The following is a 56,992-nucleotide window of genomic DNA, read 5'->3' as shown; positions in this document are numbered from 1 at the left end:
TTAACACCCTCAACGCCACTATCATTAATTCAGTGACGCCCTGTCGAAGCCTGCTGGCAGCACTTTTGCTTGCCGGTCCCTTGCTCGGGAACGCAGCAGAAAACACCGCGCCGGGCTATGAACCGCCGCGAACGCCTTCAGGTAAACCTGACTTTCAGGGGGTCTGGACCAATGCCTCGATTACCACCCTGCAGCGTGCAGGCCGTTACGATGAGCTGGTTATCCCTGAGGATCAGCTGGCTGCGGTCACGGCAGCGCATCCGCAGAATGTGCGCCAGGCAACAGACGACAATCTGCAGGCAGGCGAGCTGCTGGACGGGTCTGACCTTGCCATGGGGCGCGGCTACAACGCGTTCTGGATTGATCCGGGTAGCAGTTTTGGCCGGGTGCGCGGAGAATACCGAAGCTCCTGGATCATCGATCCGCCGGATGGTCGAATTCCCTATTCCGAGCAGGGCCAGCAGCTGAGGAGCGAATTCCGGGAAAAATTCAGCAGCAATGATGGTCCCGAGGGCCGTGCGCTGGGCGAACGTTGTCTGATTGGTTTTGGAGGCACCGGCGGCCCACCGATGCTGAACGTTCTTTACAATAACCATTACCGTTTTGTGCAGACCGATGACTATCTGATGATCATGGTCGAGATGAACCAGGATGCCAGAATTATCCCCATCGGTGGCGAGCATCGCCCGCCCGAGCTGCAGCAATGGCTGGGAGACTCGATTGGCTGGTGGGAAGGCGATACGCTGGTCGTTGAGACAGTGAGCCTGCACCCCCAACAGGCCGGCAGCGGCCAGGTCAATCTGTCAGACGAGGGTAAAGTCATTGAGCGATTCACCCGTTACTCCGAAGATCAGATTCTGTACGAATTTGAGGTTGATGACCCGGTCTATTACACGCAGGTCTGGCGCGGCGAGATGAGTTTTAATGCCAGTGATGACCGCATTTATGAATATGCCTGTCATGAGGGCAACTACGGCCTGCCTGGTATCCTGATGGGTGCGCGGCGCGAGGAGGCGGACGCGGCAGCCCAGTAAAAGCTGTCAGCGCAAGAATAATTGCATCGGGATAGCACAAAAGCGCATTCGGTGATTGCAAATGTAAATGAGAGAAATTATCATTTGCTAAAGATATTACCAATTACCGGAGGTTATGATGCGTTCACTGAAGAAGGTGCTGTTATCGTCAACTGTCGCTATGACTGCGCTGGCAGGCTTGCTGACAGCATCGGCGCAGGCGGCCGAGGTTAATGTCTATTCGGCGCGTGAAGAAAACCTGATCAAACCGATTCTGGATCGATTCTCCGAACAGACCGGCATCCAGGTGAACCTCATCACGGCAGGTGCTGATGAACTGACAACACGTATGGAGCTTGAGGGCGTCAACTCGCCAGCAGACCTGCTGTTGACTGTTGATGTGGGTCGTCTGCACCGCGCCAAGGAAATGGGCCTGTTGCAGCCAGTTGAGTCTGACGTGCTGGAACAACGTGTACCTTCGCAGTATCGTGATTCTGAAGGTTACTGGTACGCAGCATCACTGCGCTCACGTGTCATTGTGTACGATAAAGATCGCGTCGATCCTGCTGAACTGTCGACCTACGAAGCGCTGGCTGACCCCAAGTGGCGCAACAGCATCTGCATTCGTTCCTCATCCAATATTTACAACCAGTCCCTGGCTGCATCCATGGTCGCGCATGATGGCGTAGCGGCGACCGAAGAATGGGCGCGCGGTATTGTTGCCAACATGGCACGTCCGCCCCAGGGTGGCGACCGTGACCAGATTGCTGCTGTAGCCATTGGTCAGTGCCAGCTGGCGGTAGTCAACTCTTACTACCTGGCCGGCATGATCAATGCGACCAGCGAAGATCAGCGTGAACAGGCTGCCCAGGTATCCGTGTTCTGGCCAAATCAGGATGGCCGCGGCGCTCACATCAACATCAGTGGCGTTGCTCTCAGTCAGCATGCGCCGAACCGTGAAGAAGCGGTTCAGTTAATGGAGTTCCTGGTCAGTGACGAAGCACAGACCTGGTATGCCGAAGCCAACAATGAATACCCTGTTCGTGAAGATGTCCCCGTCAGCGATACGCTGGCAGCCTGGGGTGAATTCAAGGCAGACGATCTTGCCCTGGACCAGCTGGGTGTTCATAATGCCGAAGCCGTGCGACTGATGGACAGAGCCGGCTGGAGGTAACTGACCGCTAAGGCCCCATTTTGACTGGCAAGACATTGCATACTCAACAAGGTCGTGGACGAAGCGCACTGATTAGTATCATTGCGCTTTGTTTGCTTTTAAGCCTGCCGATTTTCACTGTTCTCTGGTCCATAGGCGCAGACAGCGATGGCGTCTGGCAACATCTGGCTGACACGCTGTTATGGTCCTATATTGGTCAGTCTCTCACCCTGATGACCGGGGTCGGGCTGCTGGTGCTGGTGCTGGGCGTGGTGCCGGCCTGGCTGGTCACCATGACGCGTTTTCCTGGCAGTAGGGTGCTGGAGTGGGCGCTGATCCTGCCGCTGGCCATGCCAGCCTATATTATCGCCTACACCTATACAGGCATGCTGGATGTCACCGGTCCGGTTCAGGGGTTTATCCGCGAAACCTTTGATCTGCGCTTCGGTGATTACTGGTTCCCGCAGGTTCGCTCACTGGGCGGTGCCATTGTGATGCTGGCGCTGGTTCTGTATCCCTACGTCTACCTGTTGTCACGCATGGCGTTTCTGGAGCAGTCTGTCTGCGTACTGGAGGTCTCGCGCACGCTGGGCGCAAGCCCCTGGCGGTCCTTCTCCAGGGTGGCTGTGCCGCTGGCGCGACCGGCCATTGTTGCGGGACTGGCGCTGGTGCTGATGGAGACACTGGCCGACTATGGCACGGTTCAGTATTTTGGTCTGTCGACGTTTACCACCGGTATATTCCGGACCTGGTTTGGCATGGGAAGTTCGACGGCGGCCGCGCAGCTGTCAGCCGTTCTGATGCTGTTCATTCTGGTGTTGATCGTCACTGAACAATGGTCGCGCAACAAGGCACGCTTCCATCACACAAGTAGCAAGTACTCACAATTGCACCCTAAGCGTCTGGCTGGATGGCAGAGCATGGCAGCCATGGTCTTCTGCGCATTGCCGGTACTGTGCGGCTTTCTGATCCCTTTCCTGCAGTTGTCCTGGTGGGCCTGGGATACCCGCGAGCTGGTCAATTTCGGGGATTTCAGCAATCTGCTTTATAACAGTCTGCGCCTTGCTCTGGTGGCGGCACTGATCACACTGGTGCTGGGACTGGGCATCAGCTATGCGAAGCGCCTGCAGCCTGGCATGCCAATGCGGACCGCTGTTCGTGTGCTGAGTCTGGGGTATGCCATCCCCGGCACGGTGATTGCGGTTGGTGTGCTGATCCCCTTCACCTTTTTTGATAATACTCTGGACGGCTGGATGCGCGGGCAGTTCGACTTTTCCACAGGGCTGCTGTTAAGTGGCACGTTGGGGGCCGTGATGTTTGCCTACACGGTGCGATTCCTGCCGGTATCAATGAATACGCTGGATGCCGGCCTCGGCAAAATAAAACCAACCATGGATGATGTGGGCCGTTCCATGGGGCTTGGCAATTGGCAGATGCTGCGACGAGTGCATATTCCCATGCTGCGCGGCAGCCTTTTGACTGCGGCGCTGCTGGTGTTTGTGGATGTCCTCAAAGAGCTGCCCGCGACCTTGATTCTGCGGCCGTTCAACTTTAATACACTGGCCATTCGCACCTACGAGCTGGCTAACCAGGAACGACTGACCGAGGCCGCTGCGTCGGCCCTGATGATCGTTCTGGCTGGCATCATTCCTGTTATCATCATCAGTCTATCCATTTCAGCATCAAGACCGGGCCATGACTCACGCATTGCAGATTGACACTATTTCGGTGGCGTTGCAGAACACGCCAATTGTCCATGACATCAGCCTGCAACTGGCGCAGGGTGATATCGGCTGTCTGCTTGGGCCCAGTGGCTGTGGCAAGACGACCTTGCTGCGCGCCATCGCTGGCTTTGAGCCGGTCACGCAGGGCAGCATTCAGATTGCCGGACAGCTGGTGAGTAAACCCGGCAGCCAGATGCCGGTGGAAAAGCGTCAGGTTGGTATGGTGTTTCAGGACTACGCGCTGTTTCCTCATCTGAGTGTAGAGGACAACATCGCCTTCGGTCTGACGGGCTGGAAAGCCGCTGACAAACTGGCCAGGGTGCAGGAGCTGGCCCGCATGCTGCACATTGAGGAGCTGCTGGGTGCCTATCCGCATCGCCTGTCAGGTGGCCAGCAGCAGCGCGTCGCCATCGCTCGCGCCATGGCGCCGCGGCCGCGCATTCTGTTGCTGGATGAGCCATTTGCGAGTCTGGATGTCGAATTGCGTGAAGACATAGCGCGAGAGATTCGTGAGGTGCTTAAACAGGATGGCATCACCAGCATTCTGGTGAGTCATAATCAGCTTGAAGCCTTTGCCATGGCTGATGAAATTGGCGTCATGAGAGCCGGGCGGCTGTTGCAGTGGAGTACCGCATTCGAACTTTATCATGAGCCGCGAAATGCCTACGTGGCTGATTTCGTCGGTGAGGGCGTATTCCTGCCAGGGACGGTCATTGATACGCTCAGTGTGAGTACTGAGCTTGGGGTGCTGACCACACATGAGCCGATTGCACACAAAGCGGGTGACCTGGTGTCAGTGCTGATCCGCCCTGACGACGTAATACATGACGACAACAGTAAAGAAACAGCCCGGGTGCTGAAAAAGGTATTCCGTGGCGCCGACTTTATGTACTCGCTGGCACTGCCCAGTGGCGCTCAGGTGCTAAGTCTGGTGCCCAGTCATCATGCGCATCCGGTGGGGAGCGATATCGGCATCAAGGTGGAGATGGATCACCTGGTGGTGTTTTCAATCGATTAATTGTTGTCCACCAGAAAGGTTTCCAGTTTCTGATCGGTAAGCCTGTGGATCTGTGAAAACACAAACCAGATCGCGATCATCAGGACGATCATGCTGGGAATCGCGATGACCGGGTAGCTGAGTGCTGTCATGCGACCCAGCTCTGCGCTGAACTCGCTGGTGCCAGGTGGGCTCACCAGAATAACTCGCGCCAGAATGTAGTTCAGCGCCGAAGACAGGAAAAAAGACCCCGCCACAATCATTGAGGCCTGCGCCAGACGGCGTTCGAACACTTCCGTATTGCCCTTTGCTGCCAGCGCATCATACAGCGCTTGAACACGGATCAACTGTGCGTTCAGTATCAAGGTCTTGACCAGCGGGAAGCGTGTCCGCTGGCTGATCAGTACTGCGAGCCCGATGATTCCGGGAATGGCTGCTTCCTTTATCGCAATGTACTGTGGATCCAATTGCAGCAGACTGATGCCGCCGGTCAGAAAAACACTGACGACACCAAGTACCGAAAATGGATTGATCTTGCCGGACTCCCGCAGATCCCACAGGCCATAAAGGATGGGGAAGGCCAGTGCCACAACAATGCTCAGACTCGGCCCAAGGCTGTCTTCACCATTAAAACGGCTGAGAATGACGACCGGGATGATGATGTTGAATGCAAGATTGCCGAGAAATCCGCCACGTGGTTTCTTTGGCTGCTGCTCGGGACTTGGCTGATCTGTGGTCGTGCCCTGGGTCATAGTCGGAGTCCGTTTTTTGGGCCGCAGGGGGAGAAAAAGAGTGGTAGCTACGGGTGGACTTGAACCACCGACCCCAGCATTATGAATGCTGTGCTCTAACCAGCTGAGCTACGTAGCCACATCGAGGACGCGCATTTTGTCTATTTCAAGGGCCTTTGTCAAGAACCTGATATACGCGACTTAAACATTGAAGCGGAAGTGAATCACATCACCATCGTGGACAATGTATTCCTTGCCTTCCAGTCGCCATTTGCCGGCATCCTTGGCGCCCTGTTCACCTTTAAAGGCGACATAGTCGTCGTAGGCGATGACCTCGGCGCGGATAAACCCACGTTCGAAATCGGTATGAATGGCGGCAGCTGCGCGGGGAGCCGTGGCACCCTGTTTGATGGTCCAGGCACGCACTTCCTTGGGTCCGGCGGTGAAATAGGTCTGCAGGCCCAGCAGGCTGTAACCGGCACGGATAACGCGATCAAGTCCTGGTTCTTCCATGCCCAGATCCTGCAGGAACTCGAGCTTTTCGTCGTCTTCCAGCTCCGCAATTTCTGCTTCCAGTTTGTTGCAGATCGGCACGAGTACGGCACCTTCGGCTTCTGCCACAGCGCGGACTTTATCCAGATGGGGATTGTTCTCGAATCCATCTTCGTCAACGTTGGCGATGTACATGGTTGGTTTGACAGTCAGCAGATGCAGCGAATACAGATCTGCCAGTTCTTCCTTGCTCAGGCCCATGCTGCGAACCGGTTGGGCGCCATCCAGGTGTTGTTTAACCTTTTCGAACAGGGCAATCTGTCGCACTGCGTCCTTGTCACCGCCCTTGGCGATGCGGCCCAGTCGCAGAATACCTTTTTCCACTGACTCCAGGTCGGCCAGTGCCAGCTCGGTATTGATGGTCTCAATGTCCGCTACCGGGTTGATGGTGTCAGCGACATGGACGATATTGCTGTCTTCAAAGCAGCGCACGACATGTGCAATCGCGTCAGTCTCACGAATGTTGGCAAGAAACTGGTTACCCAGGCCTTCGCCTTTGGAGGCGCCGGCAACCAGTCCGGCGATGTCCACAAACTCCATGCTGGTGGGAATGGTCTTTTGCGGTTGAACGATGTCTGCCAGCTCGTCAAGTCGCGGATCTGGCATGGGTACAATGCCTGAATTGGGTTCAATGGTGCAGAACGGAAAATTCTCTGCAGCAATACCCGCTTTGGTAAGCGCGTTGAACAGTGTTGATTTTCCGACGTTTGGCAGGCCAACGATGCCGCATTTAAAACCCATGGGTGTATATCCTGTAAAGTGTGATGTCTATTGGCTGTCTGCAACAGGGCTCTGACTGTGCAGGGTCTGCATTGCCTGATTCCACTGTCCGTTAACCAGTTGGGGCAGAACCTTGAGAGCCTGATCAATATCGTGTTCTATCTGTATGGTGTCGTCTTTGCCGGGATCGCTAAGCACATAATTGGCAACTTTGTTTTTGTCGCCAGGGTGGCCCACGCCGATACGTAGACGTTTGAAATCATTTGCTCCACCAAGCGCGCTGATGATATCGCGCATGCCATTGTGCCCGCCATGACCACCGCCCGATTTCAGACGGGTTGTGCCGACAGGGAAATCGATCTCATCGTAAGCGACCAGCATCTGTTGTGGCTCGATATCGAAGTAATGACAGAGACTGGCCACGGACAGGCCGCTGCGATTCATGAAGGTGGTAGGGAATAACAGTCGGACATCGTGTCCTTCAATAGTGACACGTGCCACATTCCCATGAAAACGTGCTTCGGGACGGAGTTCGCCGTGGTAGCGTCGACAGATCTCATCCAGAAACCAGACGCCCACATTGTGGCGGTTAAAGCGATATTGCGGGCCCGGATTTCCCAGGCCCACAATCAATTTGAGCGTGTCAGTGCTCATGGCAGGAGAGATTACTCCTCGCCGGACTCTTCGTCGTCAGACTCTTCGTCCTGCGCACCGCCACGAGGCGGCTGAACAGTAACAACGGCGTGGTCAGCATCGGCGCCATGCGTCAGGTCTACGCTGCTGACGCCTTTCGGGAAGTCAATCTGGGAGATGTGGATGGCTTCGCCCACACCCAGGTTGGCCACGTCGATTTCCAGGTACTCTGGCAGGTCTTTGGGCAGACACACGATTTCAAGTTCAGTGATGGTACGCAGCAGGCTGCCACCACCCAGTTTCACGCCTTTACACTTCTCTTCGTTCAGAACGTGTACAGGTACTTTCACGTGAATGGTCTGCTTGGCGCTGACGCGCTGGAAGTCTGCGTGCATCAGGCGCGGCTTGGCCGGGTGACGCTGCAGGTCCTTGATAACGACCTGTTCTTTTTTGCCATCCACGTGAAGTGTGATGATGTGCGCAAAGAACGCTTCGTTGGTGGTGGCCTTCAGCAGATCCTTGTGAGGAATCGAAATCGACTGCGGCTTTTTGTTGCCGCCGTAGATGATGGCCGGTACTTCGTCAGCCAGGCGACGCAGGCGGCGGCTCGCACCTTTCCCCAGGTCGTCTCTGGCAGTTGCATTCAGATCAAACTCATTGGACATGATGTCCCTCCAGTTTCAAATAACGCCTGCTTTGCTTGCGACCAGCGCCGCAGACGTGTCAGTAAAAGAGTGTCGGGAAAACTGCTCCTGACACTCCGGTTAAAATCAGATTTCAGCGCTGTCAAACATGGCACTGATGGATTCTTCATTGCTGACGCGTCGGATAGACTCGGCCAGCAGGCGCGCCATGCTCAATTGGCGAACTTTCTTGCACTTCTTGATCTCGTCGCTCAGCGGGATGGTGTCAGTAACCACCAGCGTATCCAGCGTCGAGTTGGCAATATTTTCGGCCGCTTTGCCGGACAGGACCGGGTGTGTACAGTACGCCACAACCTTGGTTGCGCCGTGCTCTTTCAGAGCGGCAGCAGCTTTGCACAGGGTGCCAGCCGTATCAACCATGTCGTCCACGATCAGGCAGGTACGGTTTTTCACTTCACCGATAATGTGCATGACCTGGGCTTCGTTGGCCTGTGGGCGACGTTTGTCGATAATGGCCAGATCCACATTCAATTGCTTGGCCACAGCGCGCGCACGCACAACACCACCGATATCTGGTGACACCACGGTCAGATTTTCATAATTCTGACGAACGATATCTTCAGTCAGCACGGGCGAACCATAGACGTTGTCCACCGGAATGCTGAAAAAGCCCTGAATCTGTTCGGCGTGCAGGTCGACGGTCAGTACACGGTTGATGCCGACGGCGGAAATCATGTCTGCAACCACTTTGGCGCTGATTGCCACACGTGCGGAACGAACGCGACGATCCTGCCGGGCGTAACCGAAATAGGGAATCACAGCTGTGATGCGGTTGGCAGAAGCCCGGTGCATGGCATCAGCGGTCAGCAGCAGTTCCATCAGGCTGTCATTGGTCGGCGCACAGGTGGACTGGATGATAAAGACGTCCTTGCCGCGCACATTTTCCTTGATCTCGACCGCCACTTCGCCGTCGCTGAACTTGCCAATATCGGCATCACCCAGCGGAATACCGATGTAGCGGGCAATTTTTTCTGCCAGCACCGGATTCGCATTGCCGGTGAAAACCATCAAGTTGTTTGCCATGAGTTGAATACCTTCAGACTTGCTGCGGGCGGGGCTCCGGTTCTTGAGCTGCTTGGTCTTGAACAGTGACTGTTTGATAACGCTGCCCGTCCGGATAGTTTCTGTTCGTCATTGCTGGCGGCCGATGACTGCCTGGACGCTCTGCTCGTTCAATCAGAAAATCCGCACCTCATCGACCCAGGGGGTGATGCGTGTGCGGATTTCCGGGGATTTGGCTGGGGTGGCTGGACTCGAACCAACGCATGCAAGGATCAAAACCTTGTGCCTTACCAACTTGGCGACACCCCAGTGATAGTTGGCTATTTTAAGCCAATTTCCTATTACACGTCCAGTTGCGAGGCCAGAGCCTGGTCGACCGGAGACTGGTTCAGTCCTTGAGTCACAAAGCTGCTGGCGCGATTTAATGCCGGCAAATCAATGTGTTCCAGATCGTGCAATACTTCTCTGGCGTCGTCTTCTGTCCTGAATGATGCAAAAACACTGGCGCCTGTTCCTGTCATCCTGGCGGGGGCGAATTGAGCGAGCCAATTTAGTGCCTCATCCACCTCTGGATACAGGTTTCTGACCAGTGTTTCGCAGTCATTTCGGGACTGCCCTGCCAGAAAGGCGGCCATTTTGATGGGTGAAGTGTCTCGTGTCAATTGTTCATGTGAAAAAATTCTGCCGGTAGCGACATGGCAGTCCGGAGTGATGACCAGGTAGTACCTTGACGGCAACTCTACAGGTGTCAGATGTTCACCCACCCCTTCAGCCCAGGCGCTGTTGCCGTGGACGAATACGGGCACGTCAGCTCCCAGCGCCAGACCGATACCGGCCAGCTGCTGTTTGTCCAAGCGCAGCTTCCACAGGGCATTGAGTGCCAGCAGTGTACTGGCGGCGTCGCTGCTGCCACCACCCAGGCCCCCGCCAGCAGGCAGGCGCTTGTCCAGATAGATATCGGCGCCCAACGTGCAGCCACTTTCAGCCTGCAGGGCGCGGGCGGCCCGGAGCACAAGGTTATCATCGCCGATCAGCCCGGATCTGTTGCAGTCCAGTGTCAGCTTGCCGTCGCTGCGCGGGTGCAGGTGCAGTGTGTCGCCATGGTCGAGTATCTGGAATACGGTCTGAAGATTGTGATAACCGTCAGGGCGGCGACCTGTGATATGGAGAAAAAGATTAAGTTTGGCCGGCGCAGGGACCACCAGTGTCGCAGTGGCTGGGCTCATGAGTCTTGTTGCGTCACGATCAGTGGTTCATCACCCGGTAGCGACCAGTCCAGACGGTACAGGTCTAGGCGCAGCGGCGACTTCTGTATACGAATGCGGGTTGGCAGCGTTTCGGTGCCAAAGTTTGTATAACCCATGTAGTTGATCTGCCAGCCGCTTTGCTGAAACTGCAGCAACTGGCTGGTCTCACCAAAGCTGAGATCGTGAGCCTCGCCGGGAGCCGGGATGCCCCGGATCCAGTAGTTGAGCTCGGTGACGGGCAGCTCATAACCGATCTGCTGATACAGCAACTCTTCAGGCGAATCGGTAATGACCGGGTCTTCGCCCTGCTGTTCAATACGCACGTAGCCGGGCTGTCCATTGATCTCGGTGGCACCGATATTAAAGGTGCCCCACAGGTTGATACGGTATCGCTCTTCGTCCTGCTGCCAGCGAATCCGGGAAGAGTGCGCTTCCTCAGCGTCGCGCACATTAATGCTGCCGGTAAATTCCCAGCGCTCGATTTGCTGCAGAACCTGCTGGCGCTGCGCCCATTCCGGGTTGACTGGTGCATCGATACGCGGTGTGCTCTGGCAGGATGCAAGCACAAGCAGGCATATAAGCGACAGGCAGGCCCGTTGCATCATCAGGATGTTTCTCCGGGCGAATCCCCAGTGAGGCGCTCCATGGCGTCCAGCACATGCTCGCTGTCAGGGTCGGCATCCAGCGCCTGTTCCCAGATCAACAGGGCTTCTGCTTCTTTACCGGTTACCCACAAAACCTCGCCCAGATGGGCGGCCACTTCAGGGTCAGGAAACGCAGCATAGGCGCGCTGCAGGTTGTACAGTGCGTCGTCCAGATACCCGAGCTTGAACTGCACCCAGCCCAGGCTGTCGATGATGGCCGGGTCATCGGGTGAAATATCAATGGCGCGCTCGATCAGCTCCAGCGCCTCCTGATAGCGATCGGTCCTGACCGTCAGTGAGTACCCGAGGTGGTTCAGGGCTCGTGCATCGTTGGGGTTGATGGCAATGATGCGCTGCAGATCACGTTCGGCAGCTTCCTGGCGTCCGGCGCGCTCGTGCAGCAGGGTGCGTGCGAACAGCAGATCGACATTCTGTGGATGATCCAGCAGTGCCTGATCAAGCACCGTCAGTGCCCGCTCGTGATGTCCGGCATTAATAAGGGCTTCGGCGAGCAGAGCCGGATACGCGGGCGCCAGTGCGGCGTCCCGCGCGCTCATTTGTGCCACCCAGGCCTCAGCTTCGTCGAACTGCTCGAGATCTACCTGCAATCGCAGGGCTTCACGCTGGGCGTTCAGAAAGGCGTTGGAACGCCGCTGGACCTGCTGGTAGTGGAACAGCGCCTGTTCAAGCTCGTCTCGAGCCTCAAGAACATAGCCAAGATAGTAGTGTGCTTCATTCTGCCGGTACCCGGAGCGCAACAGGTCCCGCAGCTGGGCTTCGGCCAGCGTCAACTGATCAATTTCCAGGTTGATCAGGATCAGCGAATACAGTGTTTCCATATCGCCGGGTTCGCGCCGCAGCAGTTCGGTAAACTGAATCGAAGCTGGTTCAAGTTTTTCGTTCTGCACCAGCAGCTGTGCGTAGCTGTAACGCAGCAGCCGGTGCTCCGGATAGCGCTCGACGTACTCCGCCAGCAGCGCTTCGGCCGCCTCAACCTGGCCGCTGTTCTGAAGCAGCTGTGCTTCTATAAGCACGGTTCTTGGGTTGTCGCCGTAGCGCTGGCGGGCCACATCAAGGATGGCGCGGGCGCTGTCGGTATCGCCGCTCTGGTCGTGCAGCTGTGCCAGGGCGTAATAAACGGAGGGTTCGTCCGGGTGCCGTGTATTGATGGCCTGCAGTCGTTCAATGATGACCTGGCGTTGACGGTCTTCCAGATTGGCAGTGCGCGCTGACAGCGCCGTGAAATCGACCTGGCCACCTAGCGCCATAACCTGTTCGAAATGTGGCAGGGCTCTTACGAACAGACCCTGCTCCATGAACTGGTAGCCAATGATCAAATGCGGGTCCATGGCGTCAGGTTCAATCGCCAGCCACTGGTCAGCCAGATTGGACAGTGCCTGCGCATTGCCCAGTGCTGATGCATACTCTACGGCACGCCGGATGATGCCCGGGTCCTGTGTTTCCAGTGCCAGTCGATAATATCCCTCGGCCGCGCCAGCCATGTCACCGCGCAGACCACGGAATTCGCTGAGCAGTGCCAGCTCCAGCTGCTCCTGGGTAAAATTACCGTACTCGATGGGTGGCTCAGGTGCAGCCTGCACAGGGGCCTTAACCGCCTGTTCGGAGGGCTCTGGTGCTTGTGGCTCAGCATCTGGTGGCGCAGGATTGCTGGCGCATGCGGCCAAAAGCGGCAGGCTGAGATAGAACAGTCTTAGTAAAATTTTTATCATAATATCCGGTCATGGGTGTGCCAGGGCACGCCCGGATTGTAGCAACAGTTATAATTCAACACTACACTGAAGACCGGGCGGGCCCCATAATACGTGCGTTGCCTGCTCTTTGTGGCCAAATTCCCACTCCAGAACGGGCAAACGCCCCCGTTTTTTAGTAAGATAGCGCACTTTTTCGACTCAAGGCTCAGTATGGCGCTGGTTCTGCTCGGCATCAATCACAACACGGCCAACGTGGCACTCCGTGAGAAGGTGGCATTCCCACCTGAAAAAATGGCGGACGCCATGCAGGGCGTGCGGTCCTTGCAGCATGTGTCTGAAGCTGTGATTGTGTCCACCTGTAACCGGACCGAGCTGTATATAGATGTTGATATAGAGGGCGACCAGGAGCAGGAGTTCAGCCCCGAACGCATGCAACAGGAACAGCAGAAGCTGTTGCAGTGGCTGAGCGACTACCACGGAATTGATGCCACGGAGCTGGGCACCTGCAGTTATTTTCACTGGCGTGAGGACGTGATCCGCCATTTGATGCGGGTCGCCTGCGGACTCGATTCCATGGTGCTCGGCGAGCCCCAGATTCTGGGTCAGATCAAATCCGCGTTTGCAGTTGCCAAAGATCTTGGCGCGGCCGGCTCCGATCTCGGCAAGGCCTTTCAGGAAGCGTTCTCCATTGCCAAGGAAGTGCGAACCGATACCGCCATTGGCGAGAACCCGGTTTCAGTTGCCTACGCGGCTGTCACTCTGGCAGAGCAGATATTCTCTGAATTGCGCAGCCTGAATGCACTGCTGATTGGTGCGGGCCATACCATTGAGCTGGTGGCGCGCCATCTGATTGAGCGTGGCGTCAAACGAATCGTGATTGCCAACCGGACTCTGGAAAATGCGGTCAAACTGGGAGACAAGTTTGGTGCGCGCGGCGTCCTGCTGTCGGATATTCCGGCGGAGTTGGAGCATGCGGATATCATCGTTTCCTCGACCAACAGCCAGTTGCCATTGCTCGGTAAAGGCGCTGTCGAACGGGCGCTGAAGAGCCGCCGACACAAGCCCATGCTGCTGGTCGACCTGGCCGTTCCGCGCGATATCGAACCTGAAGTGGGGCAGATCAGTGATGCCTATCTATACAGCGTTGACGATATCCGCGACGTGATTGAGGACGGGGTGAAGAGTCGCGCACAGGCGGCCGAGCAGGCCAGCGCCATCATTGAGCGTGGTGTAGAAGAGTATCTGCGGAAATTAAGAGCCCTGAACGCTGTAGCCACCTTGCGGGCATTTCGCGACCAGGCTGATGCAATTCGTCAGGCAGAGCTTGAGAAGGCCAGGCGTTCGCTGGAGAAGGGTGTTGATGCCGAGCAGGTGCTGGAGTCTCTGGCGCGGGGTTTGACCAACAAACTTATCCATACACCCAGTGTGCAAATGAAAAAAGCCAGCGCCGAAGGACGCGACGAGGTCGTGCGTCTGGTGCAGGAGCTGTATCAATTGGGAGATGAGTCATGAAAGAGTCCATCTTTCAGAAACTGGAACATTTAGCGGAGCGCTACCAGGAGCTGCAGGCGCTGCTCAGTGATGCCGAGACGATCGCCGATCAGGATCGTTTTCGCAAACTGTCGCGCGAGTTCGCAGACCTTGAACCGATCGCCCAGGAGTTTGAACGCTACCGCACGGCGCAGCAGGATATGTCGCAGGCGCAGGAGATGATGCGCGACAGTGACCCGGACATGCGTGCCATGGCTGAAGAAGAGTATTTCAAGCTGAAAGAGTCTCTGCAAGAGCTTGAGCTTTCACTTCAGAAGCTGCTTTTGCCCAAGGATGAGCGTGACACGATGGATGTGTTTCTGGAGGTGCGCGCTGGCACAGGTGGCGACGAAGCAGCCATCTTTGCTGGTGATCTGTTCAGAATGTATTCCCTGTATGCGGAATCCAAAGGCTGGCGCATCGAGATTCTGAGCGAGCGCCCTGGTGAACATGGCGGTTACAAGGAAATCATTACCCGAGTGGCCGGCAAGAATGTCTATGGACACCTGAAATTCGAATCCGGTGCGCACCGCGTGCAGCGAGTACCCGAGACCGAGACACAGGGACGTATTCATACCTCTGCCTGCACGGTTGCGATTCTGCCCGCTGGCGATGAGATGGAAGAGATCGAGCTGAACAAGGCGGATCTGCGCATTGATACCTTCCGTGCCAGTGGTGCCGGTGGTCAGCACGTCAACAAGACCGACTCAGCCATTCGCATTACCCATATCCCGACCGGTATCGTGGTCGAGTGTCAGGATGAACGCTCGCAGCACAAGAATCGTGCGCGCGCCATGTCCCTGCTCAGCGCCCGGCTCAATGACATGCAGCAGGCAGCTGCCGACAAGGAGCAGTCCGATACCCGTCGCCTGCTGGTGGGGTCTGGCGATCGTTCCGAGCGGATCCGTACCTATAACTATCCCCAGGGGCGAGTCACCGATCACCGTATCAACCTGACCTTGTACAAGCTGTCAGAAGTGCTGTCTGGTGATCTCGATGCGGTGATTCAGCCGCTGATCAATGAATACCAGGCCGATCAACTGGCGGAGCTGGCGGCCTGACCGTGGCCACACTCTCCGTCGGCCAGTTGCTCAGGCAGACGGCCGCCCGGCTGACGCAATCAGGCTCGCCGCAACTGGATGCCGAGCTGTTGCTGGCGCAGGTCATGGGTGTCAGTCGCTCCGGCGTACTGGCGCGCCTGCGCGATCCAGTTCAGCCCGGGATTCAGGATGCCTATGAGGAACTGATTGCCCGCCGCGAGCGGGGCGAACCGGTGGCCTATCTGCTTGGTCGCCAGGGGTTCTGGAGTCTGGAGCTGGATGTCACGCCGGATGTGCTGATACCCAGACCCGAGACCGAGCTATTGGTGGAAAGCTGTCTGGAGATTGCAGGGCCTGACGTCGCAGACTTTGCTATCGCCGATCTGGGTACCGGGTCGGGTGCGATTGCCCTGGCTCTGGCGGCAGAGCGTCCCGCCTGGCGGGTCTATGCCACTGATCGCAGTGAGGCGGCGCTGGCAGTCGCAACCGCCAATGCCCGTCGATTGTCATTGTCCGATCGAATCGAGTTTCGTCAGGGGGACTGGTGCGCGGCGCTGCCCGATGGGCTTGAACTCGACATTCTTGTCAGTAATCCGCCTTATATTGACCCGGAGGATCCGCATCTGAGCCAGGGCGCGCTGCCTTTTGAGCCCCTGTCAGCACTGCGTTCAGATGAGCAGGGCTTGCGAGATATTCGTTTTATAGTGCAGCAGTCGCTGGCCGTGCTGAAGCCGGCCGGCTGGCTTCTGCTTGAACATGGGTATAATCAGGGCGCCGCCGTGCGACAGTTGCTGGAGCACCATAAATTTAATCAAGTGCGGACCGTTCAGGACCTTGCGGGTCTGGATCGGGTGACGCTGGGGTGTCGATCATGAATGACGAACAGCTGCTACGCTATAGTCGGCAGATCATGCTGCCAAATATGGATATCGCCGGTCAGCAGCGGCTGCTGGATGCAAGCGTGCTTATTGTGGGAATGGGCGGGCTGGGCAGTCCGGTTGCCATGTATCTGGCCGCTGCTGGCGTCGGCAAACTCGTGCTGGTCGATGATGACGAGGTAGAGCTCAGTAATCTGCAGCGCCAGATCGCACACACCACTGATCGCATTGGGCAAACAAAAGTGGCCTCCGCGCAGCAGACGCTGCAGGCGCTTAACCCGGAAGTCCAGATTGAGACACTGACGACACGGCTGGATGCGCATACCCTGCAGGCGCAGATCGACCGAGGCATCGACCTGATTGTGGATGCCTGTGATAATTTCGCCACACGTTTCATGATCAACCGGGCCTGTGTGCAAAATAAACTGCCTCTGGTGTCTGGCGCCGCCATTCGGCTGGAAGGGCAGGTTGCCGTGTTTGATACACGGCGCGAGCACAGTCCCTGCTATCAATGCCTGTACCGTGAGGGCGGTGATGACGAGCAGATGAGCTGCGCCCGTAATGGTGTTCTGTCGCCAGTCGTGGGCATTATCGGCACGATGCAGGCACTGGAGGCAATAAAAGTGATTGCCGGCATAGGTCAGGACTTGTGCGGTAAGTTGCTGATTTTTGATGCCATTGACAGTCAATGGCGGACGTTGAAGTTACCACGCGATCCCGCCTGCGCGGTGTGCGCAGTGCGTGCTTGATGCTGCAAATGCTCAGGCGCTATGATGCGGGCCATATTTCGAATTTAGAAGACAGGCTGCTAATACATGCAAACAAAAGATTCAGACCAGAGTAATCCCGATGCTCCGAATCAGGAAGCACAAGATCAGGTAAACCAGGAGCAGCAAGACCAGACGCAAAACAAGCAGGAACAACAGGACCCAGTGCAGGCAGGCCAGGAGCCGCATAGCAGCGAGCAGCAAGACCCTTCGCAGGAAAGCCAGCAAGCAGCGCCGCAGCAGCAGAATGCCTCCGAAACGGAACAGCCGGCGGACGAGCAGCCTGTTGAGGACAGCCAGAGTGCAGAAGCTGCCAGAGTCGAGTCTGACAACAGCCCGGTGGCTGAACAGCAGCCAGCACCAGAGCCTGAGACTGCACAGGAGCCAGCCACAGACTTGGATCAGCAGCAGAAATCTGTAGCGGAGTCTGAAGGTATGCTGGCGACAACTGAGCAGTCAGCAACAGAAGAAGAATCAGGCGAGGGGCAGCCCGGCTCTGAATCAACAGCATCTGATGCGCCAACAACGCCGGAGACGCCCGCAAAACAGCCTGCCCCCAAAGTACAATTCAGCAGTTTTGATCTGGCAGAACCACTTGCCAAAGCCATTAGCGATCTTGGTTTTGAGTATTGCACGCCTATCCAGGCCCAGAGTCTGCGCTATACACTGGTTGGTTATGACGTGACGGGCAAGGCCCAGACAGGCACCGGCAAAACAGCGGCATTCCTGATCACGCTGATCAATGACATGCTTAAGAATCCGATTACCGAACAGCGCTATGCCGGCGAACCAAGGGCACTGGTGCTGGCGCCGACGCGGGAGCTGGTCATTCAGATCGCCAATGATGCGACTGATCTATGCAAACACAGTGACCTGCGCGTCGTCACCCTTGTAGGTGGTGAGGATTATCAGAAACAGTTGCGGGCGGTCGACAAACGCCCCGTCGATATTGTGGTAGCGACGCCGGGCCGTCTGATCGATTTTCTGCAGAATGAACATCTGTATCTCGGGCTGGTTGAGCTGCTGGTTATTGATGAGGCCGATCGCATGCTGGATATGGGCTTTATCCCGCAGGTTCGCAACATCGTGGCGCGCACTCCGCACAAAGACTGCCGTCAGACCCTGCTGTTCAGTGCGACCTTTACGCCAGAAATTCTGGAACTGACGTCGCGCTGGGCCATGGATCCGGTGATGATCGAAATCGAGCCCGAGCGTGTTGCCACTGACACGGTCGAGCAGATCGTCTATCTGGTCACCAGCGACGACAAATACAAACTGCTGTACAACCTGATCGGCCTGCAGGGATCCGAGAAGGTGATTGTGTTTAGTAATCGTCGCGACCAGGTGCGCAAGCTGGCAGACAATCTGCACCGCAACGGTGTCAGTTGTGGGTTATTGTCCGGTGAAATTGCGCAGAAAAAACGTGTAAAAACCCTGGAAGATTTTCGTGAAGGCAAGTTAAAGGTGTTGGTAGCGACGGACGTGGCAGGCCGTGGTCTGCACATTGATGATGTGACGCATGTCATCAATTACACACTGCCGGAGGAAGCGGAGGACTACGTTCACCGCATCGGCAGAACCGGTCGGGCTGGTGCTACCGGTACGTCTATCAGTTTTGCCTGCGAGGAAGATTCCTTCCTGCTGCCAAATATCGAATCGAAGCTGGGTCAGAAGCTGCCTTGCGTTCACCCCGACAGTCGCTTGCTCACCGATCCACCGGCTTTCACGCGGGAGTCCAAGTTCAAGGATGAGTCCAAACCAGCTGGACGCGGCGGGCGCGGTGGCAAGCCGTCCGGTGGCGGACGCCCGCGGCCCCGCCGCTAGATCTGAGGGTTATGCGCCGCGACGGGCGCCATGTGACTCGAGAATTTCCATGTAGGGCGCAGCACGACGATGCTGCGCCAGATGGTCCAGAAACGTGGCGCCACTTTCCAGCGTGACATTGATGTCGTGGCCTGCTTCGACAAAGAAAGGAACGAAGCGGGTGAATTGCTCGGGCAGCATACCGCGGTAGGCTTTGAGCAGGATGTGGTAATCAGCCGGCACGCCCTCGGGTGGCTCCAGGCTCAAGAAAGCCTTGATGCGCTCATCTGACCATTCTTCATTGCGAGTGGCAGGCTGAGTGCGTTCTTTCCCGGTTTTTTTCTCTTCAATCATGGTGTCATCCGTTTGGCTCCCCCCAGGCAGTCCGGCTAGGTGCCGTGACTGTCAGGAGAGATGGGCTTATTCGCTGAGCTTCTTGCGCAGCAGTTCGTTCAATTGAGCAGGATTGGCCTTGCCTTTGGAAATCTTCATGGCCTGGCCAACAAAGTATCCAAACACTGCTTCCTTACCGCCTTTGTATTGTGCGACCTGATCCGGGTTGGCGGCGATCACATCATCCACCAGCTTTTCGATGGCACCTGTGTCCGTGACCTGCTTCAACCCGCGAGACTCAATAATCTGGTCGACATCAGTTTCGCCTTCGGTCAGCGCTTCAAACACGGTCTTGGCGATCTTGCCGGAGATGGTGTTGTCCTTGATTCGGCTGATCAACGTGCCCAGCTCGGTCGGCGTGACCGGACTCTGCTGGATATCAAGATCCTGCTTGTTCAACAGCCCCAGCAGGTCGACGGTCACCCAGTTGGCTGACAGCTTGGCGTCTCCGCACAGCTGCGCTACCTGTTCAAAGTAATCGGCCATGGCACGGCTGCTGGTCAATACATCGGCATCATACTCGCTAAGGCCGTACTGCTTAACAAAGCGGCTGCAGCGCGCGTCTGGCAGCTCTGGCATGGTCGCACGTACGGCATCGATATACGCATCATCGATCACGACAGGCAGCAGATCCGGCTCGGGGAAGTAACGGTAGTCGTTGGCGACTTCCTTGCTGCGCATCGAGCGGGTCTCGTCACGATCGGAGTCGTACAGGCGGGTCTCCTGAATGACACGGCCGCCATCTTCGATCAGGTCAATCTGGCGCTGAACTTCGTGATTGATGGCTTTTTCGACAAAGCGGAACGAGTTGATGTTTTTGATCTCGGTACGTGTGCCAAATTCTGTCGCACCCTTGCGGCGTACCGATACGTTGGCGTCACAGCGCATGGAGCCCTGAGACATATTGCCGTCGGAGATGCCGAGATAGAGAATGATGGAGTGCAGTTTCTTCAGATAGGCAACCGCCTCTTTGGCGTTGCGCAGATCAGGCTCCGATACTATTTCCAGCAGCGGTGTTCCCGCCCGGTTAAGGTCGATACCGGACATGCCCTGAAAATCTTCATGCAAGGATTTACCTGCATCTTCTTCGATGTGGGCGCGGGTAATGCCAATGACCTTTTCTGAGCCATCATCCATCACAATACGCAGGCTGCCTTTGCCAACGGTTGGGTGATCCAGCTGACTGATCTGATAGCCTTTGGGCAGGTCTGGGTAGAAGTAATTCTTGCGGTCAAATACCGAGCGCTTGCCGATTTCTGCGTCTACCGCCAGTCCGAATGACACAGCCATCCGCAGAACTTCCTCGTTCATGACTGGCAGCGTGCCCGGTAGCGCCAGGTCGTATATATTGGCCTGGGTATTCGGTTCTGCACCGAATGCAGTGCTGCTGCCGGAAAACAGTTTGCTGGCAGTTGCCAGCTGCACGTGCACTTCAAGACCGATGACGGTTTCCCAACTCATTATTTAACCTCCGGTCGGCGCTGATGCCAGTCTGTGTTCAACTGGAACTGATGGGCGACATTCAGCAGGCGTGCCTCTGAAAACGCCGGTCCGACCAACTGCATGCCAATTGGCAATCCCTGCAGCATACCTGCTGGCAGTGACATGCCAGGGATGCCGGCCAGGTTGACGGCGATCGTGTAGATGTCTTCCAGGTACATGGTGACTGGATCGGCATTTTTCTCACCAAGCTTGAAGGCTGTGTGGGGTGAGGTCGGTCCCAGGATGACGTCTACAGACTTGAAGGCTTCATCAAAATCCTGCTTGATCAAGCGGCGGATTTTCTGCGCCTTCTTGTAATAGGCATCATAGTAACCTGCAGACAGTGCGTAAGTGCCTACCATGATGCGACGTTTGACTTCGTCACCAAAGCCTTCGCTGCGGCTGCGCTTGTACAGGTCTTCAAGGTTCACCGGGTTTTCGGCGCGATGGCCAAAGCGCACTCCGTCATAACGCGACAGGTTTGCTGAAGCCTCTGCCGGTGCCACGACGTAATACGCAGGCACCGACAGGTGATTGTGCGGCAGATCAACCTCGGTCACGCTGGCGCCGAGGCTTTCCAGTGCTTTGATGGCATCCTGCAGAATGGTCTGCACAGCTGGGTTCAGGTCAGCGGTAAAGTGGTCACGAGGCAGGCCGATGCGCAGACCTTTCAGCGACTGCTGCAGATGTGCCGTGAAATCTTCGGCCGGATGGTCCAGGCTGGTGGAGTCACGGGAGTCCAGTCCGGCGATGGCGTTCATCATCAGCGCTGCGTCTTCTGCGCTTTTGCTTAGCGGACCAGCCTGGTCAAGACTGGAGGCAAACGCGATCATGCCAAAGCGGGATACTCGTCCGTAGGTTGGTTTCAAACCTGTAATGCCGCAGAAAGATGCAGGCTGGCGAATTGATCCGCCGGTGTCGGTGCCGGTGGCGATGGCACACAGATCAGCGGCTACCGCGGCGGCGGAGCCGCCCGATGATCCGCCGGGTACACGGCTGCTGTCCCAGGGGTTGCGAACCGCTCCGTAGTAACTGGTCTCGTTGGATGAACCCATCGCAAATTCATCCATGTTGGTTTTACCCAGCGTGACAGCGCCGGCCTGCTGGAGGCGTTCAACAACGCTGGCATCGTAGGGCGACACAAAATTGTGCAGCATGCGCGAGCCGCAGGTTGTCAGCACGTCGCGCGTACAGAAGATGTCCTTGTGCGCTATGGGTATGCCGGTGAAAGGAGTACCATTGCCAGCGGCGCGCTGTTTGTCAGCGTCGGCCGCCTGTTTCAGTGCCTGCTCTTTGCACACGGTGATGTAGGCATTGAGATCCGGATTCAATTTTTCGATGCGATCCAGATAGGCCTGAGTCAGTTCAACGCTGGAAACGTCTTTGCGATCCAGGGCTGCGCTCAGCTCTGCTACAGTTTTGCTTAACATGAAAGGGTGATCCTTGCTCGTTGGCTTTACTCAATGACTTTGGGAACCAGGTACAGACCATTCTCTGTGGCAGGTGCGATCTGCTGCAGTCGATCCCGCTGATTGGTCTCGGTCACCTGGTCCGGCCGCAGCCGCTGGGTGGCATCGAACGGGTGCGCCATCGGAGTGACGGCGCTGGTGTCGATGCTTTGCATCTGGTCGATCATGGTGAGAATGTTGGAGATGCGACTGGTCACTTCATCGATGTCGGGCTGTTTGATTTGCAGTCTTGCCAGATGTGCAATTTTTTCCACATCAGTATTGTCCAAAGCCATTCATGAACTCCCTTAGTGTGCGATAATGCGCGCTTTCCCGACGGCCGGGGATGACTGCAACGCGGGCATGTTTTGATACTTGCCCTATCATCAGAGCGTTGCTAGAGTGCATACCTTATTGCTGGAGAAACCGTGATTATACGGGATTTAGGCCGGTCTAGGGCAACAGTTTCCTTCCCCTGGAAGACGATCGTTCGCTGAACAAGCACTTTTGTATTGGCGCAGGAACTGTATTGGGATTTGTCTGTCTGCTCATTGAAGCTGGACAAGGGGTCCGGATTTCGGGCGGGTACGATTAGTATTGAGGTTAACAAAAGTTCAATGTTCAAAAAAATAAGGGGAATGTTTTCCAATGATCTGTCCATCGATCTTGGAACGGCCAACACACTGATTTACGTGCGCGGCGAAGGAATCGTTCTGAATGAACCGTCGGTGGTAGCAATCAGAAATCACAATGGCCAGAAAACAGTTACCGCTGTCGGCGCTGACGCCAAGCGTATGCTGGGTCGGACACCTGGCAACATCACAGCGATCAGACCCATGAAAGATGGTGTTATTGCCGACTTTCAGGTCACCGAAAAAATGCTCCAGCACTTCATCAGCAAAGTTCACGAAAACAGTTTCTTCCCGCCCAGCCCGCGTGTGCTGGTTTGCGTACCCTGTAAATCTACCCAGGTAGAACGACGAGCCATCCGGGAATCAGTTCTCAGCGCCGGCGCGCGTGAAGTCCGTTTGATCGAGGAGCCCATGGCAGCTGCCATCGGTGCAGGCCTGCCAGTTGAAAAGCCCAGTGGCTCCATGGTGGTGGATATCGGCGGTGGCACCACCGAGATTGCCATCATTTCTTTGAATGGTGTGGTCTACGCGGAATCGGTGCGGATCGGCGGCGATCGATTTGACGAGGCGATTATCACTCACGTTCGCCGCAATTACGGCAGTCTGATTGGTGATGCCACAGCCGAGCGCATCAAAAAGGAAATCGGCTGTGCCTATCCATCAGAGGGCATTCTGCGCGAAATCGACGTGCGTGGTCGCAACCTGGCCGAAGGCGTGCCGCGCAGTTTTACTCTGAACAGCGATGAAATCCTTGAAGCACTGCAGGAGCCGCTGTCAGCCATCGTGCAGGCAGTAAAAAGCGCGCTGGAACAGTCTCCTCCGGAACTGGCGTCCGATATCGCTGAGAGTGGTATGGTTCTGACTGGTGGTGGCGCGCTACTTAAGGATCTGGACAAGCTGCTGGCCGAAGAAACCGGTCTGCCTGTCATTGTCGCTGATGACCCCTTGACCTGTGTGGCACGTGGGGGCGGCAAGGCAATGGAGTTGATGGACCTCAACGAGATGGATGCGCTGACCCTGGACTGATTGACAGACAGAGGTTCTGGCTATTAAACCCTTATTCACAAAAGGTGTATCGCTTGAATACCGCTTGGTAGCGTTTGTTCTGCTGGCGGTATTGGTCATGTTTGCGGATCGGCGCTACGACTATCTGGATAGATTCCGTTTTACCGTCGCCTATCTGAGCACACCCATCTACTGGGTTGCTGATATTCCCACCCGTGTTTCGCTGTGGATCGATGATGTTTTCGTTTCGCAGCGGGATCTGATCGAAGAAAATGCCCAACTGCGCCAGGAACTGCTGTTTGCCCAGCGTGAACTGCAATTGCTGGCGGGCCTGGCTAGCGAAAACAGCCGTCTGCGTGATCTGCAGGCAGCATCGCAGACCGTGCAGGGGCGAGCAGTCACCGCTGAAATCATCAATGTATCCAACGACCCTGGCGCGCGGCGTGTACTGATCAACCGTGGCGCCCATAATGGCGTGTTCGAGGGTCAGGCTGTGCTGGATGCTCATGGTCTGATGGGCCAGGTGGTAGAAGTGCTGCCTTTTACCAGCTGGGTCCTCCTGATCACCGACTCCCGCCATGGCACACCAGTTCAGGTAAATCGCAATGGTGAACGCGCCATAGCCCGCGGCAGCCGCAGTGATGTGGCCGGCCTGGAACTGGAATTTGTTCCTGATACAGCTGATATTGTGGTGGGTGACCTGTTGGTCAGCTCCGGACTGGGGCAGCGTTTCCCTAAAGACTATCCGGTGGCCGAAGTCACCAGTGTTGTTCATGACCCGGGTCAGGCGTTTGCCGTCATCAGGGCCCGCCCGCTGGCGCAGATGGACAGAACACGGCATGTGATGCTGGTGATTCCCGACGACGAGGTGATCAGTAGCGTGCCAGTTCCGGATGATTTTCTGGGCGCGGGTCCCGGTGAACTGCCGGTCACCGAAGAGGTGTCAGAGCCCACAGTCAGCACGAATGCAGGCAACGATATCGAGGCTGAGCGTGACACTGTGCCAGACGATAATGCCCTGCTGGTGCGGGATGCGGATGAGCAGGAAACAGATATGCCAACTGCCGGCCAGCAAAGTGCCGATACAGAAGCTGCTGTGACCGACAGTGTGAATACAGAAGGTACAGAAACAGCAGTTGAAAGCGCAGAGGCCGATGAAACAGTGATGCCTGAGGAAGACGGGCCCGGACCAGGGGAGGATCTGCCATGACGCCAAGAGCTAATGGAATCTGGGTGATCATCCTGAGTTTTCTGGTCGCCTATCTGCTGGAGATCGTCCCGTTCCCCGAATGGGCCATGCATTACCGGCCTGCCTGGGTGGCCATGGTACTGATTTACTGGGTGATGGCCATCCCGTACCGGGTTGGCATCGCGACCGCCTGGTTTGCCGGGGCGTTTCTGGACATTCTGGAAGGGTCCCTGCTTGGCATGAACGCACTGACCTTTGCGCTGCTTGCATACATCACACTGAGCCTGCATCAACGGCTGCGCATGTTCTCCGCCCTGCAGCAAAGCGGCATGATTCTGGCACTTGTCGGCCTGAGCATGATGCTGAGCTACTGGATCAAAATAGGACTTGAGGAATCCAGCGAAGGCAGCCTGCTGTTCCTGCTCGGAGCCCTGTCCAGTGCTTTCATCTGGCCGTGGCTGTTTGTAATGCTGCGGCACCTGCGACGTGGTTTTGATGTCCACTAGCCCCAACAACGCATTGTCAGAGGACGGGCTGGTCGACCTTGTTCTGGCATCGGCCTCGCCGCGTCGCCGCCAGCTGCTGGAGCAACTCGGCGTGAAGTTTCGGGTGCTGGCTGCCGACATCGACGAAACTGCACTTGCCGGTGAATCTCCGACAGACTATGTATCCCGGCTGGCTCGCCAGAAAGCGTCGGCTGTTGCCGCATTACTGGCAGATGGCGCCGAAGCGGAGACGCATCTGCCTGTCATGGGGGCTGATACTATTGTTGTGCTGGGTCAGCGATTGCTGGGCAAGCCGGTTGACGCGGCGGATGCGGCACAAATGCTGGGCAGCCTGGCCGGGCGCGAGCATCAGGTTATTACCGCAGTCTGCCTGATGGACAGAGAGCGTCACAATATTGCGGTGGTCAGCACGGATGTAGCCTTCAGGGCAATGAGCGGAGACGACATCGAGGCCTATGTGGCGACGGGCGAACCCTTTGGCAAGGCCGGTGCCTACGCGGTACAGGGCCTGGCGGCGGCGTTTGTGGAGCGTCTGTGCGGTAGTTACACGGGCGTGGTCGGCCTGCCGCTGTATGAGACTTCCCAGTTGCTCGCTGACTACGCAGTGCCTACTGAATTGAATCGCCACACCCTGCGCAGTCAAGCTCGCAGCTGAGTTGCGGAGACGGATCTTGAGTGAAGAAATATTAATCAACGTAACGCCCCGGGAGACCCGGCTGGCGCTCATCGAAAACGGTCTGTTGCAGGAAATATTTCTGGAGCGCCGCAGTCGCAGTGGTTTTGTCGGAGATATCTACCTCGGCAAGGTTGTGCGTGTCATGCCAGGCATGGAGGCGGCGTTTGTTGATATCGGACTGGAGCGGGCGGCATTTCTTCACAATGCTGATATCGCCCCGATTGGTGCCGATGGGCTTGAGGTACGCGAAGAACACCCGGTTGCCATTCAGGCACACTTGCATGAAGGACAGATGATTGTTGTCCAGGTAGCCAAAGACCCCATAGGCACCAAAGGTGCCAGGCTGACAACGCATCTGACCCTGCCATCACGCCACCTTGTTTACTTGCCGCGTAACCGGCATATCGGCATTTCGCAGCGTCTTGAAAGCGAAGAAGAGCGCGAAAGACTGCAACAGGTTCTCCACGCCTGCATAGCCGAGGAACACGGCGATGAGTCCGAACCCAGGGGAGGGTTCATTATTCGCACCGCTGCCGAGGGCGCGACTGAAAGCGAGCTGCGTGAAGATATCCGTTTCCTGTACAAGCTGTGGGCAGCGGTTGAACGCCGCATCGGGCGCAGCAAGGAAGTCCGTGTACTGTACCGTGACCTGCCATTGTATCTGCGGGCTGTGCGCGATCTGATTGCGCCGAATATTGAAAAAATCCGCATCGATACGCAGGAGGCCTTTGATGAAATCCGCGAGTTCATCAACGACTTCATGCCTGAATACCGGGACCGGGTAGAGCTTTATCGTGGTGAGCGACCGATATTCGATCTCTACGGTATTGATGATGAAATCGAAAAGGCGCTGGGTCGTCAGGTCAGGCTCAAGTCAGGCGGTGATCTGATTATCGATCAGACCGAGGCGATGACAACCATCGACGTCAACACGGGGGGGTACCTGGGCAGCCGCAACCATGCCGAGACTGTGTTGAAGACGAATCTGGAAGCGGCAACAGCCATCGCCCGGCAGCTGCGTATCCGCAACCTCGGCGGTATCATCATTCTTGATTTCATTGATATGGAAGATCCAGAACACCAGCGGCAGGTACTGCGTACCTTGACCAAAGCGCTGGAAAAGGATCATGCCAGAACCATGGTAACGGCAATATCGGAGCTGGGTCTGGTAGAGATGACGCGCAAGCGCACGCGGGAAAGTCTTGGTCAGGTGCTGTGCAGCCCCTGTCCGGTTTGTGAGGGCAGAGGACGAATCAAGACAGCAGAAACGATCTGCTACGAGATATTCCGTGAGATTGTGCGAGTTGCGCGGGTCTATGAAAATGATGAGTTGCTGGTCATGGCATCGCAAACGGTTGTTGACCGGTTGTTGGATGAGGAGTCAAGTACGCTTGCCGATCTGGAAGTAATCACCGGGAAAACCATCAGATTCGAGGTGGAACCGATGTATACTCAGGAACAATATGATGTCGTACTGTATTGATGGATATTCATGATCTGGCAGATCACACGATCGATTGGTCGCATCGGCCTGCGCCTGGCGTTCTGGTCTTTGCTGACCCTGCTGGTCCTCATGGCGCTCTATGTCAGTCTGGGACGGCAGCTGGTACCGATGGTCAGCGACTATCAGGAACAGATAGAAGAGCGCCTGTCGCAGATGCTGGATGCCAGCGTCAAAATGGACGCCATCCATGGTGAATGGCACCGGCTGAGCCCACGCTTTGTTATTGAAGGCCTGCAGATAAATGGCCGCCAGGCTGATCTCGATGCCCTGCCGCCCGCACTGCGTCTGGAACGTGTGGACGTATTCGCCGATGTACCAGCCAGTCTGTTGGCGCGCCGCCTGATTATTGCGTCGGCGGCCATAGAGCAGCTCCACCTTAATTTCGCGCAGTCGGAAAGCGGCCGCTGGCAGCTTGCCGGACTCGGTGAGGCCGCTGTACCCCCACAGATCAATCCCGAGCAGCTGTTTCAGTGGATGACTGCGCTGGCACGTTTCCGCCTCGATGACACACAAATCAGTTTTCGTCCGTTCCGCGGTGACGAACTGGTCATGGCCGATGCGCGCATCGAATTTCAGAGCCAGGGTGGTCAGCACCAACTGATACTGTCGGCTTTTCCTGAGATGGCCAGCGATGAGCTGAGGCTCTCTGCGGACTTGACGGGCGATTCAGTAGCCAGTCTGCAGGGACACGTTTACCTCAATGCTCCACCCGCGGAGTATGCAGAACTGCTGGCCTCACTGGATCTCTCACGGGCCGGAGGCGGGCGGCTTGAATTGTCGGGCCTGCAACTGTTTGGCGAATTCTGGCTGGATATTCAGCAGGGGAATCTGCAGGGGCTGACCTGGCGAGGCGGCGGCAATGCTTCGCTGAGTGTCTGGGATGACAGCCAGACCATGGTCGAGCAGGTAACGATTGACGAACTGGACGTTGACTGGCTGAAGTATTACCAGGCGCCTGATGATAGCTGGTACCTGCAGTTCGAGGGACTCGAGTTTGCCTATGACGGAGGCCGCTGGCCGGATGGTGGTCTGACACTGGACTATCTGCCTGGTCAGCAGATTCGCCTGCACATGGACGCGCTTGATACTGGCCTGGCCAGTCGCCTGATGCTGGCGCTGTTGCCCGCCGGTACCATTCGGCAGGAGCTGGATACCTTCAATCCACGTGGCCAGTTACGCAATATTGTGATGAGTGCTCAGCCCGCAAGCGACGGGCAATGGGTCGGTGCATTCAGCAGCAATATCCGGGAGGGAGCCATCAGCGCGCATCGTGGTGTGCCAGCTTTCTGGGGTGTGGACGGTTATGCCGAGGTAGACTTTGATACGTCCGCACGCGTGATTGATGGTTTTGTCGAAGTGGCGGGTGAGGATATGTCGATGCAGATCCCGCGCCTGTTTGATGATGTCTGGCAGTACTCTCAAGTAAATGGTCGCGTCAACGTTCATGTCGATTACCAGGACGCCATGCAGATGCGCCTTGCCAGCAGCGTAGTGGTTGTCGAATCTCCCCATTTGAATGCACGGGCGCAATTTGCCCTGGATGTGAATGAGACAGCCGATAGATTTATCAATCTGGAGTTGATGGTAGGTGCTCTGGAAGCGGATGTAAGCCGCAAGTCGCTGTATTTGCCCATGGCTGCCGGCGCACCACGCTCTGCCCAGGGCGTACTTTCCTGGGTCGATGACGCTGTGATTGCTGGCAGTGGCGCCGGCAGTGGTTTCATATTTCGTGGTCATGTAGACGGCGGGGCACTGCCAGCCGAGCGCACCATGCAGATGTTCTACCGGGTGGCGGACGGTGAATTGAAGTTCGACCCTGAATGGCCGGCTCTGGAGCAGGTCAGTGGCACTGTGACGGTTAGCGACGGTGAGGTTTATGTGCTTGCCGAGGCTGGTCAGAGCATGGGCATCGACTTCCAGCAGACGGAAGCGTCTGTCCAGCAGAACCCCGGCGGCGGCAGCTGGCTGACGGTCAGTGGCACTGGCCGGGGCACAGCCGATCAGGGCTTGCAGTACCTTGCCCGGACACCTGTTACCCGCGATGTCGCCCAGTATCTGAGTGGATGGCAGGCGCAGGGCAGTGCTGACTTCACACTGTCCCTGGTAATCCCGTTGTTCATAGAAGGTGTAGAGCCGGAAGTGCAGCTGGATATGCAGTTTGCCGACAACGCGCTTTACATTCCCCAGTATGAACTGACCGCCTCAGACCTGTCGGGGCAATTGCATTACTCTGCGCACAGCGGTTTGAGCTCGACAGATATGTCTGGCGTGGTAATGGGGCGCGAAACGGATTTCGAGATCCTGTCGGCGGACAGTGAGCAGGGTATTGGCAACACACAGATCAATGTCACCGGCCGCTCCAGTGTTGAGGCCTTGCTTGACTGGCCCGGTCTGCCAGGGTTTTTGCGGCCCATACTCAGCAAAACCACCGGTGAGTTTGAACACCAGACCCAGCTGCGGCTGGGACAGGCGCCGGAGCTCTCGGTCCGTACGGCGCTTGATGATGTCGCCTTCGCGTATCCAGCGCCATTCAGTAAGGCGGCTGGCGAGGCTTTGCCGCTTGATCTAAGACTGACATTCGCAGCCAGTAACCCGGATATCGTCTTGACTCTGGGTGACAGGTTGCAGATGCGGCTGACAGGTGGTGAACCTGACAGCGCCTATAGCGGATTGATTTACCTGGGCAGTACGGGCAATGGCATGCAGGTACGACGCCTCAACCCGGGTGCACCTGGTCTGGAGGTATTGGGCGAGATTGCAGTCTTTGATCTTGAAGCCTGGCAGCTGGCGATCAGTGAAATGATGACAGACTCGCGTAACCTGGCTGGTGTCGGCAGCATGGGTGGACTGTCCGCAATCACAGGCACCGCCGGGGTGCGAGTCGGGGAACTGCTGGCGTTTGACGAGCGGTTTACCAATGTCAATCTGTCACTCAATAAAACGAATCAGGACTGGCGCTTTGGTTTTGACAGTGAGGCGCTGGCCGGAAACCTGGTCATTCCCGGTGGTAGCGATCAGCTCTGGAATATTGACCTTGATCGCCTGCAGCTGGACTACGAAGTATTCGACGAACCGGAAAGTGCGGAGCCAGAGTTGGTGGCAGCTGTCGATAGCGAGGTCGCGAGCAGTCAGGCAAATGTGGAGCTGGATCTCGAAGAGCTGCCAGCTGTAGAGTTTGAACTGCCCCGTGAAGACCCGCTGGCTGCCTTTGACCCGCGGACTCTGCCACCGATGCGATTGTCGATAGACGAGCTGATTCTTGGCGAAGCTGATTTCGGCAGCTGGTCGTTCGAGTTGATTCCGGATGCTGCGGGCGCGCTGTTTCGAAATCTGCAGTTGAATGTTCGCGGGCTGTCTATCGGAACCGAAGAGGAGCCGGCTGAGTTTCGCTGGATCTATGATGGACAGCAGCATCGCAGTGCGCTGAATGGCATCGTCACTGCTCAGAATCTGGCGCCGGTGCTCAGCTCTTTTGGATATGCGCCCAGTCTGGAAAGTCAGACGGCTCGTTTCAACACGCGGTTACACTGGGATGGCAGTCCTGCGTATTTCTCGGCACTGGGTCTCAATGGTGATATCGACCTGCAGGTGCAAAACGGTCGTTTCCGGCAGCGTGCCGGCGTCGCCAACAGCGCGCTGCGCCTGATCAGTATTATTAATTTTGATGCCATCATGCGTCGCCTCCGCTTTAGCGGCGACCTGGCACGTACAGGCTTGTCTTATGACGAAATTACCGGCCAGATCAGTCTGCGAGATGGTATCGTCACCATCGAGGATCGTTTGCAGATTATCGGTCCAGCCAGTCTGTTTCAGCTGGAAGGGACGGTAGATCTGGCCGCCGAGACCATTGATGCTGATTTGTATATTACCCTGCCGGTTAGCGATAATATTCCATGGCTGGGCGGGCTGGCCGTACTTAACAACCTGATCAACTGGCAAATGGCGGTAGGTGTCTTCATTTTCGACCGTATCTTTGGTGACCAGGTCGACAATCTCACCAGTGCGCACTATACACTTGAGGGCCCCTGGGAGGGACTGGAGCCGCGTCTCTACCAGGTGTTTACCGATGCAGATTCGGACGATTGATCTTCAACTGAGCAAAGAGAACGACTCATGCAGCAGAATGATGTTGAAACCAGCAAGCCGATTGTTGCCGCTATCCAGATGGTCAGTGGTGGCGACATCCAGAAAAATGTCAGGGACGCTGAGCGGCTGATTGATCAGGCCGCCGGGCGAGGTGCAGCGCTGATCGTGCTGCCAGAAAATTTTGCAGTGCTCGACGGTGGGCCGCTGGCCCGTTTTGCCGAGCGTGAAGGGGACTACGATGCTTTGCTGCAGGGCATGCTGTCGCGCAAAGCGCGTGAGCATGGTGTTTATCTGGTTGGTGGCACGGTACCACTGATCACACGGCCTGCGCCCGAAGGCGTCGAGCCGGAAGTGCTGAGCGATGGTCGGGTGCGCCCAGCCAGTCTGCTGTTTGACCCGGACGGTCGACTGATGGCGCGTTACGACAAAATACATCTGTTTGATGTTGAGGTCAGTGATCGCCAGGCGCGATATGCCGAATCTGACAGCTTTGAGCCGGGTGATCAGGTCGTGGTCGCGGAAACGCCGGTAGCCCGTCTGGGGCTGACGATCTGTTACGATCTGCGCTTTCCTGAACTTTACCGCGAACTGTTTAATGAGCAGGTTGAGCTAATCACAGTACCAGCCGCCTTCACCAAGGTTACTGGCCAGGCGCATTGGGAAGTGCTGTTGCGGGCACGAGCCATTGAAAACCAGTGTTATGTCATAGGCGCAGGGCAGGGTGGTGTGCATAACGAGACGCGTGAAACCTTCGGGCACAGCATGATCATCGATCCATGGGGACGTGTGCTCGATACTTTGCCAGGTGGTGAGGGGGTAGTCAGTGCCGCGCTGGATCTTGATCAGTTGCACGAATTGCGTCGCAAAATGCCCATTCGCGATCATCGCAAGTTTTAATAACGGAAGAACCATGAGTAAAGGAAGCATAACCAATCTTGCTGCATTAACGCTTGTGCTGCTGGGACTCGTGGCACCCCAGGCCATTGCTCCATACCTGATGAGCAGTGGCCTGTTCGCTTTGTCGGGTGCGGTAACCAACTCACTGGCAATCCATATGCTTTTCGAGAAAGTGCCCGGCCTGTATGGGTCAGGTGTCATCAGCCTGCATTTTGAGACAATCAAAACCAAGCTGCGCGAAATGATCATGGATCAGTTTTTCAGTCCAGACAGTCTTGATCGCTTCTTCGATGCCTCAGCGCTGATGCAGGAAGGTATTCACAACATGATGCCTTCCATGATTGATGAGGTGGATTTTGATCGGGCATTTGATTCGCTGGTAGAGGCCATCATGGCATCCTCCATGGGCAGTATGCTTGGCTTTGTGGGCGGTCCAAAGGCACTGGAGACATTGCGGCAGCCATTCGCCGACCGGATGCGTGACGCGCTGTATGACTTTGTGGAGTCGCCCCAGTTCCATGACGCTGTTGCTAAACGCCTGGACGATCTGGCACACAGTGATGATGTGATGGCGCGAATTGAACTGTTGATCGATAACAGGCTTCAGGAGCTGACACCCGCTCAGGTCAAAGAACTGGTGCAGCGAATGATCAAAGAGCATCTGGGCTGGCTGGTTGTCTGGGGCGGAGTCATTGGTGGTGCCCTGGGGCTGGTCGTCGCACTGGTGACCAATCTGTAGTGATGACAGCACGTCTTTTCAGCAGGCTGTCTGCTGGCTTGCGCCGCCAGTCTGCTTTGTGAGATTGGCACCAGTCAGTTTAGAGAACGCTTGTTCCCAAGCACCTGTGAAAGTGCCCTCAGGATACTGACACAATTGTGTTAAGCCAGTGTCAAAATTGAATTTTTTCGGAACAATTGTGGCATTTTGTATCAATAGATGTAAAAAGAAAAACCTATCGTCTAGAATCCGCCCAGCAATTCAATCTAACGAGAGTGTGTGATTTATTATGGCAAGACCGGTAGAGTTCGTTTACGAAGATGTATTGACCAATGCCATGGAGCAATTCTGGAGAGAGGGCTTTGAAGCAAGCTCGGTTCAGAAGCTGCTGGATGTCACTGGAATCAATCGTGGTACTTTGTACAACTCCTTTGGTGATAAGGACACATTCTTCAAGTCCTGTCTGGAGCACTACAATAAGCTGGTAGACAAAGAACTGGCAGCGACGCTCAACAATGAAGAGCTTGCACCCTGGGCAGCGATCGAGAAGTATTTTGATGTAACAGTGCTGGCAACCACCAACAAGCGTCGGTCCATGGGCTGCCTGCTGGTGAATTCCTTCTGTGAAAGCATCAATTACAACAAAGACATCCAGAAGCTGGTCAAGGCTTACTACAGCAACATCCGCAAGGCGCTGCTGAAGCGCCTGAAAGACGCTGAGAAAGCGGGCGAGCTGAACAAGTCTGCCAATGCTGAACTGGCCACCGATGTGCTGATGAATGCACTCAGTGGGCTTCGCGTGCATTCCCGTGAGGGTAAGCCTGCCAAGCAGCTGGGCGAAATCATCAAGTTCACGATCAGCTCACTGCGCTGATTCTGTATCAGGCCTGCCGTTGTGTAGTGCGGCGGCAGGCTCGCAATAATTCTTAAATCCGTCCGCCTTATCTGTTGTCGTCACCGTCATATCAGGTATACTTAGGGCAATGATGGATATGCAGCAAACTGCTTGTTGTCCTGCAAATCGTAATAAAAACAACTGGTTAAGCAATTAATCAAACGATACTGGTAGCATATAATGAAAAAACTGGCTGGCGAACGTAAAAAAGATGAAAGCAATGTCGACCTCACCCCGATGCTCGACGTGGTATTCATCCTGTTGATCTTCTTCGTGGTAACGGCAACATTCCTGTCAGAGCAGGCAATTGATGCGGCCAGTAACGAGAACAACGAGACTCCGCCCGAACAGAATGACGATCTGAAAAACATTCTGGTCGAGCTTAGCCAGAACAATGAGATTCGTTTCAATGGTGAGCCACGTGCCGTTCTGCCCAGTCAGATCCGTGCGAACATTGACCGTCTGAAAGCCGAGAACCCCTCAGCATCAGTGATCATCCAGCCAGATAACCGTTCCAACGTCGAGACCATGGTCATGGTAATGGATGCGGCGAGACAGGCCGGCATCTACAATATTTCGGTTGTTGAGCCCTGATGGCCGGCTGACAATCCAGAATAGTCGACAAAACGCACCTCCGGGTGCGTTTTTGGTTTATAGGAGTCCAACATGTCCGCGCTCAGTGCTGCTCCGGCCGAGAATATGCGTACTTTGTGGTTTGACGAGTCAGATCAGAAAGTTTGTTTCATTGATCAGACGCATCTGCCTCATCAGCTGATCATCCGCACCCTGGACTCCCTCTCAGACGCTGTAAGCGCAATTGTCGACATGCAGGTGAGAGGCGCCCCACTGATCGGCATTACCGCCGCCTTCGGTCTCTGGCGAGCTCTGCAGCAGGACCCCGAAGACCTGGAGTCCAGCAGCAAGACACTGCTGGCGACCCGGCCGACGGCCATCAATCTGCACTGGGCCCTGTCTCGCATGGTAAACGGACTGCGTGATGTGCCCGCCGCGCAGCGCGCCCCAAGGGCATTGGTGCTGGCCAGGGCTCTGCTGGCGGAAGACGCAGCAGCCTGCGGCGCAATAGGGGATCATGGCTATCGGATTCTGCAAGACCTGCTGGCGGCGAAACGTCAGCGTGACGGCGACCAGGCGGTGCTCAATATTCTGACACACTGCAACGCCGGCTGGCTGGCCACGGGCGGATGGGGAACGGCCCTGGCACCCATTTACAAAGCCCATCTCGCTGGCTTGCCAGTTCATGTCTGGGTCGATGAAACACGGCCCCGCAATCAGGGAGCATCCCTGACAACCTGGGAGCTGGCCCGTAGTGGCGTGCCACACACTCTCATCGTCGATAATGCCGGTGGCCATCTGATGCAGCATGCACAGGTTGATGTCTGTCTGGTGGGCAGCGACCGCACCACCGCGCAAGGCGATGTATGCAACAAGATTGGCACGTACCTGAAAGCCCTGGCCGCTTTCGACAATCAGGTGCCCTTCTATGTGGCTCTGCCATCTTCGACCATTGATTTTGAATGTGTGGATGGCGTTCGGGAAATACCTATTGAAGAGCGCAGTGCCGACGAAGTCAGGCAGGTGCAGGGTGCGCTGGCAGGCGAATCCCAGTCAGGGCAGGTGAGCGTTCAGAAGGTTGCCATTACACCCGCCTCCACAGCAGTCAGCAACTACGGCTTTGACGTTACTCCCGCACGCCTGGTTTCCGGCCTGATCACGGAGCTCGGCGTCTTTGATGCAAGCCGTGCCGGTTTGATGTCGATCAGGGAGCAACTGGACATCGAGTCTGGCGTTGCTGAGAGCGCCTGAGCCGGGCGGCACATCAGGCGGTGCTGTTCACCTGATCAGCCTGGCGGCCATTGCATCTGTCTCCCGCCCAGAATGTGCAGGTGCAAATGATGGACAGTCTGACCGCCATCGTCTCCAGTATTGATGACCAGCCGATAGCCGCCCTCACTCAGACCTTCTTCTTTTGCGATACGGCGTGCCGCCAGCAGCAGACTTCCCATCAGCTCGCAATCACCGTCCTCTGCGTCGGCCACACTGGCGATATGTTTGCGAGGAATGACGAGAATATGTGTTGGAGCGACCGGGCTTATGTCGCGAAAAGCATAGACATGTTCATCCTGGTAAACCCGGGTGCTGGGAATTTCACCGGCGATGATTCGACAGAACAGGCACTGACTTGTCATTGTGCTGCTTCCTCCCTAAACTGACGCAGAATTATCAGGCAAGCTAGCTGTGCAGGAGCCAGAACATAGCATGTTGTTCCCCCGATTACATCTGTCACACAGTCTTGCTGAGCGTCGCCAGCGACCTTGCATATCTTTTGGTATTACGGGTTCATTGCCATACGGCGCTGCTGGTAAAAACCTGCTGTGTCTGTTGCTTATTGGTCTGGCACTTTCAATCGCGGTGCCTGCCAGAGCGCAGGTTCCGGTGTATGACTTCGAAGTCGTGGCACAATATCCGCACAATAGCCGCTTTTTTACTCAGGGGCTGCTGATTCATGACGGACGGCTGTATGAGGGAACGGGACGTTACGGTGAATCTGCGCTGATGGAGATCAATCTTGCCGATGGTTCGATCGTTCGTCGTGTTGACCTGGCCCAGCGTTACTTTGGCGAGGGGATTGCCGTCGCAGGGGATCGCCTGTTCCAACTGACCTGGCGCGAAAATGTTGCCTTTGAGTACGACCTGGATACTTTTGAGCGGGTAAATGCTCACTTTATCCCGATGGAGGGCTGGGGCCTGACCTGGGATGGAGAATCACTGATATTGAGTGACGGCAGCCATCAGCTGTATTTCCTGGATCCGGATACCTTCGCAACCCGTCGTCGCGTGGCCGTGCAGGCGGGCGGGCAGTATATAGGAAACCTCAATGAGCTGGAGTTCATCGATGGAGAGGTCTGGGCAAATGTCTGGATGTCTCAGCAGATTGTTCGAATCAACCCGGAAACTGGTGGTATTACCGGCGTGATTGACCTGACCGGGCTGGCTGACAGAACCGAGCGTGGACCTGGCGATTCGGTACTGAATGGTATTGCCTGGGATGCTGAGCAGCGCAGGCTGCTCGTTACCGGTAAGTTGTGGTCCCATGTCTTTGAAATCAGCCTGCATCCTCGCAGTGACATTGCTCCGCAAGATTAGGCTCGTGAAACCCGGCGTCAAGGCACTGCTGATAACCCTGCTTGCCCTGTCGCTCAGCGCCTGCTCCGCGGTGTCTTTCTATACCCAGGCTGCAACCGGGCAGCTTTCCCTGCTGATGAATCGACAGTCGATTGCGGAGTTGATCGCCAGCGCTGATACCCCGCCAGAACTGCTTGAAAAGCTGCAGCTTGTATCAGATGCCCGCCAGTTTGCGATTAATGAACTGGGGCTGCCAGACAATGGCAGCTATACCAGCTACGTGGACGTGGAGCGGTCCTATCTGGTGTGGAATGTTTTCGCCGCACCTGCCTTCGCGATGCAGCCCCTGCAATGGTGTTTTCCTATAGCCGGCTGTGTCAGTTATCGCGGGTATTTCACTGAATCAGCGGCCAGGGACTTTGGCAGTGATCTGGAGAAGCGCGGTTTTGATGTGTACATCGGAGGTGTAGACGCCTATTCCACGCTGGGCTGGTTTGCCGACCCGATACCGTCAACCGTCATGCGTCGACCAGATCATCGCCTGGCGGGTCTGATTTTCCATGAAATGGCTCATCAACAAATTTACGTGCCAGGTGACACTCAATTCAATGAGAGTTTCGCCAGCTTTGTAGAGCAGCTGGGCGTTGAGCGTTGGCTGGCCCGCAATGATGATGAAAACCACTTCCAGACATACCTGGCTGAGCAGGAGGAGCAGCGCCGTTTCACAGAATTTGTGCAGGACTGGCGTCAGCGCTTTGAACAGCTTTACCAAGAGCCCGATGCCGATCAGGAATCCAAACAGACATTACAGCAGCAGATGCGGGAGAGCTGGCGCGCGCAAAGCAGCAGTGGCCGCTATGATGGCTGGTTCGCAGGTCCGCTGAACAATGCGCAATTGCTTACCGTGTCGACTTATTTTGACTGGGTGCCGGCATTTGCGGCCCTGTATCAGCAGAGCGGTGAGGATTTGATGAACTTCTATCAGGCTGTGGAGTCGCTGGCTGAGCTTCCGCCCGAGGAGCGGACCCAGCGCTTGATGGTTCTGGGCTCGCGCGCCGCCGGCCGGTAAGGCTGCGACGCGCAGATCAATTAGCCGTTGGCCTGCAGCGGCGCGCCATTCAGGCGTGCTTCCAGTGTTTGTACCAGTTCTTTATAGAATTGTGAGCCAAGGTCTTTTTCCGCTGCCATACGATACTGAGCCAGCGCATCCTCCAGTCGGCCTTCGCGCTCGTACAGTCTGCCCAATGTACGATTCATGAATGCATTGTCTGGCATGACGCGGACGGCCGTTTCGTAGACCTGAATGGCTTTCTCTGTGTGCCCGGCGTTGTCGTAAATATTGCCCATGATATGGACGATGGAGTCATCACGCGGATCAGCTTCGATGGCTCGCAAGTCATACTCGATAGACTCTTCGAAACGCTCAGCGCGGCGCAACAGATCACCGATGGTTTTTAACGACGCGGTCAGAGGCGTGCTGGGTTGATTCTGGAGGGCGATGAAACGCGCCATCATGGGGATGGCATCGTCGGGGCGCTCCTGTGAGAGAAAAATATTGGCCAGGTTGCGATAGGCGTCAGCCAGATTCGGATCCGCTGCTACAGCCAGACGATATTCTTCAATCGCCTCATCGTAACGCTCCAGATTGTTGTAAGTGTTGCCGCGGCGATAATGACGCTGGGCAAGCTCTGATGACGTGGCAGACAGGGCACGCTCGTGTTGAGTGGCACCCTGCGCCTGCGCTGCTGCCGGCAGCATCAGTGCCGTGACTACCAGGACGGCAGCAATCAGAGGGATGCTGTAGTCTGTTAACTTAGTGGTCATCATTGTTCACCTGTTGAGCTTTTCTACAATACTATCGATGCTTGGCGTTCCGAGCTATGTTGTGCGTGAATTAAGCTGTGATAATTTGTGACACGTATCCATAGCCTTATCATCACTATTAATTATAATTTGCTGCATTCATTACGAACAGATTTTACTATGTCCGATTTAAGATTGATGGCTGGTGCAGCCGCAAAAAATTCGCTGGCGCAGAACGGTTTGCGCGGACGGGATTTTAATTGGCTTGCTGGAGCGTCTGGCGGCCCAAAGTGGTTTGTGCTGTATGGCCTTGATCGTTATCTGGCAGGTGAATTTTTTGGGCCCCGCAACGGCGTCCCGCTAAGAATGGTGGGATCATCTGCGGGTGCCTGGCGGCTTGCCTGCTATGCTGCACCCGATCCGGTTGCCAGTCTTCAGGCGCTGGCCACGCATTATTCCAGCCAGACCTACTCGTCACGCCCTGACCGTTATGAGATCAGTCGTGAGGCCAGGAAGATGCTCAATCAGGTACTTGCAGCAAACGACATGAGTATTGAGAAGGCGGCTGCGGCGATCGCCAGCAATCAGCATCGGCGCCTGTATGTCATAACGGACAGAGCCCGGCGGCTGACCCGCCCTGAGAATAAATTGATGCTGAATATTGGGCTGACGCTGGTCGCGCTCGGAAACCTCGGCAGTCGCCGCAGCCTGCGCTGGTTTTTTGAGCGCTACGTGTTTCACAACGCCTGTGATCGAGGCGCAGACGAGCTTGTGCTAAGTGACATGCCAACACAATATGTCCCGCTGTCTGCGCAGAACGTTCACAGTGCTTTGATGGCAAGCGGATCAATTCCACTGGTCATGGAGGCTGTCACGCAGGTAGAGGGAGCTCCAGGGGCTGTTTTTCGCGATGGTGGCATGACCGACTATCACCTTGATCTGCCATACGAAAAATCAGATGGCCTGGTGTTGTATCCGCACTTTTACGCCTCCGTTGTACCGGGCTGGTTCGATAAGCTTGCGCGCTGGCGCCGCGCCAACCCTGCGCACTTTGACAACGTTGTGCTTGTTACACCCACAAAGCAGTTTGTTGATCGTCTGCCTTATGGGAAAATACCTGACCGTGATGACTTTCGGCGCCTGTCGGATGCACAGCGGCTCAAATACTGGCAGACTGTGCTCAGCGAGAGCGAGCGGCTGGCTGACAGCTTTCGGGAACTGGTGGCCATGGGGCCTGCGGTTGTCGAACACATTCACGAATTCTCCAACAGCAGGACCAAACATGTTTGATTCGTCTCGTAATTCGGTGATATCCACTACACTGCGCATAAGCAGTGTGGCTCTGCTGATGGCAGCAATGAGCGGCTGTCTGGGCACAGCAGTAGGCGCAGCCGTGGACGTCACACTGGAAGTCGCCAAAGTGCCATTCAAGGTGGCTGGCGCGGTGGCAGACGTTGCCACAGACGATGATGACGACAAGGACTGATTAGGACGCCCGAATCATGAGCAGTTACAACCGTAAGGGCCACCGTCCCGAGGACTATGGTATTCCCGGACATTTTCAGCACTGGGATGGTGACCAGGCGGAAGACAGCATAGGTCCTTTCTTTTTCGCGCTGCAGGATGGTGAAATCCACACAGCGTTCCGCGTAAAACCCGAGAACTGCAATGCGCATCGCACGCTGCATGGTGGTATTTCCATGATGTTCGCCGATTACACCCTTTGCCTGGCCGCCATTGGTGGTACCTATGACGGCGTGGTCACGGTTTCATGCAATAGTGAATTTGTCGGTCCGGCCCAAGAGGGTGATCTGGTAACAGGTCGTGGAGAGGTGATTCGCAAAGGCCGCTCGCTGGTGTTTGCGCGAGCGGTGCTGGAGGTTGAGGGAGAGCCGATACTGACCGCCAGCGGTGTACTGAAACTGGTTACCCGCCGCAGCTGATTCAGGGTAGCTGCTATCGGGGCAGGCGGCATCAGGGCAGACGATAGACGCGCCGAGCGGTCTCATAGAACATGGCGTGCTTCTCGGATTCGGAAAAGTCGGCAACCATCTTTTTGAAGGCATTCCACACAACCGGATAGCTGACCGATAAGCGGTCTACCGGGAAATTGCTCTCGAACATGCATCGCTCAGGCCCAAAACACTCAATAGTGTGCAGGTAGTATTTCTTCTGCCGGCGTACAAACTCGTCGGAATCTGGTGGACAATCCCGCTTATCCCAGCCAAAACCATTGTCTGGCATCGCCAGGCCGCCAAGCTTGGCAACAACGTTCGGATACCGGGACAGTCGCCGGATATCCTCCTTCCATTGCTGAAATATTGCGTCGCTGGCGTTTCGATAGATACCCACGCCGAGCGGCGTGCCAAAGTGATCGAGCACCAGAGTTGTGTCAGTGACGGCCTCTGCCAGGTCGCAGAAATCAACATTCTGATGGTGGTAGTGCCAGGTGTCGTAACTCAAGCCAAGTTCGCCCAGTATTCGCAATCCCTGCCGAAAATTCTCGCGACCATACAGATAGGGCAGTGCCTGCAGGGAAATGGTCAGGTCTTCAGGTCTTGCATCGCGTGCGCCAGCGAAGCGGACGCCCTTGAAAAGATCACCGGCGACCTGCTGATGAGTCTGAATGATTTCTTTGAACAGAGCCGGCTTGTCGCCCAGTGTCAGGTCAATCTTGGCGACAATTCCATTGATGGCTGGTTGCTCTGTCTGCTGCTGACTCTTTCTGGCGATTTCCGTAATGACGCGGGTTTCGCCAAGTGACTGCCAGTGTGGCTCGGCCTCCTTGTTATAAAAGGCCCGGCATTCGATAAAAACGGTCTGTTTGATGTTGTGGCCGCTGGCCGTGTCCTGCCATAAATCGTCGAGCAGGTAATCGCGGCCAAAGCGTTTGCGCCACAGGTGATGGTGAGGGTCGATAATTGGCCGCTCAGGTTCGATGATGGGTTCGGTTACCTGAGCGAGCCAGGCATCGCTGCCGGGAGTTTCATTCATACCAATAGTCTTTTCTAGGTTTCAGTGGCGCCAGCAGGAAATAGAATATCCAGGCGAACCAGGACAGAAAGATGATAGCCAGAACCCAGGCAAACTTTTCGCCTCCGGTTGTTTTATCCGAACTCAGGATGATCAGAATCGGCAGTAACCAGATAAAGAAAAAGCCCAGCACGAACATCAGACCGATGCCAGCACCAATCAATGGCAGGGCCATGACTGCTAACACAGTGAAAACGATGATGGTGCAAAGTGTCTTGATTACGTCCATAGTCCGGGCTCCACTCAGGTTATTTCAATGATGGCATTCATACATTGCCTGAGATTTACTAAGCGAGATCCGTGCCAAAAATAAAAGTTATTAAAAACAATGCTTTAATTGATACCAGGGGTTTGTGTTCAGCTGTCGTCAGCGCCAAAATTTAGCGAATTCGACGATATGTTAGTCAGCGTAACACAAGCCCCTGTCACCGCTTTGTTCCAGATCAATACACCGCCTGAATCAGGAATGGACCCGGTGTCGCATTGGCCTTTTGCAGCAACTTGACGAATTCGTCAGCTGTGGTTGCTTTGGCGGCCGGGACACCAAAGCTCTCAGAGAGTTTGGTCCAGTCAATTTCCGGGTTCCCGATGTCAAACAGGCTTTCTGCGATTGGTCCGACCTCGGTCACGCCAAGTCGGCCATATTCGATATTCAGGATATTGTATTTGCGGTTGGCAAATATCACTGTCGTGACGTTCAACTGCTCGCGTGCCTGCGTCCAGAGGCTCTGGATGGTGTAGGCAGCGCCGCCATCGCCCAGCAGTGCCACAACACGTCGGTCCGGGCATGCCAGTGCTGCGCCGGTGGCGACCGGGCTGCCCTGGCCGATAGAGCCACCGGTCAGGCTCAACCAGCTGTGCGGTGCAGCGCCCTGACACACCGGGTGTGCCGCATTGCCTGGGCCAGAATCGGTTGCCACGATAGCGTCTTCCGGCAAGGTTGCGGCAACGGCCTGCAACATATTGCGCATGCTCATCTCACCGCTCGGCAGTCCCATATCTACACGCTGCAGGCGGCGCGCCTCGGACTTCTCTGCGCCTGTCAGCTCGGCCAGCTGATTGAGCGCATCCAGGGCGTCTTCCTCAATACGGGCCAGTGTGTGTACCTGACACCCTTCAGGCACCAGCCGGCTGGGAGTGGTGCGATAGGCAAAGAAGCTGGCGGGGGTTTGACCACCGACCAGAATCAGGTGCTTGACCTCGGCGAATGAAGCCAGAATGTGCTCCGGGAAATACGGCATGCGCTCGACATCAATCCGGCCAGCACCGCCATCGACGCGCGCCGGAAAAGTGCCGGTCATGATGCGGCAACCTGTCTTGGCTGCGATTTTACCTGCCTGCTCCAGCGACTCGGGACGCGCCGCGTCGTGCTCAAGAATCATCACACAGGACTCGCCACTGCGCAGAACCTCGGCAATCCGTGCGGCCTGGCTGTTGTCAATTCGCGACCGTGATGGCAGACCATTGGGGATGGACGGACCGGGCGAATCGCCCCAGGCCGCATCGGCGCCAAGGATCAGTGTTGAAATCTGGCCTTGGGAACCAGGCGTGGCGCGCAGGCTTGCCGTGTACGCTTCTGCACCGTCTTTGGCCAGTGTGTCGGCAGTACTGCATGACTTGATCCAGCAGGAGAAGTTGCGTGCCAGGGTATCGATGTCGGAGGTCAGTGGCGCGTCGTAACCAATATGAAATTGCGGGTGATTGCCGACCAGGTTGATGATGGGGGTGCCAGCCTTGCGTGCGTTATGCAGATTGGCGATACCATTGGCAAGACCTGGGCCCAGATGCAGCAGCGTGGCGGCTGGTTTTCCGGTCATGCGTCCGTAGCCATCAGCGGCTCCGGTGCAGACACCCTCGAACAGTGCCAGCACGCTGCGCATGCGCGGTACCTGATCCAGTGCCTGAACCAGATGCATTTCGGATGTGCCCGGGTTGGCAAGACAAAGTTCGACGCCGCACTCGGCAAGGGTTTCAATCAGGGCTCTGGCACCATTCATGGCCGGGTCTCCACAGTTCTATTTGTCAATAATTGTAATGATTAGCCGGCTATCATAGGCATACACAGGCTCAACGGCAAGGCGAACACCCGCTCGTTCTGACATTTGCTGGTTGATTGCCGCAGTTTCTTTGATATGATCGCGACAACGAATACAACAACGCTGGCTGATCATTGATTTTCTTACATTCCGACCACCAAGCCCTGCCGGGCAACTCTCAAATCGCCTCGGCGAGCGGCCCTGTGGTGCGCTCATTCCCATTGCCAGTTTTACTCCTGCTACTGACCATGATGCTGATGCTTGCGCAGGGTGTCGCACATGCACAGCCCACGATTGAAAATCGGCAGGACATCCAGGTACCGAACAATCTGAACCAGCTTGAGTTCTATCTGATTACTGTCGATGTTGGCGCCAATGTCTGGGATAACTTCGGCCATACTGCCCTGCGTGTTGTCGACAACACGACCAACACCGACCTGATCTTCAACTGGGGGCTGTTCGATACCAGCATTGGCAATCTGCGGTTTGCCGCCAATTTTGCGCGCGGCATCATGAATTATCAGTTGGGCGTGGCACCACCAGCCTGGGAACTGGGCCGCTATCAGGCCGAGGGGCGCAGCGTATGGCAGGACAGACTGCGCCTGACAGCAGAGCAAAAACGCACGCTGTATCAGCGCCTGGCCTGGAATCTGCGGCCCGAAAACATCAGCTACGACTACGAGTATTTTTTCGATAACTGCACGACCCGGGTGCGGGACTATCTGGACGAAGCACTGGGCGGGGCGCTGTCAAATCAGACCCAGGTTCTCGGTCAGCGAACGTTTCGCGACGAAGTGGTCGATCACTACGCCAGCGTGCCGGTAATAGCTTTCTCGCTGAATATTCTGATGAACGGCAATATTGATGAGCGCATGACGCAGTGGCAGCGAATGTTCCTGCCCTTGCAATTACGCGAGCAGCTGCTGCGTCTGGGCATGATTGAGGAATCAGAGACGGTCATGTCGTTTGCGCCGCCCGAAGCCGGGCCAAGCGCCAACCTGATCAGCCTGCTGCTGGCATTGCCGATGCTGCTGTTACTGCTCAGTGTGAGACGCGCCTCGATTGCATCATTCTCAAGTCAGCCCGGTTTTGCGCTGCGTGCGCCCGCCGTCAGTTATCGTCTGCTTGGATTGCTGGGGCTGATAATCGCACTGTTCAGTGGTGTCTATGGTCTGATCATGAGCCTGGGCTGGTGGTTATCCAGCCATCAGGACGTGCACGGCAATTTGAACCTGCTGCTGTTCTGGCCCACGGATCTGCTGGGGCTGGGAGTGGCGTTCAGTTGGCTGCTGAAAGGTCAGGCCTATACGCTTAGCAGCACTCGCCAACAGTTTGTAACTGCCTACCTGGTGCTGCACCTGCTGGCGGCACTGGTCTACCTGGTGATGGCACTGTTCGGGCTGGGCGGTCAGCACCTGGGTTCAATTGCCTTATACGTGCTGCCACCACTGATTCTTTACGCGCTGGTTGTCATGATCGCCGGCATGCGGCCAATTCGTTCATTCCGCTGGAGCTGAGGGAGGCGCTGTTGCGTCCCGCCTAGATGAAGAAATAAATCAGCAGCAGACCCAGCACGATCCGGTAGATGACAAACGGCTGCATGCCAATGCGGTTGATGAATGCAAGAAAGAAGTGAATGCACAGATAGGCGCTTATGCCCGAGAGTATCGTGCCCGTTGCCAGTGCGCCGTAGGCGATGGTCTGCTCAGACTTCAGCAGTTCATAAGTCTGCAGTGCCGTCGCAATCACAATCACTGGGATCGACAACAAAAACGAGAAGCGCGACGCCGCATCACGGCTCATGCCCAGCATCAACCCGGCTGTCATGGTGATGCCGGATCGAGAGGTGCCGGGAAATAAGGCGACCGCCTGAGCAAACCCGATAAATGCCACATCCCGCCAGCGCAGCTGGTACTCAGTCCGGATGCCGCGGTGACGCCAGTCCACCCATCCCAGAATCACCCCAAAAACAATCAGGCCTGCAGCCAGGTAAAGAGGTGAGCGAAGCACTGTCTCGATGGTGTCGTTTAGCAGCAGCCCAGCCAGGCCAACCGGGATTGTACCCAGTAATACTGCCCACGCCAGCCGACTGTTCGCATCCAGCTTGCGCGTGCGCAGAGATCCGAGCCACGCCAGCGCCATGACCCACAGTTCCTGGCGGAAGTAGATGACGACTGCAGCCAGGCTGCCGAAATGAAGGGCAACATCAAAGACCAGACCCTGATCCTGCCAGCCAGTGACAATGGGTACCAGGATCAGGTGCGCTGAGCTCGATACCGGCAGGAATTCAGTAACGCCCTGGACGACAGCCAGTAGCAGGATTTGCAGCCAATCCATTGTAGTACCCGATGTGGTGATGCCAAGGCCCGCATTATGCGCGATCGACATGACAGGTCAAGCCGCCAGACGGGTAATAAATTTACAGAGCAACTGTTCGTCTTTTCGTTTTCAAGCCCCGGCAAAAGTGGTAAAGTCGGTTTCCCTGTTGCGTCAGATGATCACCCCATCCTGGGGGTGAGCGGGCAACTAGTTGAATTATATAGTTTTCAGGAGAATCCCTGTGAATGCTGATTTCACTGCAGAAGAACTAGAGTTTCAAAAAGAGGTTCGTCAGTTTTTGGAAGCTGAGTTCCCGAAGGACATCAAGCACAAGGTCGATAACGGCATTCGCCTGGAAAAAGATGACTACGTGCGATGGCAGAAAATCCTTTATAAAAAGGGCTGGGTAGCACCCAACTGGCCAGTTGAGTACGGCGGTACCGGCTGGAACCCCACCCAGAAGTACATTTTCGCCATGGAGATGGGCCTGTACGGTGCCATGGAGCCGGTTGCCTTCGGCATGAAGATGGTGGCACCGGTAATCTACAGCTTCGGTAACGAAGAGCAGAAAAAGCGTTTCCTGCCCGATATTCTGGCAAGCAACGTCTGGTGGTGTCAGGGTTACTCCGAACCCAATGCCGGTTCTGACCTGGCGTCACTGAAAACCACTGCGGTGCGCGACGGCGACCATTACGTCGTCAACGGAACCAAGACCTGGACGACACTCGGTCAGCACGCTGACTGGATTTTCTGTCTGGTACGTACCGATTCAACGGTGAAAAAGCAGGAAGGTATCAGCTTCCTGTTGATTGACATGAAAACGCCTGGCATCAAGGTATCTCCTATCGTGTTGCTGGACGGCGAACCCGAAGTCAACGAAGTACACTTCGACAATGTTCGAGTGCCAGCTGAGAATCTGATCGGTGAAGAGAACAAGGGCTGGACTTACGCCAAGGTCCTGCTGACGCACGAGCGTACCAATATTGCCCAGGTTCCCAACTCCAAACTGAAACTGCGCAAACTGCACAATCTGGCTGCCAACACCCCTGATGGCAACGGTGGCACTCTGCTGGACGATCCCGTGTTTGCCCGCAAGCTGGCTGAGGTGGATATTCAGGTGCTGGCGCTGGAGTTCGCAGAGCTGCGCACGCTGGCTGCCGTGAGTGTCGGCAAGGCACCGGGCCCAGAGTCGTCCATCCTCAAGATTGTTGGAACCGAGGCGACGCAGTTCATCGATGAACTTTATATGGAAGTGGCAGCCTACCATTGCATGCCACATGTCCCCGAGCAGTTCACCGAAGGCTTTGAAGGTGAGCGGGTTGCCAAGGGGACGCTGGCGTCATCTGCCAATGTCTACTTCAATAATCGCAAGAAGTCGATCTACGGTGGATCCAACGAGGTCCAGAAAAACATTATCAGCAAAGCGGTACTGGGTCTGTAACAGCACGCGGACCTGTCAACTGACATCAAGAGGAACAGCTAGTGGATTTTTCTTACAGTGATGAGCAGCAGATGCTGCAGGACAGCGTGCAGAAATTCGTAATGAGCCAGTACGACTTCGATACGCGTCGCAAGTATTTGGAAAGTGAAAAAGGGTTCAGTGATGAAGCCTGGAACCTGTTTGCCGAGCTCGGCTGGCTGACCGTGCCATTCAAGGAAGAGGATGGCGGTTTCGGTGGCTCGGCAGTTGATCTGATGGTGGTGATGGAAGAGTTCGGCAAAGGCATGGTCGTCGAGCCGTTCATCCCGACTGGTGTCATCAGCGGTGGCCTGATTACTGACCTTGGCAGCGCCGAGCAGAAAGAGGCGCTGATTGGGGCCATCATGGAAGGCAGCCTGCAACTCGCAACAGCCTATGCAGAGGCAGACAGCCGTTACAATCTGGCAGCAGTCGGAACCACAGCCACAAAAAGTGGTGATGACTATGTGCTCAATGGCACCAAGATCCAGGTGTTGAATGGACCCGCGGCCGACAAACTGCTGGTCGTTGCCCGCACCGCCGGCGGCCAATTCGACCGTGACGGTATCTCTGTATTCATTGTTGATGCGACTGCAGCTGGCATCAGCAAGCGCGAGTACACCAATGTGGATGGCCATCGCGCAGCAGAAATTCATCTGAAAGATGTCAAGGTGGCTGCATCTGCGCTGCTGGGCGCAGAGGGTGCGGCGCTGCCGGCGCTGGAAGCAGCCATTGACCGTGCAACTCTTGCCGTGGGTGCGGAAGCGGTCGGTGCCATGGACAGTCTGCTGAAGAAAACCGTTGAATATGCCAAGACGCGTAAACAGTTTGGCGTAGCCATCGGCACCTTCCAGGCATTGCAGCACCGCATGTCGGAAATGTTTATCGAGTGTCAGCTGGCGCGTTCCATCGTGATCATGGCTGCGATGAAGCTCGATAGTTCAGCATCAGTGCAGGAAAAGGCAAAAGCCGTTTCCGCTGCCAAGAGCCGTGTCGGCCGCGCTATTCGTAAAGTCGGTCAGGAGGCTGTACAGATTCATGGTGGTATCGCCGTGACCGATGAACTGGACGTAGGCCATTACTTCAAGCGTGTCACCACGATTGAACACCTGTTTGGCAATACCGACTTCCACACATTGCGTTACGCCAGGCTGTAATACGACCAGGGCAGATTGACACATAACGGGGCTGCGCATTGATGCTATGCCCCGTTTTTATTTGTATGCTATTTTTCATGCCGTAATTTGCAGGCAGCGACTCGATGGCGTGCATTCGGGCGACAGCAACAGGGCAGGACAGGGATTGAGCGAACTCATACTGGTGCGACACGGGCAGGCGTCATTTGGTGCCGCGTCTTACGACAATTTGAGTGATCTTGGAAGGCAGCAGGTGCAGGTGCTCTGCAGTCACTGGCAGGCGCTCGGCGAGCAATTCGATCATGTTTACGCGGGCGATCTGCAGCGCCAGCAACAGACCGCCGAATTGCTGCTGCCGGTAGTCAGTGACACGCAGATCAAAGTGCAAAGCGGCCTCAATGAATATAATGGGGAGCCCTTGCTGCGACTCTACCTGCGCGACCATGCCCGTAATGAAGGTTACGATGTGCAGCAGGGAGCGTTGACGAAGGATCGCAAATTGTTCCAGCTGGTGCTGGAGGCGGCCAGTCGTCACTGGATTGCCGGAACGCTTCGGGCCGCTGGACCAGACGATGCCGATTTCGAACCCTGGCTTGATTTCAAGCAACGCGTTCATGACACACTGACCGAGCTGATGGCGCGACATTCCAGAGGCAGTCGCGTGCTGCTGGCCACCTCGGGAGGTGTCATTGCGAGCGCTGTGCAACGAGCGCTGGATTTGCCAGACAGTCGCACCGTGGAAACCAACTGGATGGTGCTAAACAGTGCCGTCACACGGCTGGTGTATGGCCGCGGCAAGGTGTCGCTGGGAAGCTTTAATTCCGTGGCCCACCTTGAAACGCCGGCCCACCAGAAGCTGGTGACTTTCCGTTAAATACAACAGAACAAAAAAGGGATCTGCAATGACACAACAATCTCATCAGCAATCCAATCTGGTTGACCAGGCACAATCGGTCAGGGAAGGCGAAGAGCTGGATCTGAATGTACTGCGCGAGCATCTGCGCCCAGTGCTCGGTGGGCTGGTTGATGATCTGCAAGTGAAACAGTTTCCGGGTGGCTACTCCAATCTGACTTACCTGCTTAGCAGTGGAGACCAGAAGTGGGTGCTCAGGCGTCCGCCCTTTGGCAGCAAGGTCAAGTCAGCGCATGACATGGGGCGTGAATTCACAGTTCTTACAGCGCTGGAAAAGGTCTTTCCCTATGCCCCGAAGCCCATCCATTTTTGCGACGATCACAACGTTCTGGGCTGTGATTTTTACCTGATGTCATATATTGAAGGGCTGGTCATCCGTCGTGAATATCCGGAGGGGCTGGCCTTGTCACCAGAGCAGGTGCGTCAGCAGTTTTTTACCCTGTTTGATGTGCTTGGCGAATTGCACTCGGTGGACCTGGTCAAGGCAGGGCTGGACAATTTTGGCAAACCGGAAGGCTACGTTACCAGGCAGCTCGAGGGTTGGAGCAAACGATACGTCAATGCCATGACCGCGGATGCTCCGGATTTTGCACCCGTCATCGACTGGTTACGCGATAAAAAGCCAGGCGAGAGCGGTGTTGTCGGTGTGATTCACAATGATTACAAACTCGACAACGTCATCTGGTCACCGAACGACCCCATGAGGCTGATTGGTGTGCTGGACTGGGAAATGGCCACAGTGGGCGATCCGCTGATGGATCTGGGGTGCACGCTCGGCTACTGGGCCGAGGCAGGCGATCCGGACTTTTTCCGCCAGTATCGTGCCATGCCCAGTGATGCGCCGGGTGCACCAACTCGCGCAGAGATTGTGGCGCGTTTCAGTGAACGGACTGGCATCAATGTCGACAATATGGACTTCTATTTCTGCTTCGGGCTGTTCCGCCTGGCCGGTATCGGCCAGCAGATTTACTACCGTTATGCGCAGGGCCTGACCAAGGATGCCCGCTTCGCGCGACTGATTGAAAAGGTGCACAGTCTGCGACAGATGTGTGAGCTGGTTATTGATCGCTCCAGGCTCTGACCTGGGGCTAAGGCACTATCAGCAGTACCAGTGTCATTGGTATCAGGCTGAGCAGGGTAGAGATGACTGAGGCAGCGGCAATGGTCGCCTGCCCGGTCTGATATCTGACCGAAAACACATATGCGCTCAGACCCGCCGGCATACTCGCTGCCAGAATCGCCGTCTTCGCCCACAAAGGTGTCACGTCAAACACCACCAGCATGGATGTTGCCATGATCAGCGGCAGGGCAATCAGCTTTAATGCGGTGATGAGCATTGCAGGTTTTAATTGGTGTCCGACCCGATACTGATGCAGGCTGGTGCCAAGCACAAACAGGGCACAGGGAATGGCGGCCTCTGACATCAGTTGCAGGGCACTGTCCAGTGGACGATAGATAGGCAGACCGAGCAGATTAAAGGCCAGGCCGGCGATCAGGCTGGCAGTTAAGGGGCTGGCAACCAGCTGCTTGAGCAGACGCGCAATACTTGCCAGCAGGGTGGACAGGTCAAATTGATCCCGTTCGGCAAACAGAGTGGCTACGGTGAATAGCACCAGATTTTGTGTAGCAATGATCAGGAACAGTGGTAGCAGCGCCTGTTCGCCAAGCGTCTGCAGCACCAGCGGGATGCCTACGATGGTGGTGTTGGAGTAGGTGGCACCGAGCGCCAGTACCGACTGAAGAGTGCCGGTCGCCTTCAGAAAAAACCTCGTAATCACCAGGGTCAGGCAATACACCAGCAGCACCGGCACATAAAAAGCCAGCAGAAAGTCGGCACCAAAGTTCTCAGGAATCTCGGCATGTGCCATGTTGATGAACAACAGGCAGGGGATAACCAGGTTAAAGGTGAATCTGGCCAGAGCCTGGTATTCATTAATGCTAAGAAAGCCGCTGCGCGCCGTTATGTATCCAGCCAGAGCCAGCGCGAGGACGGGGAATATGCCTTCAAACAGCAACATGGTCTAGTTCCCGCCAAAGGCGGTTTTCCAGTTGCCTCGCTTGAAGATGACCAGATACATGCAGCACTTGATGATGTAGTCCGCAATCAGCGCAGCATAGACCCAGTACACGCTTAAGCCCAGCCAGAAGAACAAGGCTGTCAGCACCACGCGTCCAAACAGGAAGCCGGTAAACATGATCCGGGCAGGAGAGCGTGTGTCGCCAGCGCCGCGCAATGCCCCTCCCAGCGTAAACTCGATGGACATCATCGGCTGGACAATGGCCACCATGATTGTCAGCCCGACGAGGTAGTCAAGCACCAGGGGCTCGTTGATAAAAAAGCTGCCTATCAGCCTTGCGTTGAGTCCGATCACCAGACCCACAACTGCCATGATGGCGAAGGATATTTTCAGGTTGCGTCGAGCAGCCTGCTCAGCCAGGTCGGGTCGTCCCGCGCCCAGGTTCTGGCCAGTCATGGTGGCTGTCGCGATCGAAAAACCGATACCAATAACGATGGAAACCGAGAGAATGTTTACGCCGATGCCATACGCAGTGAACGCTTCGGTGCCGTACAGTGACACTACCCACATGAAAGCAATGATTGAAAAATTGAAAACAGATTGCTCGATGCCCGCTGGCACTGCGATGCGAATCAACTTACGCAGCCTGGTCATTTCCCAGTAGGGCTGCTTGACGGGTTTTAGCAACAGACGCTGCCGGGTCCACAGCAAAAAGAATATGCCACCGACCAGCGCGTAGGAGATGCCTGCCGCATAGGCAGCCCCGATTATGCCCATGGCGGGCAAAGGACCGATGCCATAGACAAAGGCATAGGCCAGCAGGACGTTGACGATATTGCCGATGCCGGCTACCCAGACTGGGGTCAGAGCATCACCCGCCGCACGCAGCGCCGCGCTGATCACCGCCAGGAAGGAGAAGAAAACATTAAAGTAGATGAGTACTTTCAGATACTGCGCCGCTTCTGCAAGCATGGGTCCCTGCAGCCCGAATATCGCCACCAGCGGTGTAGCCAGCCACTGAATGATTACCCACAGTGACAGCGATGCTGCCAGGCAAGCCGCAGCTGACAGTTTTACAACACGGTCGGCTTCATCCAGGTTTCGGGCTCCCCAAGCGTAGGCGACCATGGTCGTGGTGCCGGCGGTGATCGAAAAAATGATCAGCTGGATCGCCATGTAGATACGGTCAGCTGCAATCACCGCAGCTACTGCCTCTGCACCTAGTTCCGCAACAATCTTGATGGCCGCAAGGTGCACCATCGACAGTAACAGGTTACCAACAATGGTCGGGCCTGCCAGCCTGAAAAGGCTCAGGCGGGGTGCTTCAGCGTTGGACACAGACATAGAATAATCCCGGAGAGAAGCCATCGGCACACAGCGACAATCAAGCCGCGCCGCGCGGATTGCGCTGCGAAGGATACGCCGATGTGGGTGCTTTGGCAAATTTGCGCAAGGCTGTGGTACGCTTGGCAACCTTGTCCGGACGGCCCGACTGGCCCATAGCCCCAGTGGAGAGATTTGTGCAACAACAACAGGCGCTTGTATCCGTGTCCCACTCAGTCGCCAGTCGTTTGGCAATACTGGCTGTCGCGTTCATCAACGGCTTTGTCATCATGTCCATAGAGCTGCTTGGCGGGCGGGTGCTGGCACCTTATTTCGGCAGCAGCGTCCATGTCTGGGGCAGCATTATCGCTGTATTCATGCTGTCTCTGTCGCTGGGTTATCTGTGGGGCGGCAAGTTGTCGCTGCGCAATCCCGGCCACCGGACGTTTATCAGTTTCTTCATTTTTGCGGCCTTGCTGTGCCTGCCCATCATCTATCTGGCTGACCCGGTGATGCGGACCATCTTCCTGTCGATTGAAGATCCGCGCTATGGCTCACTGTGGTCTGCCGTGCTGCTGTATTTTGCACCGATTTGTGTGATGGGCATGGTCTCACCGTACTCTGTGCGACTGCTCGTGCTGACGCAGGAGCACAGTGGCGGTGTGGCGGGAATGCTGTACTTCGTCTCGACATTGGGCAGTGCTCTGGGTACGCTGGCCACATCCTTTTATTTTGTCATGTGGTTTGAGATCAATCAGGTCATGTGGGGCTGTATTGTCGCCTTGCTGCTGTGCGCCGCCCTGATTGCCTTCTCCAGTCGCCACGCGATCAAGGAGCAGAAATCATGAATCTTCGTATCTGGTCGCCATTGCTTTGTGTGCTTGTGCTGATAAGTGCGGCGCCTGCAAGCGCTCAACGCCAGGTCATCCACGAAGAGCGCTCTCAGTACCGCAATGTGCTGGTCACTGAATTCAACGGTCAGCGCTGCATGCTGTTCAATATCCATCGCGGCGATATGAACCAGACCTGCATAGACCTGCGAAACCCCAAGCGTCTGGTATTTAACTATACCAAAATGAGTTTTGCCGGCCTGCTGCTCAATCCTGAGCCCGAGCGTATTCTGGTGGCTGGTCTCGGCGGTGGCACTATTCCGATGGTGATGCGCGAACTCTATCCTGAGGCAGAAATCGATGTGCTGGAAGTCGACCAGGCTGTGGTCAATGTGGCCAGGGAGTTTTTCGGTTATCAGGAAGACGAAAAGCATGAAGTGCACGTGGTTGATGCGCGAGTGTATATCAAGCGTGCCGGGCTGCGCGGTGACAAGTATGATTACATCGTACTTGATGCATTCTCGGGCGAATACATTCCCGAGCACCTGCTGACCCGTGAGTTTCTGGAGGAGGTCAAGGCGCTGCTGACTGATGATGGTGTGGTTGTTGCCAACACCTTTGCCTCCAGCGATCTCTACGACTATGAGTCGGTGACCTATCAGGCTGTGTTTGGTAAGTTCTATAACTTCAAGCGCGCCGGTAGTGGCAATCGGATCATACTTGCGACGAACGGTGAGTTGCCTGAGCTCGGCGATTTGCGCCGTCGCTCACGCGAACTATACGATGCGCTGGCACCGTATGACATGAATGTTCTGGAGTATCCGCCGCTGTTGACCACAGAGGCAGACTGGGATGAATCAACACGCATACTGACCGATCAATACTCACCGGCCAATCTGCTGAACTAAATCAGTGTTAATGGCTCTTGGCAGGCTGACCCGTTGTGGGTTTGCGATGCTCGAGCAGTTCAAATAGACCCATACCTGCCAGCATCGCGCCGACAAACACCGCTGCTTTGAGTTCGCCCGCGCCAAGTGCAACCAGTGCTGGGCCGGGGCAGAAACCGGCCAGCCCCCAACCAACACCAAAACCCAGGCTGCCCAGCACCAGGCGCCGGTCAATGGCTTTCTTGGTGGGCAGCCGCAGTGGCTCTCCCAGCAGTGATTGGCTGCGACCTCTGACCAGCGTGAATGCTATCAGTCCAACGGCAATCGCACCGGCCATCACCAGCGCCAGCGATGGATCCCAGGCACCGGCGAGGTCCAGGAACGAAAGCACCTTGTCTGGATTGGCCATTCCGGACACCAGCAGACCGATACCAAAAATCAGGCCGGTGACGAAGGCTGAGATAAATGTTTTGTTCATGACAGGACGTGCCTCATAATGAAGACAGTCAAAAAGCCGGTTGCCATGAAGGCCAGTGTGGCTATGACCGAGCGGGGAGAAAGCCTCGATATTCCGCACACGCCATGCCCACTGGTGCAGCCTGCACCGTAACGGGTGCTTATGCCAACCAGCAATCCTGCGATGATCAAAAGAGGGTAGTCCGCATCAATCTGAATGCCTGGCATGTCGGCAGCCAACAGCCAGACGGCAGGCGCCAGAAGCATGCCGAGGACAAACATGATGCGCCATGTGACATCACCAGTCTGAGGATTGAGCAGCCCGCCTACGATGCCGGAGATCCCTGCGATGCGGCCGTTCAGTAAAATAAACATCGCGGCTGCCAGCCCGATCAGCGCGCCGCCTGCCAATGCCGCCCATGGCGTAAACGCAGCCCAGTCTATCGTCATTGGCAAGCTCCTACGGAATCGCCAACGATGGCTCGCAGTGCAGGCATCTGGGTAATGGTAATCTCGCGATTATTGACCCGAATGATTTCTTTTTTCTGCAGGGCCGAGAACACCCGGCTTACTGTCTCCAGTGTCAGCCCAAGGTATTCACCAATATCGCCACGCGTCATATGCAGCAGAAAGCGATCGGGAGACAGCTGGCAGCGCGCATGTCGGGCAGACAGGCTGAGCAGAAATGAGCTTAAGCGCTGCTCTGCTGTGTAGCTGCTGAGCAGGGTGTGTATCTGTTGATCCTTTACGATTTCATTGCCCATGATGGAAATGAACCGACTCTGCAGGCTGGGCAGTTGATGACCCAGTTTCTCCAGCTGTGAGAATGGAATCTCGCAAATGGAGGCATGCTCGAGCGCCATTGCCGACATGCCATGCCTGCGCGATCCAATGCCGTCCATGCCCAGGATTTCTCCAGGCATAAAAAAACCAGTGACTCTGCTTTTGCCATCACTACCGAGGAAGTAGGATTTGAAGCTGCCGCTGCGCACCGCATAGATGGAGCGGAACTCATCGTTCTGGCGATAGAGATGCTCACCCTTTTTGAGCGGGCGGTTGCGTTCGATAATCCCGTCAAGCTGAACAATTTCTGACTCGTTCAGCGAAATAGGCAGACACAGATCGCTCAGCCGACAATTGCTGCAGCTTGCAGCCGGATTGTGCGGGCATGGGCGTGCTTTATTGACTATTTTTTGCGGGGCGATCCGAAAGTCGCCTGCCAGAGCGCCAGCGTTGCTAGAAGATTGAGACATGAATGCTCCGGAGAACTTGATCAGTTGCCGACGCGCACGGTCATGATGTCACAGGGAGCGCCGTGTAATACCTTGTTTGCTGTCGAGCCCAGCAACAGCTT

56 protein-coding genes and 2 tRNA genes (2 of these 58 cut by a window edge) are annotated in these 56,992 nt (G+C 55.9%); 32 read left to right on the top strand and 26 right to left on the bottom strand.

All coding sequences use genetic code 11. The features are described from left to right. The 4 genes from QGM61_RS01255 to QGM61_RS01240 all read left to right on the top strand — a co-directional run. Positions 1–1,034, top strand: partial view of a hypothetical protein gene (locus QGM61_RS01255; RefSeq protein ID WP_237133205.1) — the 3' portion only. The gene continues 10 nt to the left of window position 1, outside the view; only the last 1,034 of its 1,044 coding nucleotides appear in the window; the start codon falls outside the window, past its left edge; it ends in the stop codon at positions 1,032–1,034. Positions 1,035–1,149: 115 nt separating this feature from the next. Continuing rightward, entirely contained in the window at positions 1,150–2,187 is a 1,038-nt protein-coding gene (locus QGM61_RS01250) for a Fe(3+) ABC transporter substrate-binding protein (protein WP_317622119.1), read from the top strand. Positions 2,188–2,279: 92 nt separating this feature from the next. After that, positions 2,280–3,884: an iron ABC transporter permease gene (locus QGM61_RS01245; RefSeq protein WP_317622118.1), complete on the top strand. Its 1,605-nt coding sequence runs from the start codon at positions 2,280–2,282 to the stop codon at positions 3,882–3,884. Continuing rightward, positions 3,862–4,908, top strand: coding sequence for an ABC transporter ATP-binding protein (locus QGM61_RS01240; RefSeq protein WP_281131566.1), 1,047 nt, complete (start codon positions 3,862–3,864; stop codon positions 4,906–4,908). The genes QGM61_RS01245 and QGM61_RS01240 overlap by 23 nt, the downstream gene beginning before the upstream one ends. Here the strand turns inward: QGM61_RS01240 and QGM61_RS01235 are convergent. From QGM61_RS01235 to QGM61_RS01190, 10 genes are all read right to left on the bottom strand, one after another. Beyond that, a complete protein-coding gene (locus tag QGM61_RS01235) occupies positions 4,905–5,639 on the bottom strand; it encodes a VC0807 family protein (RefSeq protein WP_237133208.1) in 735 nt (244 codons plus the stop codon). The genes QGM61_RS01240 and QGM61_RS01235 overlap by 4 nt on opposite strands. Positions 5,640–5,680: 41 nt before the next feature. Continuing rightward, positions 5,681–5,757: transfer RNA gene (locus QGM61_RS01230), tRNA-Met, on the bottom strand. A 62-nt stretch (positions 5,758–5,819) separates the two neighbouring features. Beyond that, positions 5,820–6,911: a redox-regulated ATPase YchF gene (gene ychF / locus QGM61_RS01225; RefSeq protein WP_281131565.1), complete on the bottom strand. Its 1,092-nt coding sequence runs from the start codon at positions 6,909–6,911 to the stop codon at positions 5,820–5,822. Positions 6,912–6,938: 27 nt separating this feature from the next. Next, positions 6,939–7,544 (bottom strand): aminoacyl-tRNA hydrolase, encoded by a 606-nt coding sequence (gene pth / locus QGM61_RS01220; RefSeq protein WP_281131564.1) that lies wholly within the window; start codon positions 7,542–7,544, stop codon positions 6,939–6,941. 11 nt (positions 7,545–7,555) lie between these two features. Further along, positions 7,556–8,188 (bottom strand): 50S ribosomal protein L25/general stress protein Ctc, encoded by a 633-nt coding sequence (locus QGM61_RS01215; RefSeq protein WP_237133211.1) that lies wholly within the window; start codon positions 8,186–8,188, stop codon positions 7,556–7,558. Between the two features lie 105 nt (positions 8,189–8,293). Continuing rightward, positions 8,294–9,250 carry a ribose-phosphate pyrophosphokinase gene (locus QGM61_RS01210; RefSeq protein WP_237133212.1) on the bottom strand — a complete coding sequence of 319 codons (957 nt, stop codon included), beginning with the start codon at positions 9,248–9,250 and terminating at the stop codon, positions 8,294–8,296. 212 nt (positions 9,251–9,462) lie between these two features. Continuing rightward, positions 9,463–9,538 (bottom strand) — tRNA-Gln (locus QGM61_RS01205). Positions 9,539–9,570: 32 nt separating this feature from the next. After that, positions 9,571–10,455: a 4-(cytidine 5'-diphospho)-2-C-methyl-D-erythritol kinase gene (gene ispE, locus QGM61_RS01200; protein WP_281131563.1), complete on the bottom strand. Its 885-nt coding sequence runs from the start codon at positions 10,453–10,455 to the stop codon at positions 9,571–9,573. Then, a complete protein-coding gene (lolB, locus tag QGM61_RS01195) occupies positions 10,452–11,081 on the bottom strand; it encodes a lipoprotein insertase outer membrane protein LolB (protein ID WP_281131562.1) in 630 nt (209 codons plus the stop codon). Before lolB ends, ispE begins: the two co-directional genes overlap by 4 nt. Further along, positions 11,081–12,850 (bottom strand): tetratricopeptide repeat protein, encoded by a 1,770-nt coding sequence (locus QGM61_RS01190; RefSeq protein WP_281131561.1) that lies wholly within the window; start codon positions 12,848–12,850, stop codon positions 11,081–11,083. Before QGM61_RS01190 ends, lolB begins: the two co-directional genes overlap by 1 nt. A gap of 192 nt (positions 12,851–13,042) precedes the next feature. Here QGM61_RS01190 and hemA point away from each other — a divergent pair, with 192 nt between their 5' ends. The 5 genes from hemA (at position 13,043) to rhlB (ending at position 18,871) form a co-directional block, all read left to right on the top strand. Next, positions 13,043–14,344, top strand: coding sequence for a glutamyl-tRNA reductase (hemA, locus tag QGM61_RS01185; protein WP_281131560.1), 1,302 nt, complete (start codon positions 13,043–13,045; stop codon positions 14,342–14,344). After that, the gene (prfA, locus tag QGM61_RS01180) at positions 14,341–15,423 is read left to right on the top strand and encodes a peptide chain release factor 1 (RefSeq protein WP_281131559.1); all 1,083 of its coding nucleotides are present in this window, start codon (positions 14,341–14,343) and stop codon (positions 15,421–15,423) included. Before hemA ends, prfA begins: the two co-directional genes overlap by 4 nt. A 2-nt stretch (positions 15,424–15,425) precedes the next feature. Beyond that, positions 15,426–16,277, top strand: coding sequence for a peptide chain release factor N(5)-glutamine methyltransferase (gene prmC / locus QGM61_RS01175; RefSeq protein WP_237133218.1), 852 nt, complete (start codon positions 15,426–15,428; stop codon positions 16,275–16,277). After that, the gene (locus QGM61_RS01170) at positions 16,271–17,029 is read left to right on the top strand and encodes a molybdopterin-synthase adenylyltransferase MoeB (protein WP_317622129.1); all 759 of its coding nucleotides are present in this window, start codon (positions 16,271–16,273) and stop codon (positions 17,027–17,029) included. The genes prmC and QGM61_RS01170 overlap by 7 nt, the downstream gene beginning before the upstream one ends. Before the next feature lie 66 nt (positions 17,030–17,095). Continuing rightward, a complete protein-coding gene (gene rhlB / locus QGM61_RS01165; RefSeq protein ID WP_317622117.1) occupies positions 17,096–18,871 on the top strand; it encodes an ATP-dependent RNA helicase RhlB in 1,776 nt (591 codons plus the stop codon). A gap of 9 nt (positions 18,872–18,880) precedes the next feature. Here rhlB and QGM61_RS01160 read toward each other — a convergent pair whose 3' ends face one another. The 4 genes from QGM61_RS01160 to gatC form a co-directional block, all read right to left on the bottom strand. Next, positions 18,881–19,204, bottom strand: coding sequence for a PA4642 family protein (locus tag QGM61_RS01160; protein WP_272907247.1), 324 nt, complete (start codon positions 19,202–19,204; stop codon positions 18,881–18,883). A gap of 66 nt (positions 19,205–19,270) precedes the next feature. Next, positions 19,271–20,704, bottom strand: a complete 1,434-nt coding sequence (gene gatB / locus QGM61_RS01155; protein ID WP_281131558.1) for an Asp-tRNA(Asn)/Glu-tRNA(Gln) amidotransferase subunit GatB — start codon at positions 20,702–20,704, stop codon at positions 19,271–19,273. Further along, positions 20,704–22,155: an Asp-tRNA(Asn)/Glu-tRNA(Gln) amidotransferase subunit GatA gene (gatA, locus tag QGM61_RS01150; RefSeq protein WP_281131557.1), complete on the bottom strand. Its 1,452-nt coding sequence runs from the start codon at positions 22,153–22,155 to the stop codon at positions 20,704–20,706. The genes gatB and gatA overlap by 1 nt, the downstream gene beginning before the upstream one ends. A 26-nt stretch (positions 22,156–22,181) precedes the next feature. Further along, on the bottom strand, positions 22,182–22,469 hold the full coding sequence (gatC, locus tag QGM61_RS01145; RefSeq protein ID WP_237133224.1) for an Asp-tRNA(Asn)/Glu-tRNA(Gln) amidotransferase subunit GatC: 288 nt from the start codon (positions 22,467–22,469) through the stop codon (positions 22,182–22,184). A gap of 321 nt (positions 22,470–22,790) precedes the next feature. Between gatC and QGM61_RS01140 the strand changes: the two genes are divergently transcribed. The 11 genes from QGM61_RS01140 (at position 22,791) to mtnA (ending at position 36,105) form a co-directional block, all read left to right on the top strand. Continuing rightward, the gene (locus tag QGM61_RS01140; protein WP_237133225.1) at positions 22,791–23,831 is read left to right on the top strand and encodes a rod shape-determining protein; all 1,041 of its coding nucleotides are present in this window, start codon (positions 22,791–22,793) and stop codon (positions 23,829–23,831) included. Between the two features lie 16 nt (positions 23,832–23,847). Further along, a complete protein-coding gene (gene mreC / locus QGM61_RS01135) occupies positions 23,848–25,020 on the top strand; it encodes a rod shape-determining protein MreC (protein ID WP_317622128.1) in 1,173 nt (390 codons plus the stop codon). After that, positions 25,017–25,505 carry a rod shape-determining protein MreD gene (mreD, locus tag QGM61_RS01130; protein WP_237133227.1) on the top strand — a complete coding sequence of 163 codons (489 nt, stop codon included), beginning with the start codon at positions 25,017–25,019 and terminating at the stop codon, positions 25,503–25,505. Before mreC ends, mreD begins: the two co-directional genes overlap by 4 nt. Further along, positions 25,495–26,160 (top strand): Maf family protein, encoded by a 666-nt coding sequence (locus QGM61_RS01125; RefSeq protein ID WP_411268744.1) that lies wholly within the window; start codon positions 25,495–25,497, stop codon positions 26,158–26,160. Before mreD ends, QGM61_RS01125 begins: the two co-directional genes overlap by 11 nt. 16 nt (positions 26,161–26,176) lie before the next feature. Beyond that, on the top strand, positions 26,177–27,664 hold the full coding sequence (gene rng, locus QGM61_RS01120; protein ID WP_281131556.1) for a ribonuclease G: 1,488 nt from the start codon (positions 26,177–26,179) through the stop codon (positions 27,662–27,664). A 9-nt stretch (positions 27,665–27,673) separates the two neighbouring features. Further along, positions 27,674–31,771, top strand: coding sequence for a YhdP family protein (locus QGM61_RS01115; RefSeq protein ID WP_281131555.1), 4,098 nt, complete (start codon positions 27,674–27,676; stop codon positions 31,769–31,771). A gap of 27 nt (positions 31,772–31,798) precedes the next feature. Next, complete coding sequence (locus QGM61_RS01110; RefSeq protein WP_281131554.1) at positions 31,799–32,668, top strand: carbon-nitrogen hydrolase family protein; 870 nt, start codon at positions 31,799–31,801, stop codon at positions 32,666–32,668. Positions 32,669–32,681: 13 nt separating this feature from the next. Further along, positions 32,682–33,407: a DUF445 family protein gene (locus QGM61_RS01105; protein WP_237133231.1), complete on the top strand. Its 726-nt coding sequence runs from the start codon at positions 32,682–32,684 to the stop codon at positions 33,405–33,407. A gap of 268 nt (positions 33,408–33,675) precedes the next feature. Further along, a complete protein-coding gene (locus QGM61_RS01100; RefSeq protein WP_237133232.1) occupies positions 33,676–34,260 on the top strand; it encodes a TetR/AcrR family transcriptional regulator in 585 nt (194 codons plus the stop codon). A 201-nt stretch (positions 34,261–34,461) separates the two neighbouring features. Then, positions 34,462–34,875: an ExbD/TolR family protein gene (locus QGM61_RS01095; RefSeq protein ID WP_237133233.1), complete on the top strand. Its 414-nt coding sequence runs from the start codon at positions 34,462–34,464 to the stop codon at positions 34,873–34,875. 72 nt (positions 34,876–34,947) lie between these two features. Then, on the top strand, positions 34,948–36,105 hold the full coding sequence (mtnA, locus tag QGM61_RS01090) for an S-methyl-5-thioribose-1-phosphate isomerase (protein WP_281131553.1): 1,158 nt from the start codon (positions 34,948–34,950) through the stop codon (positions 36,103–36,105). 35 nt (positions 36,106–36,140) lie between these two features. Here the strand turns inward: mtnA and QGM61_RS01085 are convergent, their stop codons facing one another. After that, positions 36,141–36,488, bottom strand: a complete 348-nt coding sequence (locus QGM61_RS01085; protein WP_237133235.1) for a histidine triad nucleotide-binding protein — start codon at positions 36,486–36,488, stop codon at positions 36,141–36,143. Positions 36,489–36,558: 70 nt separating this feature from the next. On the opposite strand from QGM61_RS01085, the gene QGM61_RS01080 reads away from it, so the two are divergent. Both QGM61_RS01080 and QGM61_RS01075 read left to right on the top strand, forming a co-directional pair. Then, positions 36,559–37,446, top strand: a complete 888-nt coding sequence (locus tag QGM61_RS01080) for a glutaminyl-peptide cyclotransferase (RefSeq protein ID WP_281131552.1) — start codon at positions 36,559–36,561, stop codon at positions 37,444–37,446. A gap of 4 nt (positions 37,447–37,450) precedes the next feature. Beyond that, positions 37,451–38,494: an aminopeptidase gene (locus tag QGM61_RS01075; RefSeq protein WP_281131551.1), complete on the top strand. Its 1,044-nt coding sequence runs from the start codon at positions 37,451–37,453 to the stop codon at positions 38,492–38,494. A 20-nt stretch (positions 38,495–38,514) separates the two neighbouring features. Here the strand turns inward: QGM61_RS01075 and QGM61_RS01070 are convergent, their stop codons facing one another. Next, positions 38,515–39,252: a tetratricopeptide repeat protein gene (locus QGM61_RS01070; protein ID WP_237133238.1), complete on the bottom strand. Its 738-nt coding sequence runs from the start codon at positions 39,250–39,252 to the stop codon at positions 38,515–38,517. A gap of 156 nt (positions 39,253–39,408) precedes the next feature. Here QGM61_RS01070 and QGM61_RS01065 point away from each other — a divergent pair, with 156 nt between their 5' ends. Genes QGM61_RS01065 through QGM61_RS01055 form a run of 3 tightly spaced genes read left to right on the top strand, consistent with a single transcriptional unit; the run spans position 39,409 to position 41,171 of the window. Beyond that, positions 39,409–40,518 carry a patatin-like phospholipase family protein gene (locus QGM61_RS01065; protein ID WP_281131550.1) on the top strand — a complete coding sequence of 370 codons (1,110 nt, stop codon included), beginning with the start codon at positions 39,409–39,411 and terminating at the stop codon, positions 40,516–40,518. Continuing rightward, on the top strand, positions 40,511–40,714 hold the full coding sequence (locus tag QGM61_RS01060) for an NF038104 family lipoprotein (protein WP_237133240.1): 204 nt from the start codon (positions 40,511–40,513) through the stop codon (positions 40,712–40,714). Before QGM61_RS01065 ends, QGM61_RS01060 begins: the two co-directional genes overlap by 8 nt. A gap of 16 nt (positions 40,715–40,730) precedes the next feature. Continuing rightward, a complete protein-coding gene (locus tag QGM61_RS01055) occupies positions 40,731–41,171 on the top strand; it encodes a PaaI family thioesterase (RefSeq protein ID WP_281131549.1) in 441 nt (146 codons plus the stop codon). 31 nt (positions 41,172–41,202) lie between these two features. On the opposite strand, the gene QGM61_RS01050 is transcribed toward QGM61_RS01055, so the two are convergent. The 3 genes from QGM61_RS01050 to QGM61_RS01040 form a co-directional block, all read right to left on the bottom strand. Then, positions 41,203–42,222 (bottom strand): amidohydrolase family protein, encoded by a 1,020-nt coding sequence (locus QGM61_RS01050; RefSeq protein ID WP_281131548.1) that lies wholly within the window; start codon positions 42,220–42,222, stop codon positions 41,203–41,205. After that, a complete protein-coding gene (locus QGM61_RS01045) occupies positions 42,215–42,490 on the bottom strand; it encodes a hypothetical protein (RefSeq protein ID WP_317622116.1) in 276 nt (91 codons plus the stop codon). Before QGM61_RS01045 ends, QGM61_RS01050 begins: the two co-directional genes overlap by 8 nt. 214 nt (positions 42,491–42,704) lie before the next feature. Further along, entirely contained in the window at positions 42,705–44,258 is a 1,554-nt protein-coding gene (locus QGM61_RS01040; RefSeq protein WP_237133243.1) for an acetolactate synthase large subunit, read from the bottom strand. Positions 44,259–44,518: 260 nt separating this feature from the next. On the opposite strand from QGM61_RS01040, the gene QGM61_RS01035 reads away from it, so the two are divergent. After that, positions 44,519–45,814, top strand: a complete 1,296-nt coding sequence (locus tag QGM61_RS01035) for a DUF4105 domain-containing protein (protein WP_281131547.1) — start codon at positions 44,519–44,521, stop codon at positions 45,812–45,814. 22 nt (positions 45,815–45,836) lie between these two features. Here QGM61_RS01035 and QGM61_RS01030 read toward each other — a convergent pair whose 3' ends face one another. Continuing rightward, positions 45,837–46,634, bottom strand: coding sequence for an undecaprenyl-diphosphate phosphatase (locus QGM61_RS01030; protein WP_281131546.1), 798 nt, complete (start codon positions 46,632–46,634; stop codon positions 45,837–45,839). A gap of 223 nt (positions 46,635–46,857) precedes the next feature. Here QGM61_RS01030 and QGM61_RS01025 point away from each other — a divergent pair, with 223 nt between their 5' ends. The 4 genes from QGM61_RS01025 (at position 46,858) to QGM61_RS01010 (ending at position 51,205) form a co-directional block, all read left to right on the top strand. After that, on the top strand, positions 46,858–48,057 hold the full coding sequence (locus QGM61_RS01025) for an acyl-CoA dehydrogenase family protein (RefSeq protein ID WP_281131545.1): 1,200 nt from the start codon (positions 46,858–46,860) through the stop codon (positions 48,055–48,057). Between the two features lie 41 nt (positions 48,058–48,098). Further along, positions 48,099–49,232, top strand: coding sequence for an acyl-CoA dehydrogenase family protein (locus tag QGM61_RS01020; protein WP_237133247.1), 1,134 nt, complete (start codon positions 48,099–48,101; stop codon positions 49,230–49,232). 145 nt (positions 49,233–49,377) lie between these two features. Next, a complete protein-coding gene (locus QGM61_RS01015) occupies positions 49,378–50,085 on the top strand; it encodes a histidine phosphatase family protein (protein WP_237133248.1) in 708 nt (235 codons plus the stop codon). Positions 50,086–50,113: 28 nt separating this feature from the next. After that, positions 50,114–51,205 carry a phosphotransferase family protein gene (locus QGM61_RS01010; protein ID WP_237133249.1) on the top strand — a complete coding sequence of 364 codons (1,092 nt, stop codon included), beginning with the start codon at positions 50,114–50,116 and terminating at the stop codon, positions 51,203–51,205. Positions 51,206–51,212: 7 nt separating this feature from the next. Here the strand turns inward: QGM61_RS01010 and QGM61_RS01005 are convergent, their stop codons facing one another. Both QGM61_RS01005 and QGM61_RS01000 read right to left on the bottom strand, forming a co-directional pair. Further along, positions 51,213–52,142, bottom strand: coding sequence for an AEC family transporter (locus QGM61_RS01005; RefSeq protein WP_281131544.1), 930 nt, complete (start codon positions 52,140–52,142; stop codon positions 51,213–51,215). A gap of 3 nt (positions 52,143–52,145) precedes the next feature. Next, the gene (locus tag QGM61_RS01000; protein WP_281131543.1) at positions 52,146–53,486 is read right to left on the bottom strand and encodes an MATE family efflux transporter; all 1,341 of its coding nucleotides are present in this window, start codon (positions 53,484–53,486) and stop codon (positions 52,146–52,148) included. A gap of 176 nt (positions 53,487–53,662) precedes the next feature. Here QGM61_RS01000 and QGM61_RS00995 point away from each other — a divergent pair, with 176 nt between their 5' ends. After that, positions 53,663–54,313 carry a fused MFS/spermidine synthase gene (locus tag QGM61_RS00995; RefSeq protein WP_317622115.1) on the top strand — a complete coding sequence of 217 codons (651 nt, stop codon included), beginning with the start codon at positions 53,663–53,665 and terminating at the stop codon, positions 54,311–54,313. Continuing rightward, on the top strand, positions 54,310–55,203 hold the full coding sequence (locus QGM61_RS00990; RefSeq protein WP_281131542.1) for a spermidine synthase: 894 nt from the start codon (positions 54,310–54,312) through the stop codon (positions 55,201–55,203). Before QGM61_RS00995 ends, QGM61_RS00990 begins: the two co-directional genes overlap by 4 nt. Positions 55,204–55,210: 7 nt before the next feature. Here the strand turns inward: QGM61_RS00990 and QGM61_RS00985 are convergent, their stop codons facing one another. The 4 genes in view from QGM61_RS00985 to QGM61_RS00970 are tightly spaced (at most 20 nt apart) and all read right to left on the bottom strand, a layout consistent with a single transcriptional unit that may run on beyond the window. Beyond that, positions 55,211–55,660: a YeeE/YedE family protein gene (locus tag QGM61_RS00985; protein ID WP_237133253.1), complete on the bottom strand. Its 450-nt coding sequence runs from the start codon at positions 55,658–55,660 to the stop codon at positions 55,211–55,213. Next, positions 55,657–56,088 carry a YeeE/YedE family protein gene (locus QGM61_RS00980; RefSeq protein ID WP_237133254.1) on the bottom strand — a complete coding sequence of 144 codons (432 nt, stop codon included), beginning with the start codon at positions 56,086–56,088 and terminating at the stop codon, positions 55,657–55,659. The genes QGM61_RS00985 and QGM61_RS00980 overlap by 4 nt, the downstream gene beginning before the upstream one ends. Beyond that, a complete protein-coding gene (gene fnr, locus QGM61_RS00975) occupies positions 56,085–56,891 on the bottom strand; it encodes a fumarate/nitrate reduction transcriptional regulator Fnr (RefSeq protein WP_237133255.1) in 807 nt (268 codons plus the stop codon). The genes QGM61_RS00980 and fnr overlap by 4 nt, the downstream gene beginning before the upstream one ends. A 20-nt stretch (positions 56,892–56,911) precedes the next feature. Next, positions 56,912–56,992, bottom strand: the 3' end of a protein-coding gene (locus tag QGM61_RS00970) for a universal stress protein (protein ID WP_237133256.1). Its footprint extends 354 nt past the window's final position; the window shows 81 of its 435 coding nt (coding positions 355–435); the start codon falls outside the window, past its right edge; its stop codon occupies positions 56,912–56,914.

The organism is Pseudohongiella sp. SYSU M77423, from assembly GCF_029911965.1.
Taxonomy (GTDB): Bacteria; Pseudomonadota; Gammaproteobacteria; order Pseudomonadales; family Pseudohongiellaceae; genus Pseudohongiella.
The sequence above is the reverse complement of the archived record's forward strand: the minus strand, read 5'-3'. Positions and strand labels throughout refer to the sequence as shown.

Excerpts from the sequence above, each read along its gene's own strand:
- ispE (WP_281131563.1), bottom strand. The coding sequence starts at position 10,455 with ATGAGCCCAGCCACTGCGACACTGGTGGTCCCTGCGCCGGCCAAACTT.
- prfA (WP_281131559.1), top strand. The coding sequence starts at position 14,341 with ATGAAAGAGTCCATCTTTCAGAAACTGGAACATTTAGCGGAGCGCTAC.
- gatB (WP_281131558.1), bottom strand. The coding sequence starts at position 20,704 with ATGAGTTGGGAAACCGTCATCGGTCTTGAAGTGCACGTGCAGCTGGCA.
- gatA (WP_281131557.1), bottom strand. The coding sequence starts at position 22,155 with ATGTTAAGCAAAACTGTAGCAGAGCTGAGCGCAGCCCTGGATCGCAAA.
- QGM61_RS01085 (WP_237133235.1), bottom strand. The coding sequence starts at position 36,488 with ATGACAAGTCAGTGCCTGTTCTGTCGAATCATCGCCGGTGAAATTCCC.
- QGM61_RS01065 (WP_281131550.1), top strand. The coding sequence starts at position 39,409 with ATGTCCGATTTAAGATTGATGGCTGGTGCAGCCGCAAAAAATTCGCTG.
- QGM61_RS00985 (WP_237133253.1), bottom strand. The coding sequence starts at position 55,660 with ATGAACAAAACATTTATCTCAGCCTTCGTCACCGGCCTGATTTTTGGT.
- lolB (WP_281131562.1), bottom strand. The coding sequence starts at position 11,081 with ATGATGCAACGGGCCTGCCTGTCGCTTATATGCCTGCTTGTGCTTGCA.
- QGM61_RS01055 (WP_281131549.1), top strand. The coding sequence starts at position 40,731 with ATGAGCAGTTACAACCGTAAGGGCCACCGTCCCGAGGACTATGGTATT.
- QGM61_RS01250 (WP_317622119.1), top strand. The coding sequence starts at position 1,150 with ATGATGCGTTCACTGAAGAAGGTGCTGTTATCGTCAACTGTCGCTATG.
- QGM61_RS01100 (WP_237133232.1), top strand. The coding sequence starts at position 33,676 with ATGGCAAGACCGGTAGAGTTCGTTTACGAAGATGTATTGACCAATGCC.
- QGM61_RS01070 (WP_237133238.1), bottom strand. The coding sequence starts at position 39,252 with ATGATGACCACTAAGTTAACAGACTACAGCATCCCTCTGATTGCTGCC.
- QGM61_RS01080 (WP_281131552.1), top strand. The coding sequence starts at position 36,559 with ATGTTGTTCCCCCGATTACATCTGTCACACAGTCTTGCTGAGCGTCGC.
- QGM61_RS01005 (WP_281131544.1), bottom strand. The coding sequence starts at position 52,142 with ATGTTGCTGTTTGAAGGCATATTCCCCGTCCTCGCGCTGGCTCTGGCT.
- QGM61_RS00990 (WP_281131542.1), top strand. The coding sequence starts at position 54,310 with ATGAATCTTCGTATCTGGTCGCCATTGCTTTGTGTGCTTGTGCTGATA.
- gatC (WP_237133224.1), bottom strand. The coding sequence starts at position 22,469 with ATGGCTTTGGACAATACTGATGTGGAAAAAATTGCACATCTGGCAAGA.
- QGM61_RS01125 (WP_411268744.1), top strand. The coding sequence starts at position 25,495 with ATGTCCACTAGCCCCAACAACGCATTGTCAGAGGACGGGCTGGTCGAC.
- QGM61_RS01240 (WP_281131566.1), top strand. The coding sequence starts at position 3,862 with ATGACTCACGCATTGCAGATTGACACTATTTCGGTGGCGTTGCAGAAC.
- hemA (WP_281131560.1), top strand. The coding sequence starts at position 13,043 with ATGGCGCTGGTTCTGCTCGGCATCAATCACAACACGGCCAACGTGGCA.
- QGM61_RS01045 (WP_317622116.1), bottom strand. The coding sequence starts at position 42,490 with ATGGACGTAATCAAGACACTTTGCACCATCATCGTTTTCACTGTGTTA.
- QGM61_RS01050 (WP_281131548.1), bottom strand. The coding sequence starts at position 42,222 with ATGAATGAAACTCCCGGCAGCGATGCCTGGCTCGCTCAGGTAACCGAA.
- QGM61_RS01040 (WP_237133243.1), bottom strand. The coding sequence starts at position 44,258 with ATGAATGGTGCCAGAGCCCTGATTGAAACCCTTGCCGAGTGCGGCGTC.
- QGM61_RS01140 (WP_237133225.1), top strand. The coding sequence starts at position 22,791 with ATGTTCAAAAAAATAAGGGGAATGTTTTCCAATGATCTGTCCATCGAT.
- rhlB (WP_317622117.1), top strand. The coding sequence starts at position 17,096 with ATGCAAACAAAAGATTCAGACCAGAGTAATCCCGATGCTCCGAATCAG.
- QGM61_RS01060 (WP_237133240.1), top strand. The coding sequence starts at position 40,511 with ATGTTTGATTCGTCTCGTAATTCGGTGATATCCACTACACTGCGCATA.
- QGM61_RS01235 (WP_237133208.1), bottom strand. The coding sequence starts at position 5,639 with ATGACCCAGGGCACGACCACAGATCAGCCAAGTCCCGAGCAGCAGCCA.
- QGM61_RS01110 (WP_281131554.1), top strand. The coding sequence starts at position 31,799 with ATGCAGCAGAATGATGTTGAAACCAGCAAGCCGATTGTTGCCGCTATC.
- QGM61_RS01010 (WP_237133249.1), top strand. The coding sequence starts at position 50,114 with ATGACACAACAATCTCATCAGCAATCCAATCTGGTTGACCAGGCACAA.
- QGM61_RS01190 (WP_281131561.1), bottom strand. The coding sequence starts at position 12,850 with ATGATAAAAATTTTACTAAGACTGTTCTATCTCAGCCTGCCGCTTTTG.
- QGM61_RS01095 (WP_237133233.1), top strand. The coding sequence starts at position 34,462 with ATGAAAAAACTGGCTGGCGAACGTAAAAAAGATGAAAGCAATGTCGAC.
- QGM61_RS00980 (WP_237133254.1), bottom strand. The coding sequence starts at position 56,088 with ATGACGATAGACTGGGCTGCGTTTACGCCATGGGCGGCATTGGCAGGC.
- QGM61_RS01000 (WP_281131543.1), bottom strand. The coding sequence starts at position 53,486 with ATGTCTGTGTCCAACGCTGAAGCACCCCGCCTGAGCCTTTTCAGGCTG.
- fnr (WP_237133255.1), bottom strand. The coding sequence starts at position 56,891 with ATGTCTCAATCTTCTAGCAACGCTGGCGCTCTGGCAGGCGACTTTCGG.
- QGM61_RS01030 (WP_281131546.1), bottom strand. The coding sequence starts at position 46,634 with ATGGATTGGCTGCAAATCCTGCTACTGGCTGTCGTCCAGGGCGTTACT.
- QGM61_RS01215 (WP_237133211.1), bottom strand. The coding sequence starts at position 8,188 with ATGTCCAATGAGTTTGATCTGAATGCAACTGCCAGAGACGACCTGGGG.
- ychF (WP_281131565.1), bottom strand. The coding sequence starts at position 6,911 with ATGGGTTTTAAATGCGGCATCGTTGGCCTGCCAAACGTCGGAAAATCA.
- pth (WP_281131564.1), bottom strand. The coding sequence starts at position 7,544 with ATGAGCACTGACACGCTCAAATTGATTGTGGGCCTGGGAAATCCGGGC.
- QGM61_RS01210 (WP_237133212.1), bottom strand. The coding sequence starts at position 9,250 with ATGGCAAACAACTTGATGGTTTTCACCGGCAATGCGAATCCGGTGCTG.
- QGM61_RS01105 (WP_237133231.1), top strand. The coding sequence starts at position 32,682 with ATGAGTAAAGGAAGCATAACCAATCTTGCTGCATTAACGCTTGTGCTG.
- mtnA (WP_281131553.1), top strand. The coding sequence starts at position 34,948 with ATGTCCGCGCTCAGTGCTGCTCCGGCCGAGAATATGCGTACTTTGTGG.
- mreD (WP_237133227.1), top strand. The coding sequence starts at position 25,017 with ATGACGCCAAGAGCTAATGGAATCTGGGTGATCATCCTGAGTTTTCTG.
- QGM61_RS01115 (WP_281131555.1), top strand. The coding sequence starts at position 27,674 with ATGATCTGGCAGATCACACGATCGATTGGTCGCATCGGCCTGCGCCTG.
- QGM61_RS01160 (WP_272907247.1), bottom strand. The coding sequence starts at position 19,204 with ATGATTGAAGAGAAAAAAACCGGGAAAGAACGCACTCAGCCTGCCACT.